56 protein-coding genes (1 of these 56 running past the window's edge) are annotated in these 57,296 nt (G+C 43.4%); 28 read left to right on the forward strand and 28 right to left on the reverse strand.

From position 1 onward, the window contains the following. From OCV56_RS06520 to OCV56_RS06540, 5 genes are all read right to left on the reverse strand, one after another. Window positions 1-925, reverse strand: the beginning of a protein-coding gene (locus OCV56_RS06520) for an FUSC family protein (RefSeq protein ID WP_086713172.1). Its footprint begins 1,142 nt before the window's first position; the window shows 925 of its 2,067 coding nt (coding positions 1-925); the start codon lies at window positions 923-925; the stop codon falls past the left edge of the window. A gap of 302 nt (window positions 926-1,227) precedes the next feature. Beyond that, complete coding sequence (locus tag OCV56_RS06525) at window positions 1,228-3,009, reverse strand: hypothetical protein (protein WP_086713173.1); 1,782 nt, start codon at window positions 3,007-3,009, stop codon at window positions 1,228-1,230. A 277-nt stretch (window positions 3,010-3,286) separates the two neighbouring features. Further along, window positions 3,287-4,012: a metallophosphoesterase family protein gene (locus tag OCV56_RS06530; RefSeq protein WP_086713174.1), complete on the reverse strand. Its 726-nt coding sequence runs from the start codon at window positions 4,010-4,012 to the stop codon at window positions 3,287-3,289. Between the two features lie 79 nt (window positions 4,013-4,091). Then, window positions 4,092-4,586 (reverse strand): YcxB family protein, encoded by a 495-nt coding sequence (locus tag OCV56_RS06535; RefSeq protein ID WP_086713175.1) that lies wholly within the window; start codon window positions 4,584-4,586, stop codon window positions 4,092-4,094. Window positions 4,587-4,871: 285 nt separating this feature from the next. After that, window positions 4,872-5,369 carry a GlcG/HbpS family heme-binding protein gene (locus OCV56_RS06540; protein WP_086713176.1) on the reverse strand — a complete coding sequence of 166 codons (498 nt, stop codon included), beginning with the start codon at window positions 5,367-5,369 and terminating at the stop codon, window positions 4,872-4,874. A 211-nt stretch (window positions 5,370-5,580) separates the two neighbouring features. Between OCV56_RS06540 and OCV56_RS06545 the strand changes: the two genes are divergently transcribed. The 4 genes from OCV56_RS06545 to nqrM all read left to right on the forward strand — a co-directional run bounded on the left by OCV56_RS06545 (window position 5,581) and on the right by nqrM (window position 8,553). Next, complete coding sequence (locus OCV56_RS06545; RefSeq protein WP_086713177.1) at window positions 5,581-6,261, forward strand: response regulator transcription factor; 681 nt, start codon at window positions 5,581-5,583, stop codon at window positions 6,259-6,261. Then, a complete protein-coding gene (locus tag OCV56_RS06550) occupies window positions 6,239-7,642 on the forward strand; it encodes a sensor histidine kinase (protein WP_086713178.1) in 1,404 nt (467 codons plus the stop codon). The genes OCV56_RS06545 and OCV56_RS06550 overlap by 23 nt, the downstream gene beginning before the upstream one ends. A 270-nt stretch (window positions 7,643-7,912) precedes the next feature. Further along, window positions 7,913-8,359 (forward strand): NifB/NifX family molybdenum-iron cluster-binding protein, encoded by a 447-nt coding sequence (locus tag OCV56_RS06555; RefSeq protein WP_086713179.1) that lies wholly within the window; start codon window positions 7,913-7,915, stop codon window positions 8,357-8,359. Further along, window positions 8,356-8,553, forward strand: coding sequence for a (Na+)-NQR maturation NqrM (gene nqrM, locus OCV56_RS06560; RefSeq protein ID WP_086713180.1), 198 nt, complete (start codon window positions 8,356-8,358; stop codon window positions 8,551-8,553). Before OCV56_RS06555 ends, nqrM begins: the two co-directional genes overlap by 4 nt. Before the next feature lie 43 nt (window positions 8,554-8,596). On the opposite strand, the gene OCV56_RS06565 is transcribed toward nqrM, so the two are convergent. Beyond that, window positions 8,597-8,875, reverse strand: a complete 279-nt coding sequence (locus OCV56_RS06565) for a DUF134 domain-containing protein (RefSeq protein ID WP_086713181.1) — start codon at window positions 8,873-8,875, stop codon at window positions 8,597-8,599. Window positions 8,876-8,920: 45 nt separating this feature from the next. Between OCV56_RS06565 and OCV56_RS06570 the strand changes: the two genes are divergently transcribed. Both OCV56_RS06570 and OCV56_RS06575 read left to right on the forward strand, forming a co-directional pair. After that, window positions 8,921-9,340: a PaaI family thioesterase gene (locus OCV56_RS06570; protein ID WP_086713182.1), complete on the forward strand. Its 420-nt coding sequence runs from the start codon at window positions 8,921-8,923 to the stop codon at window positions 9,338-9,340. Window positions 9,341-9,552: 212 nt separating this feature from the next. Continuing rightward, window positions 9,553-10,644 (forward strand): transporter substrate-binding domain-containing protein, encoded by a 1,092-nt coding sequence (locus OCV56_RS06575; protein WP_086713183.1) that lies wholly within the window; start codon window positions 9,553-9,555, stop codon window positions 10,642-10,644. A 42-nt stretch (window positions 10,645-10,686) separates the two neighbouring features. Here OCV56_RS06575 and OCV56_RS06580 read toward each other — a convergent pair whose 3' ends face one another. Further along, window positions 10,687-10,890: a hypothetical protein gene (locus OCV56_RS06580; protein ID WP_086713315.1), complete on the reverse strand. Its 204-nt coding sequence runs from the start codon at window positions 10,888-10,890 to the stop codon at window positions 10,687-10,689. Between the two features lie 1,247 nt (window positions 10,891-12,137). Between OCV56_RS06580 and OCV56_RS06585 the strand changes: the two genes are divergently transcribed. The 4 genes from OCV56_RS06585 (at window position 12,138) to OCV56_RS06600 (ending at window position 16,250) form a co-directional block, all read left to right on the forward strand. Beyond that, window positions 12,138-13,688: a methyl-accepting chemotaxis protein gene (locus OCV56_RS06585; RefSeq protein ID WP_086713185.1), complete on the forward strand. Its 1,551-nt coding sequence runs from the start codon at window positions 12,138-12,140 to the stop codon at window positions 13,686-13,688. 281 nt (window positions 13,689-13,969) lie between these two features. Next, on the forward strand, window positions 13,970-14,704 hold the full coding sequence (pnuC, locus tag OCV56_RS06590) for a nicotinamide riboside transporter PnuC (RefSeq protein WP_086713186.1): 735 nt from the start codon (window positions 13,970-13,972) through the stop codon (window positions 14,702-14,704). Window positions 14,705-14,712: 8 nt separating this feature from the next. Beyond that, window positions 14,713-15,441, forward strand: coding sequence for a nucleoside phosphorylase (locus tag OCV56_RS06595; protein ID WP_086713187.1), 729 nt, complete (start codon window positions 14,713-14,715; stop codon window positions 15,439-15,441). A gap of 128 nt (window positions 15,442-15,569) precedes the next feature. Beyond that, entirely contained in the window at window positions 15,570-16,250 is a 681-nt protein-coding gene (locus OCV56_RS06600; protein WP_086713188.1) for a Crp/Fnr family transcriptional regulator, read from the forward strand. 406 nt (window positions 16,251-16,656) lie between these two features. Here OCV56_RS06600 and OCV56_RS06605 read toward each other — a convergent pair whose 3' ends face one another. From OCV56_RS06605 to OCV56_RS06625, 5 genes are all read right to left on the reverse strand, one after another. Beyond that, window positions 16,657-16,800, reverse strand: coding sequence for a hypothetical protein (locus tag OCV56_RS06605; RefSeq protein ID WP_167373167.1), 144 nt, complete (start codon window positions 16,798-16,800; stop codon window positions 16,657-16,659). Window positions 16,801-16,824: 24 nt separating this feature from the next. After that, the gene (locus tag OCV56_RS06610) at window positions 16,825-17,100 is read right to left on the reverse strand and encodes an HU family DNA-binding protein (protein WP_086713189.1); all 276 of its coding nucleotides are present in this window, start codon (window positions 17,098-17,100) and stop codon (window positions 16,825-16,827) included. A 338-nt stretch (window positions 17,101-17,438) separates the two neighbouring features. Further along, on the reverse strand, window positions 17,439-18,134 hold the full coding sequence (locus OCV56_RS06615) for a VC0807 family protein (protein WP_086713190.1): 696 nt from the start codon (window positions 18,132-18,134) through the stop codon (window positions 17,439-17,441). Window positions 18,135-18,289: 155 nt separating this feature from the next. Further along, window positions 18,290-19,534 (reverse strand): NADH:flavin oxidoreductase/NADH oxidase family protein, encoded by a 1,245-nt coding sequence (locus OCV56_RS06620; protein ID WP_086713191.1) that lies wholly within the window; start codon window positions 19,532-19,534, stop codon window positions 18,290-18,292. Between the two features lie 211 nt (window positions 19,535-19,745). Next, on the reverse strand, window positions 19,746-20,318 hold the full coding sequence (locus OCV56_RS06625) for a YceI family protein (RefSeq protein WP_086713192.1): 573 nt from the start codon (window positions 20,316-20,318) through the stop codon (window positions 19,746-19,748). 452 nt (window positions 20,319-20,770) lie between these two features. Between OCV56_RS06625 and OCV56_RS06630 the strand changes: the two genes are divergently transcribed. Then, a complete protein-coding gene (locus OCV56_RS06630) occupies window positions 20,771-22,657 on the forward strand; it encodes a methyl-accepting chemotaxis protein (protein ID WP_086713193.1) in 1,887 nt (628 codons plus the stop codon). A gap of 102 nt (window positions 22,658-22,759) precedes the next feature. Here OCV56_RS06630 and OCV56_RS06635 read toward each other — a convergent pair whose 3' ends face one another. Together OCV56_RS06635 and OCV56_RS06640 are read right to left on the reverse strand one after the other, a co-directional pair. Beyond that, on the reverse strand, window positions 22,760-23,161 hold the full coding sequence (locus tag OCV56_RS06635) for an ACT domain-containing protein (protein ID WP_086713194.1): 402 nt from the start codon (window positions 23,159-23,161) through the stop codon (window positions 22,760-22,762). A 166-nt stretch (window positions 23,162-23,327) separates the two neighbouring features. After that, window positions 23,328-24,221, reverse strand: coding sequence for a LysR family transcriptional regulator (locus tag OCV56_RS06640; RefSeq protein ID WP_086713195.1), 894 nt, complete (start codon window positions 24,219-24,221; stop codon window positions 23,328-23,330). Between the two features lie 192 nt (window positions 24,222-24,413). Here OCV56_RS06640 and OCV56_RS06645 point away from each other — a divergent pair, with 192 nt between their 5' ends. The 3 genes from OCV56_RS06645 to OCV56_RS06655 all read left to right on the forward strand — a co-directional run bounded on the left by OCV56_RS06645 (window position 24,414) and on the right by OCV56_RS06655 (window position 28,738). Continuing rightward, the gene (locus OCV56_RS06645; protein ID WP_086713196.1) at window positions 24,414-25,316 is read left to right on the forward strand and encodes a Vmh family MBL fold metallo-hydrolase; all 903 of its coding nucleotides are present in this window, start codon (window positions 24,414-24,416) and stop codon (window positions 25,314-25,316) included. Window positions 25,317-25,617: 301 nt separating this feature from the next. Next, entirely contained in the window at window positions 25,618-26,433 is an 816-nt protein-coding gene (locus OCV56_RS06650; RefSeq protein WP_086713197.1) for a TauD/TfdA dioxygenase family protein, read from the forward strand. Between the two features lie 256 nt (window positions 26,434-26,689). After that, a complete protein-coding gene (locus OCV56_RS06655) occupies window positions 26,690-28,738 on the forward strand; it encodes an ATP-binding response regulator (RefSeq protein WP_086713198.1) in 2,049 nt (682 codons plus the stop codon). A 192-nt stretch (window positions 28,739-28,930) separates the two neighbouring features. Here OCV56_RS06655 and cqsA read toward each other — a convergent pair whose 3' ends face one another. Both cqsA and OCV56_RS06665 read right to left on the reverse strand, forming a co-directional pair. Next, a complete protein-coding gene (gene cqsA, locus OCV56_RS06660; protein WP_086713199.1) occupies window positions 28,931-30,112 on the reverse strand; it encodes an alpha-hydroxyketone-type quorum-sensing autoinducer synthase in 1,182 nt (393 codons plus the stop codon). 269 nt (window positions 30,113-30,381) lie between these two features. After that, entirely contained in the window at window positions 30,382-31,764 is a 1,383-nt protein-coding gene (locus OCV56_RS06665; protein ID WP_086713200.1) for an aminotransferase-like domain-containing protein, read from the reverse strand. Between the two features lie 104 nt (window positions 31,765-31,868). Between OCV56_RS06665 and OCV56_RS06670 the strand changes: the two genes are divergently transcribed. Beyond that, window positions 31,869-32,762, forward strand: coding sequence for an EamA family transporter (locus OCV56_RS06670; RefSeq protein ID WP_086713201.1), 894 nt, complete (start codon window positions 31,869-31,871; stop codon window positions 32,760-32,762). 42 nt (window positions 32,763-32,804) lie between these two features. Here the strand turns inward: OCV56_RS06670 and OCV56_RS06675 are convergent, their stop codons facing one another. After that, window positions 32,805-33,563, reverse strand: coding sequence for a helix-turn-helix domain-containing protein (locus OCV56_RS06675; protein ID WP_086713202.1), 759 nt, complete (start codon window positions 33,561-33,563; stop codon window positions 32,805-32,807). A gap of 129 nt (window positions 33,564-33,692) precedes the next feature. Here OCV56_RS06675 and OCV56_RS06680 point away from each other — a divergent pair, with 129 nt between their 5' ends. From OCV56_RS06680 to OCV56_RS06705, 6 genes are all read left to right on the forward strand, one after another. Continuing rightward, window positions 33,693-34,424 carry an SDR family NAD(P)-dependent oxidoreductase gene (locus OCV56_RS06680; protein ID WP_086713203.1) on the forward strand — a complete coding sequence of 244 codons (732 nt, stop codon included), beginning with the start codon at window positions 33,693-33,695 and terminating at the stop codon, window positions 34,422-34,424. A 447-nt stretch (window positions 34,425-34,871) separates the two neighbouring features. Beyond that, a complete protein-coding gene (gene ihfA, locus OCV56_RS06685) occupies window positions 34,872-35,168 on the forward strand; it encodes an integration host factor subunit alpha (protein ID WP_004734853.1) in 297 nt (98 codons plus the stop codon). Between the two features lie 379 nt (window positions 35,169-35,547). Further along, window positions 35,548-35,853 carry a c-type cytochrome gene (locus tag OCV56_RS06690; RefSeq protein WP_086713204.1) on the forward strand — a complete coding sequence of 102 codons (306 nt, stop codon included), beginning with the start codon at window positions 35,548-35,550 and terminating at the stop codon, window positions 35,851-35,853. Next, window positions 35,850-37,076, forward strand: coding sequence for a molybdopterin-dependent oxidoreductase (locus OCV56_RS06695; protein WP_086713205.1), 1,227 nt, complete (start codon window positions 35,850-35,852; stop codon window positions 37,074-37,076). Before OCV56_RS06690 ends, OCV56_RS06695 begins: the two co-directional genes overlap by 4 nt. Next, window positions 37,076-37,579: a cytochrome C gene (locus OCV56_RS06700; RefSeq protein ID WP_086713206.1), complete on the forward strand. Its 504-nt coding sequence runs from the start codon at window positions 37,076-37,078 to the stop codon at window positions 37,577-37,579. The genes OCV56_RS06695 and OCV56_RS06700 overlap by 1 nt, the downstream gene beginning before the upstream one ends. Continuing rightward, window positions 37,576-38,100 carry a c-type cytochrome gene (locus OCV56_RS06705; protein ID WP_086713207.1) on the forward strand — a complete coding sequence of 175 codons (525 nt, stop codon included), beginning with the start codon at window positions 37,576-37,578 and terminating at the stop codon, window positions 38,098-38,100. The genes OCV56_RS06700 and OCV56_RS06705 overlap by 4 nt, the downstream gene beginning before the upstream one ends. Window positions 38,101-38,231: 131 nt before the next feature. On the opposite strand, the gene OCV56_RS06710 is transcribed toward OCV56_RS06705, so the two are convergent. Beyond that, window positions 38,232-39,011 carry a RelA/SpoT domain-containing protein gene (locus OCV56_RS06710; protein WP_086713208.1) on the reverse strand — a complete coding sequence of 260 codons (780 nt, stop codon included), beginning with the start codon at window positions 39,009-39,011 and terminating at the stop codon, window positions 38,232-38,234. 324 nt (window positions 39,012-39,335) lie between these two features. Between OCV56_RS06710 and OCV56_RS06715 the strand changes: the two genes are divergently transcribed. Then, window positions 39,336-39,989, forward strand: coding sequence for a thiopurine S-methyltransferase (locus OCV56_RS06715; RefSeq protein ID WP_086713209.1), 654 nt, complete (start codon window positions 39,336-39,338; stop codon window positions 39,987-39,989). 114 nt (window positions 39,990-40,103) lie between these two features. On the opposite strand, the gene purT is transcribed toward OCV56_RS06715, so the two are convergent. The 5 genes from purT to sbcB form a co-directional block, all read right to left on the reverse strand. Then, window positions 40,104-41,279, reverse strand: coding sequence for a formate-dependent phosphoribosylglycinamide formyltransferase (gene purT / locus OCV56_RS06720; protein WP_086713210.1), 1,176 nt, complete (start codon window positions 41,277-41,279; stop codon window positions 40,104-40,106). Window positions 41,280-41,446: 167 nt separating this feature from the next. Further along, window positions 41,447-42,334 (reverse strand): cytidine deaminase, encoded by an 888-nt coding sequence (cdd, locus tag OCV56_RS06725; protein WP_086713211.1) that lies wholly within the window; start codon window positions 42,332-42,334, stop codon window positions 41,447-41,449. Window positions 42,335-42,676: 342 nt separating this feature from the next. Then, a complete protein-coding gene (locus OCV56_RS06730; protein ID WP_086713212.1) occupies window positions 42,677-43,354 on the reverse strand; it encodes an LrgB family protein in 678 nt (225 codons plus the stop codon). Window positions 43,355-43,356: 2 nt separating this feature from the next. Next, entirely contained in the window at window positions 43,357-43,728 is a 372-nt protein-coding gene (locus OCV56_RS06735) for a CidA/LrgA family protein (RefSeq protein WP_086713213.1), read from the reverse strand. A 25-nt stretch (window positions 43,729-43,753) separates the two neighbouring features. Next, window positions 43,754-45,178 (reverse strand): exodeoxyribonuclease I, encoded by a 1,425-nt coding sequence (gene sbcB / locus OCV56_RS06740; RefSeq protein ID WP_086713214.1) that lies wholly within the window; start codon window positions 45,176-45,178, stop codon window positions 43,754-43,756. 942 nt (window positions 45,179-46,120) lie between these two features. Here sbcB and OCV56_RS06745 point away from each other — a divergent pair. The 4 genes from OCV56_RS06745 to OCV56_RS06760 are packed head-to-tail and all read left to right on the forward strand — an operon-like array spanning window position 46,121 to window position 50,244. Continuing rightward, the gene (locus OCV56_RS06745; protein ID WP_086713215.1) at window positions 46,121-46,555 is read left to right on the forward strand and encodes a DUF4402 domain-containing protein; all 435 of its coding nucleotides are present in this window, start codon (window positions 46,121-46,123) and stop codon (window positions 46,553-46,555) included. Window positions 46,556-46,613: 58 nt separating this feature from the next. Next, a complete protein-coding gene (locus tag OCV56_RS06750; RefSeq protein ID WP_190960456.1) occupies window positions 46,614-47,051 on the forward strand; it encodes a DUF4402 domain-containing protein in 438 nt (145 codons plus the stop codon). Next, the gene (locus OCV56_RS06755) at window positions 47,048-47,758 is read left to right on the forward strand and encodes a fimbrial biogenesis chaperone (protein ID WP_086713216.1); all 711 of its coding nucleotides are present in this window, start codon (window positions 47,048-47,050) and stop codon (window positions 47,756-47,758) included. The genes OCV56_RS06750 and OCV56_RS06755 overlap by 4 nt, the downstream gene beginning before the upstream one ends. A 47-nt stretch (window positions 47,759-47,805) precedes the next feature. Then, window positions 47,806-50,244, forward strand: coding sequence for a carboxypeptidase-like regulatory domain-containing protein (locus OCV56_RS06760; protein ID WP_086713217.1), 2,439 nt, complete (start codon window positions 47,806-47,808; stop codon window positions 50,242-50,244). A gap of 15 nt (window positions 50,245-50,259) precedes the next feature. Here OCV56_RS06760 and OCV56_RS06765 read toward each other — a convergent pair whose 3' ends face one another. After that, a complete protein-coding gene (locus OCV56_RS06765; RefSeq protein WP_086713218.1) occupies window positions 50,260-51,108 on the reverse strand; it encodes a sterol desaturase family protein in 849 nt (282 codons plus the stop codon). Between the two features lie 132 nt (window positions 51,109-51,240). Beyond that, entirely contained in the window at window positions 51,241-52,254 is a 1,014-nt protein-coding gene (locus OCV56_RS06770; RefSeq protein WP_086713219.1) for a DUF2804 domain-containing protein, read from the reverse strand. A gap of 205 nt (window positions 52,255-52,459) precedes the next feature. On the opposite strand from OCV56_RS06770, the gene OCV56_RS06775 reads away from it, so the two are divergent. Continuing rightward, window positions 52,460-53,494 carry an AraC family transcriptional regulator gene (locus OCV56_RS06775; RefSeq protein ID WP_086713220.1) on the forward strand — a complete coding sequence of 345 codons (1,035 nt, stop codon included), beginning with the start codon at window positions 52,460-52,462 and terminating at the stop codon, window positions 53,492-53,494. A gap of 4 nt (window positions 53,495-53,498) precedes the next feature. On the opposite strand, the gene OCV56_RS06780 is transcribed toward OCV56_RS06775, so the two are convergent. Both OCV56_RS06780 and OCV56_RS06785 read right to left on the reverse strand, forming a co-directional pair. After that, window positions 53,499-54,449 (reverse strand): chromosome partitioning protein ParA, encoded by a 951-nt coding sequence (locus tag OCV56_RS06780; protein ID WP_086713221.1) that lies wholly within the window; start codon window positions 54,447-54,449, stop codon window positions 53,499-53,501. A gap of 39 nt (window positions 54,450-54,488) precedes the next feature. Beyond that, complete coding sequence (locus tag OCV56_RS06785) at window positions 54,489-55,823, reverse strand: sphingomyelin phosphodiesterase (protein WP_086713222.1); 1,335 nt, start codon at window positions 55,821-55,823, stop codon at window positions 54,489-54,491. A 402-nt stretch (window positions 55,824-56,225) separates the two neighbouring features. Here OCV56_RS06785 and OCV56_RS06790 point away from each other — a divergent pair, with 402 nt between their 5' ends. Then, the gene (locus tag OCV56_RS06790; RefSeq protein ID WP_086713223.1) at window positions 56,226-56,747 is read left to right on the forward strand and encodes a DUF2058 domain-containing protein; all 522 of its coding nucleotides are present in this window, start codon (window positions 56,226-56,228) and stop codon (window positions 56,745-56,747) included. Window positions 56,748-56,974: 227 nt separating this feature from the next. Here the strand turns inward: OCV56_RS06790 and OCV56_RS06795 are convergent, their stop codons facing one another. Next, a complete protein-coding gene (locus OCV56_RS06795) occupies window positions 56,975-57,157 on the reverse strand; it encodes a hypothetical protein (RefSeq protein WP_086713224.1) in 183 nt (60 codons plus the stop codon). Between the last annotated feature and the right edge of the window lie 139 nt (window positions 57,158-57,296).

Genomic DNA, 57,296 nt, shown 5'->3' on the forward strand with positions numbered 1-57,296 from the left:
CCGCTTCAATCAAATCATCGGCTTCTTGTTCCAACGAACTTAAATGTTGTATGTCTTCATTGGTGTTGTGCAGAAGTTGCTTGGCTTTATGTTTTAATCTTTGCTGGCAATGTTGGCTCCAAACTAACAGTAAGTCACGCTTGTGCTTATTGGATTGAAATTGGTTTAACAGATCTGGATTGCTTGTATGGCTGCTTATTACTACTTCAAACGTATCGATAGCGAGGAATAGTGCTTCTCGAAGCTTATTTGCATCGTCATGTTTAGAGCGGAATGACTCAGACTGAAGAGCCTGTTGGAACAACTCGATTAGTTGATACTTGATGCGTCTTTTTAACGCTTCATTTTCTCCACCTAACAAGAACTCTTGGCGATATTGAATGTAGTCTGCCAATGCCTCGTAAATTGCTGCTAAGCACACACGTAACGCATAGTGCTTCCACAGGGCAAACCATAGCCAACTAAACAGTGCGAAAGTAAGAGGCCCAAGTATCAGCATAGGGTACAAGCTGAGCGCTGTGTTGGAGTTATGAAGTGATAAAGTGACAATAGCAATCAAGAGGCTAGACATGCCTAGTCTCCCCCAGAATGGGCCATTGACTGCAGCGCTGGCCAGTAGGGCACCCAATAGACCAAAGGTTACCCATAAAGGCAGCCCGCTAATAAGTAGCAGATAACTGACAGCTTGAGTTAACCCCCAAGCGGTAGCCGTAATAGCAAAACGTGTCCAACGTTTTGGGCCCGCAGAATCAAGGCCACTAATTAGAGCGGCTGGCATTGTCATTAGCGCAGTCATCGCGAGAGCCGTTTGATTGAACAACACGCCTAAACCAAGAAACAACACTATGGCGCTGGTGGCACGAAGCCCAAGATTGACCGAAGGGGAGTACCAGATTTTACGTAGAATGGCAGGGGAGAACGTCATAAAACCTCTTTACTTGCTGTGTCTTATTCAGTGTAACGCCAAACTTCATTGTTGTGCTTGTTTCAATCACAAGTTGATAAATTGAAGCGCAGTACATCTATGGCTGGGGTTTTCTCCATATTGAGCTAGCGGTCAATCATCAGATTACCTGCTGGTCAGGATTATTGTCGTCACTGCGAGGTGTCATCGATTAAAGAGCTTCTATTCGGTGTATCTGAGGTAATATCTCATCTAGGTATGTATTGTTGATAGAAATAAGGCCTCGCGTTGAGGAGGCCTTTTATTAATCATTAATTACATAGCTAGTGTCGCAATATTAATGTGCGTGTCGTTCCGTTTGTTGTGGTATTAGCGACAATATTTAGTTTACCGTCAGCGCCATAAAAGATGAACTCAGGCACAGTGGTGTAAGTACTGCTATTTATCGTTATATCCGGAAGGGTAATCGTTTCTGATAGATTCAAGTGGTTTGATGTCAATACCATCACCTGGTTGCTTTCCCCCTCAAGGGCGTAGGCAATTTTGGTACTATCGTGTGATTCATCGAGTGTTTTAATTGTAGAAGACTGCTCTGGTAACGTGATCTTTCCTGCGTAAGTCATATCAAGTCCGACGTTACTTGATGCATTCAACCTTACTCCACATTGTGTGTAGATAAATGTACCAGCATGGTTGAACCAGAAATTATCACAGAAACTGTAGTCACCATGGTAAGGAGAATCGATAGGGTCTGCTGGATTCCCTGGATCGGAAATGTCCGTTTTAGCGACATCTTCAGGGCTGATATTGGTATCCAAACTGTAAAATGCTTGGCTATTAGGGCTGATTTTTAGCAAGGTTTTTTCGTAGTATCTCCAGTCACTTCTCGATACAACAGAGCCAGTTGCAAGGTCAATGACTTGTAGATCAACCCACTGATCCGTTTTGGGTAATGTCCAGACGTGATTACCATCGGTGGTTAAATCAAAAATATCATGAGAGTTATATATATTCGTTACTTGGGTATCTTGGGGAGAGGAAGCATTGTATGCCAATGTGGTTATCATCGCATCGTGGCCAACAACAAAGCGATTAGTCCCATTTTTATTGTCGACAGTGATGGCTGATGGTGAGCGATATAGCTCAATCTCATAGGCTTTAGTATCATTTAAACTGTAAAAATAGATCGCGTTCTTTGGGCTATCTGATACAACAGCTATTACATTTAATGCATCAGAATAAGTAGCATCAACTGTATTGTGTACTGGTGCGTTATCAAAGTCGATTGCAGAGATATTTGGTGTTGTTGGTGAACCGTCACCAGGGTTTGGATTTGGTAAAGTGTTGCTAATTATGTAGTTGACTGGAATGGCTAATGGGCTGCCATCAATCGGATAGTTGCAGTTAGAGTCGTAACATACATTAACATCGATAGTTGCGCTAAATGAACCAACACCAACGACTGCTGGTGTTTCGAGGGTCATACTCAGAGCAACATTAGAGTGACTAATAAAAGGGGTTACTGATGTGACGAATCGGTTATTGGCAGATGCCTCTAGATAGAGGTTGTGTAAATTAGAGCCAGAGAGATTGATAGCATCAGTTACATTTTGAGACACGTTGAGATCGGTCAAATCTGCGTTAGTTTCAATTTTAGGAGCCGCTAGGTCCATTTTATGATCAAGAGTTACGTTATTAGTCAGAGTGATTGCAATTGGTGACCCCGAATAGTGTTGATTACAATATTCATCGTAACAAATAGCGAACTGAGCTGTTGTGGACTTAGTGCCGTTGCCTATCTCATAGCCATCTTTAAAAAATATGCTGACGTTACCCGTGGCATTGTCGTTAATATGATACTCAACGCGAGATATTAAATTTCCGGTGTCACTCATTATTCCATAGTAGAGGTTGTCCCCTGCGTTATATTTGACGCTGAAAGGGATATCAACATAGCTTTGTTCAAATGCGCCAGACTCAACTTGATAACTTGTTTTTGCCACGCTGACAGCATTTGATGGCGAAGAACTATCACTACCTCCACAACCAGAAAGAGCCAGTGCATATAGAATCGGTGTTGTCTGATAAAATCGTTTATACATCATATAATTAAACTCAATTTATAGTATTTAAAGTATTGATGAATATAATCATACATACGCAATGGAATGCAATGCACCTATTGATGGTTTATGTCGCATTTCAAACATAATCTATAAGGCTTAGGTTACACTTTCGAGCGTTCACCAATAAATATTGCCGCTGTCGATTCTGAATAATGGCTCTCAAGTCAATTGTGATTCTCTATACTCTGATCAGATCAAAACCATAAAAAAACCTGCCATGTTCGGCAGGTTTTTTTGTTGGATTACGAGTGCAGTTCTAAAGGTAGATAGCTTGGTATTCGATAGAGCTAGAAGAGAGCGAGATCTTACTTAATCCAATCTTTTCACAACGATTATATTCGTTGATAGCGTGGTCAAATCCATAGGCTGTTGAAGGCGCCATATATTGGGTTATTCCTTGTTGTGTGGTCATTATACCATCATGGCCGTGACCGCAAATAACGTCGCGCACGTGATATTTGCGAAGAACCTCCATTACATTGGTATCGTTTTCCAAACGGATGGCTTTCATCCACTCAGAGCCGACTGGAATGACAGGATGGTGGACGACAACGATTGGCGCGTGGGCTTTCCTTAGCTGTTGTTTCAGCTGAGCCATGCCGCGGTTATTAATACGCCCTGAACCGAGTGGATGCTTGCTATCAAGTGGCTTGAAGCTCGAGTCGAGAAACACAAACTCTCGCTCACATATGGTGGCTTTATCGGTGACATAAATCGTCGAGCCTTTTAGCTCTTTGCGCATCAAGGAAGAGTCATCATGGTTGCCCGCAATCGCGTGAACAGACTTATCGCTAATGTGTTGTCTAATGAACGCCTCTAATCGAATGTAGTCGCCTAGTTTGGGGTTACAACAAATGTCACCCGTTAGGAGAATGGTCTTGCATTCTGTGTCTGTGTTGACGTATTCCAGTGCTCTACGCAGGTTCTCAAAGCTGGATTCATCGGAAAGGTGACAATCACTTATTTGGTATACGGTAGTCATTGGTGTTATCCGGTTATTCCATACATATAATTAAAGGTGCTAGAAAAATGCCTGCTAAATCAGCAGGCATTTATTGGTGTTAGTTTGCTTTTGATGCGGCGTGGTGTTCAATCATGAAGGCAATGGCTTCATCGCTTAAACAAGATTTACTGACGTATTGGCGCTGTTTACCGATATGAAGGATAAAGCCGAGATCGGTCTGTTCAAGTTGGTCGATATCACTCCACGCGATAGTGTTGGTCGCTTTGTGGTTTTTGTAACTGACTCCGCTAGCATCACCTTGAAAAACTATTTTGCTGCCAGCGCCAGAGCTGATTCTTTGTCGCCATAACCACCAGGTTCGTTTGCAATACACGCTGAATGCTTCAATCACACTTAAAACAATAAAGAACCAGCCAACGTAACCGTTAGGTAATAGCTCAAACTCCAGTAGAACCACACCAAAAATAAGAAACAGTATTCCTTTTAAGTAGGCTTTTGGAAATTGAGTCGGAAGGCTAGTTTGATCATAACACTCCGCGAAAAACGTCTTGTCGAGTTTGTATTCTGTAGTGAAACCGGGTTCTTTAGACATGTGAGGCTACTTTAATGTTTCTTGTTAATGGGTTTTCTTTGAATGGGTATTTCATGCCGCAATCTCGCAACTTTTGTATTGTATCGCTTCTCGGTGCTTTTCTTTAACGGTTTTAGCTCTGTTTTGTAAATCAATAATACTGGCGAGAGGTATTTACGCTACCAGTCATGCCATCACGTGAATACGGCTAGCGAGCATATATGTAGTTGAAATAAAAACGCCCCGCAGGTGCGAGGCATTTTTGAGGCAAGGGTACAACCAAATCGGGCGAGTAAATGAGTTTGCTTAGAAGAATTTCTTAATCGCTTTTTCAGCACATGCAACATCTAAATGACCACCTGGAGCGCCGCCAACACCAATCGCCCCAATCATGGCATTGTTCAGTTGTACTGGAACACCGCCAGCCAAGAACAGCAAGTTGTCGTCCATATTTTGTAGTGGTTGCATGATTGGCTTATCAGCGATGAGCTTCATCAAGTTACCAGACGGCTGCTTCATGCTTGCCACTGTGAACGCTTTTTTGCGGGAGCTATCAAGCGTGTGTATACCTGCGCCATCTGAGCGAAGTTGTGCAATCACATTCCCTGATAAACCGACGACCGTTGCAGACACCTTGTAACCATCAGCCTCGCATTGGCTAACCGCTTCATGAGCAAGCTTGAATGCCGCTTCTGATGAGATCTGTGTGAAAGAGACCGTTTGTGTTTCTGCCGCCAATACGTTGTTAGAAAGGCTAAGGAAACCAAGAGTTGCCGCTAGTACAGTTAGTTTTGTCATTTTCATGTTTACTCCATTAAGACATTTTTCAGATACTGGATTTCGATGAGTGCAGGTCTGATATCGACAAGCCACTCTTAATCAACAGGTTCATACTAACGAACGCAGGATTACCACTGGCTTTCTAGAACATTACAAAGTTGCAATGTTGGTTATATTCGAGACAGGATGTTGATAAAGTGTGTTTAAGGCACGGTGAAGAGATAAATGGACGTTAATGAAAATACTGTTGATCGAAGATGACAATCATATCGCACGATTTTTAGTGAATGGTTTTCAGCAAGAAGGGATAACGGTGACACACTCAGCAGATGGTGTTGATGGATTGCATGAGGCCATAACCGAAGAATACGATGTGATTATTCTCGATATCATGTTGCCAAATAAAGATGGATTTGAAGTGCTTGCGGAACTTCGAGGGCAGGGCTATGCGATACCCGTCATCATACTAAGCGCCAAGCACTCTGTAGAGGAGCGGGTACAAGGGTTGCAATCCGGTGCAGACGATTACTTGGTGAAGCCTTTTGCGTTTCCCGAGTTGCTTGCGCGTTGCCAAACTTTGGCTCGTAGGGGAAAACAGCCGTCACCTCAAGCCTTAGAGCTGCATTATGGTCCCCTTAACCTAGATCTTCTTAAACACACGCTACAAAGAGAGCAGCAGACGATCACTATCAATCAGCGTGAGTTTATGTTGATGAAGCTACTACTCGAAAACCCAGAATCTGTGATGTCGAAAACAGCGATTCTTGAGCATGTTTGGGGGCATCAGTTTGACCCGCAAACCAACGTGGTCGATGTGCTGGTGTGCCGCCTTCGCAGCAAAGTGGATAAAGGCTTCTCCAAACCATTGATTCACACACTTCGAGGTGTTGGCTATGTCCTCAAGTCGGAATATTGAACAGGCGATTGCTAAAACCCAGAGATATTTGTTGTTTCGCTTTATGGCAACGTTACTACTCTGCTTGTTGCTGGTCGAATTGATTGTCGGGGCTATTTTCTTTTTCGATCTCTATCAAACTGAGAGGAAGATCCTTACGTCGATGTCGACTGAGTATCAGCGTATTCTGACCTATGATTCTAGCGAGCGATTGATTCATGTTTTAGAGGCTAACCCTCATCGGTTACTCGAAAACAACATTGCGGCGTATAAGCTTGAGAAGGGCGTTTCATCTGAGGGAACATTCATTGCGGGAACTCAAAACCTATCAACAGAACAGCCTCTTTCCAGCTATCAAATTGATGACCACCGATCGTGGTTAGAGAGTTTTATCTTGAGTCCCTATATGTCGTTACCTATTGAGGGGGAACAGTATGATTTCTGGTTGGTGTTGGATAACCGATCGAGAGACTATATCGCTTATAATCAATGGCTAATGACCTTGTATGCGTTGCTTGCACTTGTGGCGGTGACCGCGGTATTTACTCGTAGCATCATTCAGAGTGCTATGTCGCCGTTGGTTACCTTTGGCGACCTACTCGATAAGCTGAAAAAAGGGCAATTGGAGTTTACTAGCACTGACACTAAGAAAGAAACTGAACCTGAAATACCGCAAGGGCTTAACGTCATCAGTTCTAGCGTTCACACTGCCGTTGCCAAGCTTCAACATGTAACGACAACCTTGAACACGACCGTCGATGCAATTGCTCATGATATTCGAACCCCTTTATCTCGCATTACTTTGGCGTCCCAAACAGCATTGCTCAACAATGCAGACCAACAAGAGATGAAAGACGCATTGGCAGACTGTTCTGAACACGCGATGCAAGCAAGCAATATGCTAACCGCCTTGATGAAGCTGAACGACGAGCTGACTGGAAAGCGTATACCGCAAAAGGTAGAGACTCAGGTATCAGATGTGATTGCTAATGTGGTGAGCTGGTATGAAGATGTCGCAGAAGATAAACAAATCGAGCTGGTGGTTGAAGGTGAGGGTGACCTTGTTGTTCAGTCAGACCCTGATAAGTTGACTCAGGTGTTGGTTAACCTTGTTGATAACGCGATTAAGTACACGGAGCCTGAAGGAAGAGTGACGGTTAAGGCTGAGCGAAGTGTAGAGGGTAAGGTTGCGATAAGCATCCAAGATACTGGTGTTGGCATTGACCAGAAGTATCAGGACTTGATTTTTGAACGGCTTTACCGAGTCGATAGTAGCCGAAGTAACGTTGAGGGGTATGGCCTCGGGTTATCTCTAGCGCTTGCCATGGTCGAGAATTTAGAAGGGACGTTAGTCGTGAAATCTGAGTTGGGTGTAGGGAGTACTTTTACTCTTTCGTTGTAACAACGATTGGATGTCGTCACTTCTGCTTTTGTAATCTCAGCTCTGCATAGCAAAAATGCCCCGCACTAGTGGGGCATTTTTGTTTCTGGAAGAAGGATTCCTCTCCATGAACAGGTGTGGGAAGTTCAGTAATTTACGCTAAACATATCGGCTGGTTGTTGCTTCTTAATTATCTAACCAGTAAATCTTATTTTTCACCTGATAGTGATTGGCATATGCCAATAACTAGGAGTATGCTGAACTCCTGATCATCAATAACAGGAAGTTACTATGTTATACGCAGTGCCTTGTCGCGACCTTCATGTCGGCAATCACTTTGCCCGTTCCCCACAGATCGCGATTGTCGATGAGCAACGACAAATAAAGCAGATTGTCCCTCTGGTTGATTCGGACTCGTCCTGCAATAAAAAGAAGCAATGGCTCTCTGTCCTCCGTTCTTACGATGTGAAATCTGTAGTTGTCCGTCACATAGGTAAGAAGATGCTGGCGCACTTGTTCAATAACGATATTCGAGTCTTAGCATCGACAGGTAAGGAAGAAATCGGGAATTTAAATTTTAGTAATCTGCGAGAAGTGACCGTTCTCGATTATGGCAGAGAGCCGCGAAATAGCGGGTGTAGTCATAGAACGTGCGGCGAGAAAGGAGACAAGAACGAAACGTCGATTCTCACGGCACAGTCGAACAGGTTCAGTGTTATTCGAGGTGTCCGTAAATGACGTTCTTATTCACGCTACTGGGTTTTGTTGGAATCGTCTTTCTGATGGCGATAGGTGTGATTTTTTCACGTAAGCCAATCAAAGGCAGTTGTGGAGGGCTCGCGCAGTTAGACATTGAGCGCGAATGCAACTGCAAGGATGTGTGCGAAGGGCAAAGCCGAAAGCTGTATCAGATTACTGAGCCATCAAATTAAGGCGCTTTCGGAGTCTCTCGACAAGTAACGTTAAAGCTTCGGACTATGAGCCTTGAATCACCAGCGCGTGGCCGTTGACGATGCACTTAGCGACTTTGGCTCGCGCACGTTTAATGATGTTGCCGAACGTTTGGCGAGACACCTGCATCTGTTCAGCTGCTTCAAGTTGGCTCAGGCCTTCTTGGTCAGCCAAGCGTAAGGCTTCGAGCTCTTCTAATAGCAGTTCTTCTTTATCAAGCTCGTCCATAGGAACGCCGTTAGGCTTAAAACAAGAGTAAGCCGCATGGGTACATAACTGGCGATGTTTTTTTGGTCGAGCCATATCAATCTCTAGGAATCTAAGGGTAAAAAAGGAATAAGGATAAGTATGAAAGTTTTCATTCCTCACAACCATCGGCGTTGCCAAGTATGCAGCCAAGGTTTATTCACGGACAGCCCCATATGTTTTGAAGCTGTTGGCGACCGCGAGACTTTAGTCAAGTACGACGTTATAGCCAAGATTGTACCAACAGATAAAGCCGAGGGCTACGATGGCATAATGCAGGGCGGGATTGTCACCACGTTACATGACAGCGCGATGCTGCATTGCTTGTTTCAAAACAGCATTAATGCGATGACGGTGAGTTTAACGTCTCGCTTTCACCACTCAATCGCGATTGGTCAAGAGCTAGAAGTTCGTGCCCGATGGGTCAAAAGTAGACGCAATATTCACTTCTTAGAGAGCCAAATTACTCAGAACGGAAAGCTGTGTTCGTCGGCACAAAGCCAGTTTATGTCATCCCACTAGCTATCGAACGAGGTTTCGCATGCCGTTAGTTTGTTGAGCCCATTCTTTGCACAATAAATAGGGTTCTCTATAGTTAAAGTTATAACTATTAAAACTAGGGCAGTATTGAATTTATCATAAACTCTCTCCACCTCTGAGCACACTAATGTGTGTTTTTTAGGCGAGCCTTCGCACTCGATTTAATTCATCGCTGCCTTTTCTGGGGGCTGCTGATGCACAAATTCTTCAAATCGACAATTCGATACTGTGTCACTTCAATCGTTTTATTTTTTCTGTTACTCAGCTCATTTGCTTTGGCTTCTCCACTTAAAGTCGGTGTGTACCCGTGTCCGCCTTTTGTGATTAGTTCGATGGAGAATGAATGGAATGGCTTGAGTGTTGAGCTCTGGGAACAGATCGCCAAAGAGATGGACGTTGAGTACACGATAGAGACTCACCGCTTAGCGGACTTACTCAATGCGATTGAAACCGAGCAAATCGACGTCGGTGTGTCTTGCATTTCGATCACGCCGGAGCGAGAGTTGTTTGCTGACTTTTCTCATTCGTTTTACGAAACTCACCTCGCCATTGCAGTTAAAAAACAGGGTTATCTCCAAACTTTACATGCCATTTTCTTCAATCCCGCACTGTGGTTGATCATTGGTGCCGTCATCTTTATTTCTGGCGTGATAGGGGCGTTTTTTTATCTATTGGAGCATGGCGAGAATCAAAAGCTCTATTCGATGAAAAGCCGAACGGGACGTTTGTTGGAAAGCTTTATCATGGGGTTGCTTTTTATTACACGAGGCCCATTTAATTACTTTGAGTTTAAGAGCTTAACTGGACGAATTGCCACGGTGTTCATTGGTGTGTTTAGTATGCTTTTCATCGCCAGTATTACCGCTGTATTAGCCAGCAAATTGACTCTCAGCCAAGGCTCTTCCCATATTGAAGGTGTGAATGATCTTGCGAATGTGGAAGTAGGGGCAAAAGTAGCCACGACGTCTTCTTTGATGCTCACAAACTTCGGTATTAGGCACAAGACTTATATCGATATGCCAAGGCTTCTAGCGGCTTTAGAGGAGGGGGAAGTAGAAGCGATTGTCGCCGATGATGTGGTGCTCAAATATATGATCGGTAATGGCAGAATAAGCGGTCAATTTGAAGACTTGGAGGTGTTACCGTATCAGCTAGAAAAGCAGAATTATGGTTTCATCATCACTGAAAATAATTCGTACGAAGAAGAGATTAACCGTGCACTATTGAAGATTCGTGAGTCGCGGAGGTGGCGTAAAATCTTGGTTGATTACTTCGCAGATCAGTAATTGAAATTAGAAGCTTATTCAAAAGTGCTTGGACTTTCGCCGTTACAGTTGCTCTGAACCAGAAGCTTTGTTCTTTTTGAAGTATTTGAACGCTGCCCAAACGGCATAAGCCGCTACACCCACAATCAAAGCTGAGCGAAGGAGAATAGGCGCATCGTGCTCAAGTTGACGAACATGAGGAACAATACTGGCAAACAACCGACTGGTAAAAAGCAGCCCCATTACTAACATAACAACCTTATTCATGTGACCTGCCATTTAGTGGATTCATTGCACAGAACGAGTTATGGGCGGTTACAGGGTACACACGCTAGACAACTATTCTGTTCGAAATAAAATCATGCGCTTCTCAAACGTAACCGTCAACGCGATATCGACGTTAAGCCAGTAAGCTAAAGTTTCGTTTTTGGAAGAGGTTTGTTCTGTTAGACGCAGCTAGAACGCGGGACAGGTAAGGGCGTTAAGAGATCTAAAATTTTTACGTCAATGTATTGGTTTATTACTAACGTAGCCAAAGCTGTGCGCTGAGTATCGGTAAAGTTATTATCTTTGAAATTTACAACTGATTTAGAATTATCAACTTCAAAGATAATATTGCTTAACGAGATCAGATTATTCGGTTCTTATTTTGTCGAATATATCTTTTCGACCACAGACAAATCCATGCAAAAGTTAAGGCCATGTTCAAGGCAGGTATACTTAATACCAACTTCGCCCGTGTTGAAATCAACGGATTTTGCGACATCTTCTTGAAAGTTATCAATGACTAACTGTAATAAGCAATCCTTGTCTAATACATTCATAAGTTTCCTTAAATATAATATGGCTGCAGATGCATATTAAAGGATAGGTTCCGAACATTATCAAGGAAAGCGAAAGAATATTTTATCGTGTAAACCTCGTGCCTTTATAACCCCAACTCATAATAAATCCTGAACACCTACCATGTTGTACTTTGTATTTCTTCTATCTTAAAAACCTTCAATTATTAGCAAAATACAAACCAACTATTGTGAAGGTATGAAGAACTTTTTTCGGTGCCCCTGAAAGGGTGATTGGCAGGAGTATGTGAGAATTGAGGGTTTGCTTACAAAGGAATGTTTTTATTTTAACGATATATTAGGTCTTAATTATATAAGTATATTAGTTTTTGGTTATAAAGTTTAAATACCGAGGAGTTATTGGATAAATACTCTATAACCTTAATTATTGCAATGTTTATTGCTCCCGCTTTTCCTCTAATAAGCTAGTCTTATTTGATGTTGATATGAAACTGGCTGCATTTGTGTGGTTAGCGCCTCCTTGGATTGGTTTAGTCAAACTGTTTGGTAGATTTGATGACTATTTTGATTGCTTAAAAATCTCGTTGAATCAATGACTAATGGTTGGTTGTTGAACGAGATAGGAATCAAGTGTCTTCCTTTCAAGTACGGTGTGGCATGGAAGACCCACACAACAAGTCGATTGTTATCTAGTTAAAATAGGAAAATGTTATGGCAGAGCAAGAGTATGATTACCCGGAATCGTACAACCTAATTTCAGTGACAGACCCTTCCAGTAAAATCAAGTATGCGAGCCCCCATTTTAATGAAGTAGCAGGCTATAAAGAAGGAGAGCTTGTAGGTGAGTATCACAATGTAGTTCGTCATAGTGATATGCCTAAAGCCGCATTTAAAGATCTATGGGGTCATATTCAGTCAGGAAGTAACTGGATGGGTATGGTGAAAAACCAACGGAAAGGTGGTGGCTATTATTGGGTTGATGCTTTTGCTTCTCCGCTAAAAGAAGATAACGAGATTGTTGAGTACCAGTCTGTTCGGTTTAAGCCAAAAAGAGAATATGTTGAACGAGCAAAAAAAGCGTATGGAATTTTAAATAGAGGCAAAACACCATTCAAGCTCGTGTTACCGAAAACAAGACTTTGGCAACGCCAGACTTTCATTTCAATATTGCTAACCGGGCTCGTTTATGCGCTTCACTTTAATCAATTCGTAACTGTACCGCAAAGTTTGTTGTTACTCTTTATGGGTGGTTCGATGTCAATTTATATACTTACGCGTCGTTTGGAAAATATTTGCAAAATAGCAAAAGATGAGTTCAACAACCCTTTAATGGAATATGTTTATTTTGGTAAGGTGGATGATCTCTCCGAAATTGCGTTGGGAATGAAGGTTCGGAAACAATATGCAAAAGCGTTATTAGGCAGAATTAGAATTTCGGTGAGTGATTCATGTGAAATGACCCTAAAGCAGGCGAATAAAACCGCTGAATCGAACGCAACGGTGTCCGAAAACCTTGAAAATCAAAAATCAGAAATCGATATGGCAGCTACCGCTATCAACGAAATGCAGGCGGCTTCAAGTGAAATTTCTCAGAATGCACAAGGAACTCTTGATTCTACTTTTAGCACTCAACAAGAGCTCTTATCTTGTCAAGATGAGCTAAATCAAGTCGAAGAGAATTTCGTTGAGCTAACCAATGAATTAGACAACATTTCGACAATATCACTCTCTGTAGAGAGGGAGACGCAACAAATAAGCTCCGTCATCGAGATGATCAACGCGATTGCTGACCAAACCAATCTGTTAGCACTTAATGCTGCGATAGAAGCTGCACGAGCTGGTGATTCTGGAAGGGGGTTCTCGGTTGTGGCAGATGAAGTAAGAGTGCTTGCTCAAAAAACACAACAAGCAACGACAGAGATTCAAGCGGTTATTGAAAAGCTATGCACGGGTAGTGGCCAATCAGTAACGGCCGTTAACAACGGTACTGAAAAAGCGAAACGTACTCAAACAACGATTCAATCGACTCTAGAAAGCCTCGCATTATTGAGTGAAAAGGTTCAAGGGGTGGTTGATAGGAATAACCAAATCGCGGTCGCCATTGAAGAGCAAGTTAATGTCTCAGAAGAGATTAATCAGAATATTCTTTCCATACACAGTAAAGCTGAAGCTTCTCACGATCTCATGGAAGACAGTAAAAAGCAGTATGAACAAAGTGTACTTAGCTTGAATGAGCTAAGAAAAGGAGTAGCTCGATTTTAAACTCAATCGAGCAAGTGGCTTGCTGGTTCTGACTCGGCATTCTTCAAGTCTAGAGTTTGTAGTTAGAGTTGCTTTTTGAAGATGGTCATTTAAATGAATAACTATAGCCATAAACAGCTAAAGGGGGAGACGATCTAGATGATGAGAGATTTGTTTTTCTTCGATTATTATTCTGATTTATGATCGCATGCAATCTAGGGGGGACAAATGTCCTCCTTTTTGTTTCTGTCGGCGCAATAAGATAGGTGCTACTAAAAAAACAAATAATAAAGGACATCCCTATGGACCTATTCACCCTACTTGATATCAACAACACTCTAGTCAACATCCCAATAGGGGGTGGCTATGCAATGAGCTGGATTGAAGCATTTGGCACTGTATTTGGCCTGTTGTGTATCTGGTTTGCAAGCCAAGAGAAAACCATTAACTACCTGTTCGGATTACTGAATGTCACCTTATTTGCGGTTATCTTTTTCCAAATTCAGTTATACGGACTGTTACTTCTTCAATTGTTTTTCTTCTGTGCCAACATTTACGGCTGGTACGCGTGGACACGCCCTAATGAGCAAGGCGAAACATTAGAAGTCCGCTGGCTGAGCCAAAATAAGCTCGTGGCAACGGCTGCAGCATGCGCAGTTTCGATTGCACTGCTTACTATGTACATCGACCCATTCTTCTTTGCGCTAGCAAACATCGCGGTTGATAGCCTGAATCTATTTGGTGCAGATTTAGCGGAACCAGTGCTTGAACCTGATGCGTTCCCATTCTGGGATGCGACCATGACCATTTTATCGATTGTTGCTCAAGTTCTAATGACACGTAAGTATGTTGAAAACTGGATACTTTGGATTGTGATTAACATTATCAGTGTTGGTATTTATGCGACGCAGGGCGTTTATGCAATGTCTGTTCAATACGCTATTTTGATGTTTATTGCGGCGAACGGTACTCGTGAGTGGGCACGCACAGCTAAACGAAACAGTGATAAATCATTAACTCAAGCAACGGCTTCTTAGGAGTTAAGATGGTAAAGCAGCCTCATATTGGCGTTGATGAAACGCAAATTGCTCCGCTGGTCATTGTTTGTGGTGAGCCAGATAGAGCGAATCGCATCGCGAACTTGCTTGAACATGCTGAACTGGTTTCTGAAAACCGTGAATATCGAATCTTCACTGGTATCTATCAAGGTAAAGCGATATCGGTTTGTAGTACGGGCATTGGTGCGCCTTCAATGATTATTGCGGTTGAAGAGCTTAAGCTTTGTGGCGTAACTCATATCGTCCGAGTAGGGTCAGCAGGTGCGATGCAGTCTCACATCGGACTTGGTGAACTGATTGTCGCAGAGGGCGCGGTTCGTGATGAGGGAGGTTCTGCTGCTTACGTTAAACCGTCGTATCCGGCTTATGCGAGTTTCACTCTGCTTAAAGAGTTAGATAGATTCTTGCAGCAACAATCAACTTCTTATTATTTAGGAACGGTGCGCTCACACGACAGTTTTTATACGGATGACGAACAGACGATCTGTCAGTACTGGAACCGTAAAGGAGTTCTAGGTGCAGACATGGAAACATCGGCACTGTTTACTGTTGGGCGCTTGAGAGGGGTTAAAGTCGCTTCCATCCTGAACAATGTTGTTCTGTACGAACAAGATGTAAAAGACGGTGTTGGGCAATATGTCGATGAAGCAAAAGTGATGATGGAAGGTGAACGACTTGCGTCGTTAGCGGCGTTAGAAGCCTTGATTGCTCAATAAAAGCCTGAACAAACTAACGATAAAAGCGATGGGTGACCGTCGCTTTTTTTATTGTTCTCTCCTTTGGTTTAAGCCGCTACAATCGCTAGCAACATCAACAACAGCTCATACCATGAGAGACAGTTAGTATGAAGATCGCACCATACTCAAGCGGACGTTTTAAAAATTACCTAGAACACAAAAGCTCAGATTTTAAAGCTCTCATCTACCAACACCAAGTTAGCTCGCGTTATTTTAATAAGAATGATGAAATCTTGCGCCAAGGTGAACAACTTCAGCATCTCTATGTTGTGCCTGCTGGGAAAGTCTCCATGAGCATCTCTGCGGCTAATGGGCGACGCTTTCAATTAGGAGAGGTGAATTGCGACTATCATATCTTTGGCGAGATGGAGTTCTTCACTCAAACGCCTTGCCAATGGAATGTCGTGGCAGATGAACACATGCAGGTTGATGTTATTTGTATCCAGAAACTATCAGAAGCGCTACATGAAAATCCGGAGATGGTGTTCTTTTTCGCCTCAGCACTGGCTGAAGATTACCAAGATTCGATGGGCATTTACACCAATCGCCTTTTACACTCAATTACCTACAACATTGCCTACGATTTGTTGGTGCAAAGCCAGACCAATACCGTGTTAGGCGGCTTCGATAAAGTGAATCAAGAAGCTGAACGTTTTGGCACATCGAGCAGGGTGTACCGAAGGGCAGTCAAAGACTTACTCGATAAAGGCTTCATCAAGAAAGGGAACCAAGGGTTGGAAATTATCGACCAGCAAGCACTGCAAGCCTTTATTGATTCGTATGAGTAAGAAAAAAGTGATGTAAGCTGAAGAGAAGTTCGTGTGAGATCAGAACTGTGATTATTCTTTCTTCAGAGTTGGAATTATCACTCATTTTTCGAGTGGCTGAATAATAAAACAGGGCTCGAATAGTAAACTTAACTATTGCCTTGTAGTTACCCTTATTTTATGGGTACTTGCTTTAATCTCCATGTGAACGACATTCAGAATCACCTCTAAGAAGAAGGACTACTCGAACACTGTCGTGTCATGAACCCTCCCAATAATCTCACCAATAACCAGAAAATGATGAGAGTAAAAAAGGCGATTTGGGTAGCGATTGATATTAACTATAAAAATTTCCCCCTAAAACCAAAAATGCCACTACAAATCTGCAGTGGCATTAGAACGATAACAAACTATCACTTTGCTCAAACTATAACTCTAACAGTTTGGCCAATTCACGCTCTTCGAGAAGCTCTTCAATGCGTTGACGAGTCTTAGGCGTTTCGGCTTGTGCTTTAGTTGACTTACCTACTTTTTTGCTTCGGCTCGTTTTTGCTTTTTCTTTAGTCGTCATCGTAACCTTCCTTGTATTTTTGTATTACAGGTTACACGTCTCTTTCAGTGCTTTGCCTGCTTTAAATGCTGGCGTTTTTGACGCTGCAATCTGAATCTCTTCTCCGGTACGCGGGTTGCGACCCGTTCGAGCGGCGCGCGAGTTAACTTTAAAACTGCCAAATCCAAGGATTGATACATCATCACCGTTAGCAAGCGTAGTTGAGATACCTTCAACCAACGCATTTAGTGCCGTGCCTGCTTGGTCTTTAGAGATGTCTGCAGAAGTCGCAATGTGTTCAATTAATTGAGATTTGTTCATAATCTATATTCCTTATTGAGTACGGCTGGCGTCTACCTTTAGCACCTAGCTTATGCGATCTTATCAGTGACAACAGGCAGAATGTCAGTGGTTGGGTAGAGCTTTGTAAAGTAACCAACAGAATTGACTATAAAAGCATCTGTTGGCTGAATCAATGCAATTCATTGATTATTATTGATTTATAGACATGCTACCCAAATTAATCTGAGAAAGGAGCTTTCGGGTTACTCTCTTGATTCATAAGCCTAATCGAAGTTGATGCCCATAAGGTCCAAAAATCAGAGGATAAAAACAAAGAAGCCCAGCTAAATCGCCGGGCTTCATATTGTGGGTCAGAACTATTTGGTGATAAAGATCTGTTCTGTTTCTAGCGAAGTCATAGAGCGAACTTGGCGCCAGATGTAGTAGAAAATACCTAACATCATCAACATGCTTGGGATAGCAATTGCTGGGTAGCTGTAAAGTGTTAGCTTACCCAATTCTTCATTAAAGGCTGCGGTGCCTGCTGGGCTAGTCACAATCCAAGTCGCTAGGAAATAGTTCATCGCAGAAGAAAATGCGAACGTACTTGCAAAAAGGTAGTTTGATTTCATTAGGCAACGATCAAACTCTACTTGGTTACCAAACTGTCTTAAACGCTCTTCGATTAGAGATATGTTTAGCAGTGCGGGAGTGAAGATAACTTTTTGGATAAACGGGTAGCGAGTGAAGGTAGACCCAAGAACCGCTAAACCAATTAGGCCGGGTATTAATGCTTCTTTTAGTGCTAACCAACGCGTGTCTAGTTCGAAGAAACCGATACCGCCGGTTAATAGTACGCTGATAAAGCCAAGTGCTGCGATGAAATTGAACTTCTTGTTTCGGATTAACTCCATACCACCGTAAGCAATAGGGAAGGCAAGGGCGACAAGTAGTGCTAAGCCAGTGCCGAGGTGCTCTTCTCCGCTGAACTTCATTAGGATGAATGACGGAAGAAGGACGTTAAATACGACTTCAAAAAGAGGACTCGATTTTTTGTTTTCAGTGTTACTCATAATCTCTAAATACATTGTGTTATGGATTTATTCTCAGGGATTGTTGTTTACCTCGCCTGAGATGTAAAGCCTAAAGGGGTCATGCTATGTAACGACATGTGACACCGACGACATCTTTTGAGGTGTTGTGCACCTAATGCGTCCTAATAAATACGTTATGCGCGACGCTTTTTAAAGGCGTACCAACCTGCCGTTAGAAGAGTTTTGACCACGACTCCGAGTGCGCTAAGTTTTGGATCTGTGTCTTTCCCTGCGGCAATTCGCCACATTTGGTGTTCATACCAAACCAACCCGACCATTGCTATTCTATCCAGTGCTGGTTTACCTGTTGTAGGTACGTCCAATGGCATTCCGTGGCCTGGATCTGCCATTAACTTATTCGGGAAGTCTGGGTCTACTGCCATTGTTCGAGCAATGCCAACGAAGTCTGTGGCTGATGTCTGCAAAGCGTCGTTCATTGCTGGTGCTGTTCTAAAGCCACCCGTCACTACCAGAGGTGTGCTAACTAGCTCTCTTACCTTGACCATATAATCTAAGAAATACGCTTCTCGTTTTGCTGTGCTGGCTTTTACGGGGGCGTTTTTGTTCTTAGAACCCATCATCGACGGGCTCTCGTAAGTCCCTCCGGATATCTCAATAAGATCGATACCCTCACGGCTCAGTGCTTGAACCACTTGCATCGATTCTTCTTCGGTAAAGCCACCCTTCATAAAATCTGCGCTGTTAAGCTTGATACCGACAGGGAAACTTTCTCCAACTTCTGTACGAATCGCGCGGTACAGCTCGATCACAAAGCGAAGCCTGTTCTCGAGTGAGCCTCCCCATTTATCGTCACGTTGGTTGTGTCTTGAAGATAAAAACTGGCTGACAAGGTAACCATGAGCACCGTGTATTTGCACTCCAGTAAAGCCGGATTGCTTTGCTAGTTTGGCGCTTAAGGTAAACTTGTTAATGATGTCATGGATTTCAGAATCGGTTAGCGTTCGCGGTGTATTGAAGCCTTTTTCTAATCCACGTTCTAAGCTAATGGCCGATGGAGCAACAGGCTTGTCACATAAGAATTTCGGGACCTGTTTTCCTGGGTGGTTGAGCTGCATCCAGATCTGCGAGCCATTTTGTTTGCCCGCACTTGCCCAAGCTTCAAATTGAGCAAGGTCACTGTGTTTATCCAGAACCACGTTGTTGGGCTCACCGAGAGCGTTTCTATCAACCATTACGTTTCCTGTGATGGACAAACCAATGCCGCCTTGCGCCCAGCGTTGATATAAGGTCGCCAGCCCAGGTTTAGGGTTATGCTGTTTGTCGCCAAGTTGCTCACTCATGGCCGATTTGAATAGGCGATTCTTAATCACTTGGCCATTGATTAGGGTGAAAGGTTCATTGAGGGTAATAGAGTTCATGCGGTTTTGGCTGCTATGGGCTTTTTTTTATGAGGGATCTAGTATGACCTATTTGATCGTTCGTTCCGAGCAATTCGGCTTTGTTGAACCCTGTTCTGCCTTTGTTTGGGACTTTATAGGCATTTAGAATGACGGGGTATTCTCCGCTTAAGCTCTCGCCTTAATAGGAAGGGGAGAGCTTAGAGGGAGTCAGAAAGAGATGATAAAACCATTACTTGTCGAAGAGTAGATTGAAGCTTAGCGGAACCTTATCGGAAAGCGCTAATCCGCCTACTGTTGCCGATAGTTTGTTTAGATTATCGGTCGAAATACCAAAATCCGCACCATTGACGATGATGGTCGATGTTGAATTCACCACGACAAAATCGTCAGAGGGTACGACCATGACTGGGAAGTCGATAGTTTTGGTTACACCATGCAGAGTAACTTCTGCTGCTATCGTCGTATTTTGGGGTTCACCCGTTAACAGCGAAGGCTCAACGGATCCTGAGATCTTCACTTCGGGGAAGGTCATTGATTCGAAGTAGAGCTCGTTTAGCCTTTGATCACGAATAGCCACGCCAGTGCTAATACTCTTTAAGTCCAATACTATCGAAAATTGTCCATCTTCGGTAAGCCCGCCGGACGAAGGCTTGATGGAAGCGGGTTCAACGACGAACTGCTTCTTAATGGTTGCGAATGTGACATTCGACAGCTTCGGATCTAATGTGTAGCCGCTTTCTGCAAAAGACTGCGCTGATATGACGGTGCAAAGAAGCCCGATTGTTGTAAGTAGTTTTTTCATAAGTTGTCACCACATAATGGATTCACAGGTTTACGTTCTTGAGGATTGATAGAAGCTTAGTTCAGCATTCGTCAAATTACTGCATGCAAAGAAGGTCACCGTCAGGTTATTGGAATGGTACCGGGATAAGAGCGCTTGCGTATGTATGCTGAAGATGAAAATTTGAAAGATTCGCTCCTTGATAATAGGAAGGCAAATTAGTCTGTAATATATGAAGCAATAGGCGTGGCACTTACCAATCACATGATACTGAAGAATTAATATGGACTCTTAGCGTATGATGTTCGACCTTTTGGTTTGATCTGGATCTATCTTTCGGCTCACATATACCTTAAATACAATAGGTTAGGGCATTTTATAATTTATTTTAATGTGTAAAATATATCAGCTTGCTTGCAGCGTGGGAACGGTCCTGTTTTCTGCGCTATTTATACAAAAATTATAGGTTTCCTATGTTAAAGAAACTCTCACTTAAGAATAAGCTGGCGATTTCTGCCAGTCTGGCCATCATCCTGGGGGGGATTTTGGTTGAAGCACTTTCATTTCGTGCTTCATTGCAGCGCTTGGATACAGAAGTTGAACAGCGTTTAGAAGGTGCATCGGCTTCATACAATCAATACGTATCGGATTGGATCTTATCCAAAGAGCGTGCGCTCACGTCCCTGTCTCAAGAGTCCCAAAAAGAGAGCTTGGTTACTCACCTGAAACAGGTTCGCGATTCTGGCTCTTTTGATAATGTCTTCTTAGCGTATCCTGATGGCTCACAAGAGAATGCCAATGGGGTAGTGTTACCCCCGGGTAATGATGATCCTCGTTTGTGGGGCTGGTATACCAATGCGGTCGCCAATCCAAGTAAGGTTTTCATGGACAACCCTACGGTTGCAGCGGCAACGGGAGCGAATGTAGTGTCACTGGGCACTGCAATGCAACTGCATGGCCTGCAGGTAGTATTGGGCGCGGATGTTGAAATCACCGACATTCTAAATAGCCTTGAGAAAGTAATTCTTCCTGGTGAAGGTTACATGTTTATCGCGACCAACAAGGGCACGGTTTACACGCACGCAGACACTAAGCTACTGAACAAAGATATCAGCTCACTTGGTTTGAACTTTTCAGATGTGCAAAAGGCGTTGGTAAGCGGTAAGGACATCTCTATTGAGTTGAAAGGTACCGACTATGTGCTGTATGCGCGCGCCATTGATGGAACCAGCCTGATTACGATCAGCGTGGTGAATCACGACTCTTTAGTGGCGCCACTCTTTGACGCTGTTATCGGTCAAGTGCTGGTGACATTGCTAGTGGTTGTGGTTTGTACGGTACTATTTAACTTACTTTGTACTATTCTATTCCGTCCACTAAATCATGTGTCTCAAGCGCTGGCGCAAATTGCGAACGGCAGTGGTGACTTAACTCAACGCATTCATGTTGATAATCAAGATGAAGTTGGCGAGCTTGCTCAGAATTTCAATACGTTCGTTGGTAGCTTGCAGCAGCTAATCGGTCATATCCGTAGCCAATCGGAGCAGTTGAATAGCCAATCTGAACAGAGTGCACAACGTGCAAACCTTTCGGTGAATGAACTTAACCATCAGCAGCAAGAAATCACTATGGTGGCAACGGCTGTAACGGAAATGGCGAGCGCAACTCAAGAGATTGCATCGCATGCAGAGCAAACAGCAAAAGCTGCACAAGACTCAGCGACAAGCACTAATAGCGGTCATGCTCTGGTTGTCGACACTAAAGGCTCAATTAATAACTTGGCCAATGAAGTGAACGAAGCGGGCAACGTGATTAGCGAACTTAACAAACACGCTCAAGAGATCTCGACCGTATTGGCGACAATCCAAGGCATTGCAGAGCAAACTAACTTGCTTGCTTTGAATGCGGCGATTGAAGCGGCTCGTGCAGGTGAACAAGGTCGCGGCTTTGCAGTAGTCGCTGACGAAGTACGTGTGCTTTCTCAACGCACTCACTCTTCAACGGAAGAGATCAAATCAACGATTGATATTCTACAGCGCACAACGACCCAAGCGGTTGAGCTTATGGAGAGCAGTTCTAAACTTGCAATACACTCAGTAGAAGATGCAGACAGAGCTTCGCACGCGCTTGAGGAGATCAATACCGCGGTTGCTTTGATCAGTGACATGGCGACTCAAATCGCGACTGCCGCTGAAGAGCAAACGCACGTGACGGGTGAAATTACCCAGAACATTACGACCATTAAAGATGTCACTGACCACCTAGTTGTGGGCGCTCAGGACAGCTTAACTGAGTCGAATGAACTTAAGAGCCAAGCCGCTGGTTTAAGTGACAAAGTGGCCACTTTTAAGCTTGCTTAATTGTCTCACTCTCTGATGCCTGATCAGTGAGTGAACAGTAAGCGATAAGCCAAAGCGACGTAGATTACGTCGCTTTTTTTGTGTCTGAAGAACGTACTTTTGTTAGCTCGCTTCTGAAAACTCTCTAAGTGCGCTCATTGCTTCGTCTGCTTTGTCTTTTTGAACGAAGATATGGTCATGGTAATAGCCGGCAATCACGTTGGCACTGATGCCGTACGAGCCAAGTTTAGTCGCAAAGGCCGCTGTTAGCCCTACGGCTTCTAGGCTAGAGTGTACCGACAAAGTAATTAGGCTAAATACACCGTCGAAATTTAACTGCGCTTGAGTCGCCACTTCCTCTGTTAGTACTAAAGTTAACCCTTCTTTTTCTCGAAAGGTCGCCATCGGATTGAGGTGGGAATAGTCGGTTAGTCCTCCCTCTACCGTACAAAAAACATAATCACCTTCAATGAGCTCAGGTGACATGGACTTTAACAGAATGTCTAAATCGGTAATGGCGGTCATGTTCTATTTCCTTATTGGATGAGCAGATCTGTTTCGATGATGTCATCACGATAGAATTTAGGCTCTGATAAGTAAAATTAATAATACTTATTCTGCATCAGTAGAGTTAATGATGAAGTGTTACTTTGCTAATGAGCGAGACCTGCCTTGTGATTGCCTAGCCGGATTACCAGCTCATAGACTGTTCCATATCATCAGATAGATGGTCAATAAAGGCTCTTAGTAGTGGTGTCACTTGTTTTCGTGTCCCATAGATTGCATGAACGCCAAGTATTTTTGGATGCCATTCTGGGAGTAATTGAACCAACAAGCCCTCATTCATTAATTGTTCCACTGAAGGGAAAGGCAACAAGCCGATACCGTTGCCTTTGAGTGTCGCAGAGAGCAGAACCTCAGAGGTATTAGCACTGATATTTCCTTTGATTGGTACCGACTCAAGGCCATTTGGGCCGTTAAATGTCCACGCTGTTTTGCCAAAGTAACTGAATGACAGGCAGTTATGGTGGGCGAGATCCTGTGCGTTGTTGGGTGTTCCTTTGTGTTTTAGGTAATTCGGCGCAGCACATATCACCGAACGACACTCGCCAATCTGTTTCGCTACGATATTAGGCGCAAGTTCGTTGGTAATGCGAATTGCTAAGTCGATGCGAGATTCAACCAAGTTTACGGTTTGATCAGTTGAAACGATATCAATCGAGACCTCAGGCCATCTCGCGATAAAACGTGTAATTGCGTCCATCAGAAAGCTATCGACAATGGAGTAGCTGGCAGTAATGCGTAACTGGCCTTTGAGGCTCTCTCGGCTATGATTTCTGATACTGTCTAGTGAGCCCTCGAGCGCGAGTAACTCTCGCGCGACTTCCAGTGTCTCTTTACCTGCGCTGGTCAAACTCAAGCTTCTGGTCGTTCGATGGAGCAAGCGAGTATCCATCCAAGTTTCTAGCTCTCCTAAATAGCGTGTTACCTTGGTTCGGGAGAGATCAAGGTGCTCTGCTGCTGCACTTAAGCTGCCACGTTCAACGATGGTGACAAATACGTTCATCGCCTCAAGTTTATCCATGGTTCTTGTTACCTAAATGATTTTTAGCCTATTGGTCTGTCGTAAACAGTATAAGTTCGAAAATAACATATGTCCGGAAATTGAAATAGTGAAAGCCGATTTGATGTCTATTTTGTCTAAATCTAAACAAATAAGATGTTTCCACATTCAGTGAGTTGGCAGGAAGTCAGCTCTCAGCAAAGGAATCAAGTTATGAAAAAGTTACCTCAGCCCTTTTTAACAAGAACAGCTCTTTTAGGTACGATTAGCCTAGGAAGCATGCTAGTGGCGTCGAACGTTGTTTTTGCAGCAGAGCTTAATATCACTCATTACAATCCGGGAAAAAACGCAATATTTCCCGCAAGTTCAGTGCTTGTTTCAGGGGAAAAAGAGGTGGTTCTATTCGATGCACAGTTTAGTGTTGCGGACGGAAAAAAGCTGGTAGATAAAATCAAAGAGACAGGTAAAGAATTGTCGATGGTATACATCAGTAGTGGCGACCCTGATTTCTACTTTGGATTAGAGCCCATTCTTGAAGCGTTTCCAAACGTTGACATTGTCGCGAGCAAAGCGGTCGTCGAACATATCGAACGTACCAAAGATGCGAAGCTAGAATACTGGGGCCCAATTTTAGAAGACAATGCTCCCTCGAAAGTGATTGTTCCAACGGTAATGAATGACACCAAGTTGAGCATCGAAGGAGAAACCATTGAGGTGAGAGAGATAAATACTCATCAAGCTTACCTGTGGGTTCCATCGGAAAAGACCGTCTTCGGTGGCGTGTCTGTCTATAGTGGTGTGCATGTATGGATGGCAGATACGGCATCGAAATCGATTCGTGATCAATGGACCCAATCGTTAGAGCGTATCAAAGCACTTGAGCCTGAGGTTGTGATTCCAGGTCATTATCTGGGTGAAATGCCAACTGGTATAAAAGGGGTACAGTTCACCATCGATTACGTCGCAGATATTGAAAAGACACTCGAAAGTAAAAGTAACCCAACCTCAGTCGATATCAGTGATTACATGAAGGCAGCCTACCCGCAACTCAACGCTACGGAAGGCGATTTAGAGTTGGGTGCTAAGGTGCTGAGTGGCGAGATGGAATGGCACTAAGCCGATTATCTCGACTACGTCTCAGAAAACCCTGAAGTTTGTATGCTAGATTTATTAGTGATACACAACTGGAGATATCGATGATCTGGCTTTCGGTGAAAGTACTACAGATTGGACTTGTCTACGGATACAGGAAGTATCAACAAACAAAAAGAGCTCCAGTGTAGGAGCTCTTTTCTTTTGTTTTTCGAATAGCCTCATCTTATGTTGAGTAGTAAGGAAATAAAAACCGGTTCTGTCCGGTTTAATAACGAATAGCTAAATGAATCTCCTTAATATCACTTCACCGATAAGCGAAAGTATGTTGAAAATTGAACCCATTACACCTCACATTGGCGCTCGTATTCATGGATTAAACCTAGCGGATTGCAGTGAAAGCGAACTTGATGATGTGTACAAGGCACTTGTTACTTATCAAGTCATTTTCCTCGATGAGCAAAGCCTTTCACCTGAACAACACTTGGTGCTTGCAAAGCGTTTTGGAGAGCTTGAACCCGCTCATCCTTTCTTCCCACGTGTAGAACAAGTACCGCAAGTCAGTGTGATAGAAACCACTCGAGGCAATGCGCCAATGGAGAGTTATTGGCATACCGATTTAACCTGGCGCAAATTGCCATCGAAAGCCTCTCTATTACATGCTCAATACATACCGGATGTCGGTGGCGACACGATTTGGTGTTCGATGATCGCAGTGTTCGATTCATTAGATGAAAGCATGAAAGATAAGCTAAGAGGCTTATCGGCAACGCATTCATTAGTCGCGTTTGAAGGTATTGAATCGGATCAAATCGAGTTAGATTGGCATAAGTCACTGCTGAAAACCGCGCAAGAAAATCCGCCAGTGGTACATCCCTTAGTACAAGTTCATCCAGAAACGGGCAAAGAGACGTTATACATCAACGAGCAATTTACCCGTTATATTAATGAACTCAAACGTGAAGAGAGTGATTCACTACTTAGCCAGCTGTTTGAAATTGCACGACGACCAGAATATCAAGTGCGTTTCAAATGGAACAAGGGCTCAATGGCGATATGGGACAACAGGGTAACTCAGCATTACGCCGTGATTGATTACGGTGACACTCCACGGAAAATGCATCGAGTAACGGTGACCTGACGGCAAGCTTAAAAAGTGACCAAAGGTACATCATGCATGCTGATCTCTTGAACCAAGCTCTCGTACTTAAATTTAAGTGTCAGCAGGGTACATTAGTAATCTAAGGTTAATAATAAAAACAAATGTGTTGGTACATATTTGATTGAAACCTCACTGCTAGGAGCTGATGTGTAATATAATTGACGCTAAATCATAAGAATAAAAACCAAACTATAAAATTACTAAACGTTAGGGCTTAGAGAACAAAGTATTTCGTATGAACGCGATTCGTAAGGTTTATCAGTACGCCGAACCAAATCTAACCTTAGTAGGGTGGATGGGCTTTGTCGGCTTCCCAATTTACTACATTGTGTGGGAATTTTTGTTTCCGCAACCTTATGAAAACTTGGCGCTTCGCCTGTTTTGCTCTGTATTGTTCTTTGGCATTATATTTCGCAACCGTGTTCCATTTGAATGGCGAAAATACCTTCCTGCTTATTATCAAGTCACAGTAACCATCTGTTTGCCCGGATTCTTTTTCTACATGCTGCTAATGAACAACTGGTCCAACGTTTGGGTTATGTCATTCATGTCGGCTATTTTCCTCCATATTTTATTAGTGCACGTGACGAGAGTGATGTTTGCACAAACCTTTGCCGCTATCGGGATTGCAACCTTGTGCGCTTGGATTTCACAAGGCTACTACTTAGAACTCACAATGGACTGGACGCATGTGCCAATCTTTTTGTTTATCTACTTATTCGGCAACTTGTTCTACTTCCGTAATCAGGTGGAACATGAAAACAAGGTGTCATTGGCGAAGTCTTTTGGTGCTGGTATCGCCCACGAGATGAGAAACCCCTTAAGTGGTTTATTAACGTCTATTGATGTTATGCAGTCCATCTTACCGAACCCTAAAAGTGGGGTTCAAAAAGGGCAATATGCTTTAAGCAATGAAGAAGTGATACAGCTGCGTGAAGTGAGCGACGAAGCTATGGAGATCATTCATTCCGGTAACGAAACGATTGATCTGTTACTGACTTCAATTGATGAAAACCGAGTATCTCGCTCAACGTTTAAGAAGCATTCAGCGCAAGCTGTGATTGAGGATGCAATAGGTAGCTTCAATTACAAGCGCTCAGCTGATAAGTCAGCAATCTCCTTGGATGTACAGAATAACTTTGAGTTTTTGGGCAGCGATACCTTGCTGAAATACGTCATGTATAACCTCTTCAAGAATGCTTTCCATCATCGCAGCCCTGAAGATTTTCATATTCATGTCACTATGTGCAGTGATGAAGTGACTAACCAAATTATGGTGACCGATAACGGTTCTGGAATTTCAAACGATATCATTCGTCGTATTTTCCAAGATTTTTACACCACAGGCCAGTCGGGCAATTACGGCTTAGGTTTGCCATTTTGTAAGAAGGTAATGCGCTCGTTTGGTGGTGAGATTAAATGTCAGTCTGAAGTGGATCAATGGACACAGTTCACTATGACGTTCCCATCTTTGGTCTCCAATTCGGTGCAGGAAATCAAGAGTGAACTGACCAAACTTAAGACGGTGTTGATGGTGAGTGATCAGAAAGTGCTTACCAGCAAAATGACTGAAATATCTCGCTCTATGGGCTTTGACCTCGTTATTTTGGATGTTGCATCCGCGCTTAAAAATAAAGAATACCAATTCGAGTTCGACTTGATTTTCGTTGATATGGAGAGCTTGGATTTAAGAGCAAGCTGCCTTGATAGGATTGAATCGTTACTTTCGTTCACTGAAGCGCGAATCATTTACCTGTATGAGCGACATCCTATCAAGCGTGTCCGTAACATCTCTTTTGAGCCTATTTGGGTGGAAACACAAGTCTGGCTACTGAATACCAAAGCGACCATCGACCGTTTACTGTTTGATTCCAACTATGTGATGCCATCGGTTTCTGTACAATCACTAGAGGTCAGCAATAAACGGACGATTATGGTGGTTGATGATAACGAATCTCTACGCCGATTTACCGCAATGTTATTGGAAAAACAGGGCTTTGATGTTGTGCAGAAAGAAGATGGACAGCAAGCCCTAGAGGCATTAGATACCGATGATATCGACTTGATCCTAATGGATATCGAAATGCCAATTATGGATGGTGTTGAAGCTTCTCGTCGTATTCGAAGCGCCGATAAAAAATACTCGTCGGTGCCGATCATCGCTCACACGGGTGACAGCTCTCCCGTCACTTTGGAGAAAATGGAATCGTCAGGCATGTCGGACTTTATTGTGAAACCGGCGGACAAAAATCGACTGTTCGATAAAATTGCTCACTGGATTTAGCTTAAGTAATAGCTTAAAGCTCACAGGCTTTTGGTAGACATAGATTTAAGAAAGAGCTCAGCGAATTGCTGGGCTCTTTTTGTCGCGCGACATGATAGCGTCCATTCAGTCCTGCCGTTTGTGTTGGTTATTGCAGACCTTTTAGAAAAAGTTTCTCGTAAAAAGCTTCTAACAATAAAGGCTATAACAAGGTTACACGAACTCTAATTCCGGGTGATTGTACGCTTCATAACAAACCGTGAGCACATGGTCAATATCTCTTGGTGTCATGTCTGCATTCACTGAAAAGCGAATGATGTTTTTGTTCTTGCCAGTTGCAGGGCGGCAGAAAACGGCACCGAACACATCTCGTTCTTCTAGGAAGTCACGCACACGTTCAGTATTTGTCTCATTGCCGCACTCCAACGCCACAATTTGAGACTCGCTACGGATATTAAAGCCAATTCGCTTTAGACCCGCAACAAGCGATTTTGCCCGCTTGAACAGGGTTTCTCGTTTGTCTTCTGCACCTTTGATTATCTCTAAAGTTTTCTCTAAACGAACCACTTCCTGTGGTAACACTGTCGAGCTAAAGATCGCAGGGTACGCGACGAAAGGTAAGGTTTCTGAAAGTTGTTTCGGACCAAGGATTGCGCCTGCCCGATAAGCAAAGGTCTTTGCCAAGCTGACGGTGATGAAGTCCACTTTGTTAGTAAGCCCCAGAGCTTGAACCAAGCCGGCACCATTTTCCCCGTGTGTCCCCAATGAATGCGATTCATCAACGACCAATGCGCAATCAAACTCTTGCGCCATTTCGCAGATGTCGTGCAGTGGGGCAATCGTGCCAATCGTACTGTAAACCGAGTCGACAACGATGACTCCCGAGCCGTGACGTTCTAACTGTTTACGTAGGTGGCTCATATTATTGTGCATAAACGGGTGGGCAACAGCGCCTGCAGCGCGAATGCCTTCCCATAGCGACATATGTGCAAGAAAGTCGATGTATACAGGTGTACCTGGTGGGCAAATGGTTTGAAGCAGTCCAATATTGGCCGCCCAGCCAGACTGAGAAAGCAAACAGCTTTCCATTCCAACATAGCTCGCAAGCTCGGTTTCAAACGCGGGCTTAGACTGCTCATCTTGTAAAAAAATGGCAGACATCACCACGTTGTCATCGTGCTCACAGATCGCTGATTGATGGGCTTTTTGGATCTGCGTATTGTGTGACAGTGCTAGGTAATCATTGCTCTGCATCACAACGGATTTTTGCTGAGGTCGTTTACCCAAGACTAAGTGCTTTTTGCTTTCGTTTTGGGTAATTAGATCTTGAATATAGAAGTTCAAGCGTTCTTCAATAAAGGAAGGTAGTGGTTTTGTTGCTGATTTATCACTCATAATAGTTCTCTTCAAATACAGGAAAACGCCAGCGCTGACGGCTGTATATTGACGATAAAAAGTGATGTGTCATTAGCCAAGTTGCATATTTTTGTAGGTGCTTGCAAACTCAGCATTTAAGGATTTTGAGGCGAGTGATTTTCCTTACGGTTCGGGATTTCAACCTAAGCCATATAGGAATAATAGCCTGCTTTTTAATGGCAAAAGGCTCTTAAAATTGGGCTATCAAAAGGCTTTCAAAAAAGCTGGTTTTGAAAGGTTACGGTGTGTTAGCTGTGAATGTTGATAAGTTCTAATAAGGCGTCTAATTGTTGCTTGGCTTCACCTTCCAGCGAGTATCCAATATTGATGCGTAAGTAGTTACTGTATAGATCGAGAGTGCTGAATAGGTGCCCGAGCCTGATATCAAGGCGCTTCTCGGTAACAGCTTGAGCAAAGGTTGGTTGATTCAGGCTTGGTATTTGCAGCCAAAGTACCATGCCACCTTGCGGGTTACTTATCTTCACGTCTTGAGGAAGGTGTTGGGCTAAATAACTAAGGTATTGCTGGCGCAACGAAAGGATTTGAGTACATCTTCTTCTAACGTGCTTTGCGTATTGGCCAGATTCGATAAAGTCAGCAACAGCGAGTTGAGTCGGTAAGGCAACGCCATAGCTCGCGGCAGAAAACTGTGCCTTGTATTCATTAATATACCTTCCCGGTAAGCACCAACCTAAACGGTAGCTCGGTGATAGGCTTTTCGATACAGAACCGCACCACAGTACATAGCCGCCTTTGTCATAGTATTTCGCTGGTAGTGGTGTGTGTGATGAGTAAGAGAGTTCTAGATACACATCATCCTCAATGATTGGCACTTGGTAATCATTAGCTAACTCAGCCAGTTTTTGTTTTTGGTTGGCAGACATATTGATCCCTTGGGGGTTCATATGAGAGGTACAAAAGATCGCGGCATCGACTCGTTTGTTCTTCAAATGAGTTTCCAGTTGTTGTAAGTCGACACCATCATCGAGAGATGGGATCTCGATGATTTTACGTGACATCTTTCCGAGCAACTCCAGAATGCCGTTAAAACAAGGTGAGCTAATCGCAATGGTGTCGCCTTCTTTGGTACACGATTCAAGTGCAGCCTTAATTGCCGACATGCAACCTGCCGTGATCACCATTTCTTCAGGTGAAAAGTGCACATCGAGCTTGGCAAAGTGAGTAGATAATGCCTGTCGTAACATCGGCTCACCTTGTGTATCTGGGTATTGGTTGAGCCTGCTTCCCATCCGTTTAATAGCGCGTCGAAAACTGCGTTCCAGCTCAACGACCGACTGTTCATCATTGGTGGTGCTCGAAACCCCCAAAGGCCCGTTGATTAAGTTGTGAGTCGATGACGTTTGCTTAACGCTCGATACCTTACTTTCAAACCGTGCCCACTCAGGTGTTGAGTGAGCCGGCTTGTGAGGTGAAACAAAATAGCCCGCTTGTGGCCGAGAATGAATCCAGCCTTGCGATTCCAGCTCTTGGTAGCAGCTTACAACGGTCGACATGCTGACGGCTTGTTGCTTAGCCAATTGACGGAGCGAAGGCATGCGCCCACCTTCAGGTCTTTTCCCCGTTTCTATTTCATTGATGAACTGATTCGCTAGCTTTCTGTAAATGCTCATGGTCACGACCGAAATTAACTGTACTGGTTTTTATTGTAAAAATTGTATCTGTACCGGTTTTGTTGTTCAAGGGATACTCATTAAAAACAAAGGAGGGGGACAATATGAAAAGAAATGATTTGTTGTTAGCAGTATTCGTGATGGCAATTTGGGGGTTCAATTTCTCGATGATCAAAATGGGTGTGACCAATGTTCATCCATTGTTGGCAACCGCCGCGCGTTTCTCTCTCGCGGTGATTCCTGTGATATTTTTTGTGGTAAGACCGAATGTCTTGTGGCGCTATTTAGTGAGTTATGGTTTTGTGTTTGGTGTGGGTATCTGGGGCATGGCTTCGTGGTCAATCACAGCAGGGCTCTCTTCTGGGCTTTCATCGGTATTACTGTCAACCAACGTATTAATCGGCATGGCGGTTGGCGTATGGGTGTTCAAGGAGAGTGCTTCTGTTCGTAAATTAATGGGTGCGATGTTAGCCATGTGTGCTTTAGCGGTATTGGTATCTGCGGCAACAGGTAATGTCACCGTCAACGGTGTGATATTGATTATGATTGCGGCATGTAGTTGGACGCTGATGGGGGTAATTGTTAAAGCTTCAAAAACCACTCAGGCTTTTGCGTTTAACGTGTGGGGGATGTTGTTTGCGCCTGTTCCGCTGGTGTTGTTTGCTGTGATGTTACACGGGGATCAAATCATCTGGCAGGGGATTGAACAATGGGATTGGAACACAACGATTGCGGTGCTATTTCAGGCTTACCCAACCACGCTATTTGGTTATTGGGTATGGAATAAATTGTTAATCCAGTACCCACTCAGTACAACGGCACCATTGACCTTACTAGTGCCAATCTTCGCCTTAATCAGCGGCTATTTCATGTATGACGAAGTGTTATCTATAGCTCAAGTCGTCGCTTCAGTGCTGTTTCTTGTCGGGATCGGTTTGATTGTTAAACCTGCGAGTACGGAGCGTACTGATAGGACCGCTAAATTCGTGAAACAGTAAGTACGCAATGCTGTCTGAACAATGGGCACTGTTAAGGCATACCTAAACTAAATTTACTGGTGCTTTGAGTTTTGGGTGGAAAATACCTTTGGCGCCCATGTCGACAATAGCATAGTCGTTGACTCCTTCACTCACTCGGCTATGCGACTGACTGATCTTTAGAGTTTTGAACATTAACTCCTCAAGCTTGGTGTTATATTCTTTAAATTCGTCTTCGGTTAGCCTAAGTTTGGTCGTAATAAAGTAAGCTTGTTTGTCATTTGCATCGATATATTGCACGGCCTGTTTTAGAGCATCTATGACTTGGTTTTTGAACATGACGCTAAATCGCGCTTGTTCAGAGAAAGCTATATTGGCAGGTACTATGACATGGAATTTTAAGCCTAATAACATTGTTATTAGATTTAACTGTTCAAGTTTCCTTAGGTAGATATGCAGTGATGGTTCGTTTAAGTCAAAACTGGCCATTAACTGCTGGGCGTCTGCTCCTTCATTTACAATCTCTTGGAAAATCGTAAATAACGCGGGCTCTATGCAGAAGGCAGCGTCTTGCTCACCCGTAAATAGTGACACCGAGGCCAATGCTTCTTCTGCTTCTGTGATAATAGCTGATAGAGGAAGCTGAATTAATTTACATATCTTTTGTAACTTCAAAATAGAGAGTGATTGATGGCCGTTCAGTAATCGTTTAATGCCTATTTCGGAGATTCCTGAGAACTCTGAAACTTCTTTATAAGAGATACCAGCCTTTTTTAAATGGCGTTTGATTGCTGTACAAATTTCGTCGTCAAGTGCATCCATTACTCTATACCATCACTATTTAATACACTCAAAGTAGCACAAAGTGTGACTTTTATAATTCCCTTTGAAATATAAGCGATCATTTTTGATACTTCCTTTCAGTGGCAGGGGCTATTTGAGAGGTTAAAGATGGATTTAGGATTAAAGAATATCAATGTTGTTGTCACTGGAGGATCTAGTGGAATTGGAGCAAAAATAGTTGAAGGCTTTGCCAATGAAGGGGCGAATGTTTGGTTCTGTGGACGTTCTCAACATCGGATAGATAAGCTGCTTATACAACTCGGAAAGGTGGCTAAACAAGTTGTCGGCAAAGTCGTTAATGTTCACGATTTGACGCAAATGAAAACTTGGGTTGGGTCTATTCCTAATATCGATATCTTCGTTCCCAATGTAAGCACGCTTTCTGATGAGTGGGAGGATGTTCTACTGAAAGATATTGACACCACGCAGCAGGCCATCACGTTAGTCTTACCTAAGTTACTTGAATCGCGTTGTGCTGCAATAACTTATATTGGCTCAAAAGCGAGTGGCTATACTGTTTGTGACGCTAATGCTTATGGGGCGGGTAAGGCTGCTTTAGCCCATTACATGAAATCCTTGTCTTTGACTTACGTTCCTAAGTTGAGGGTTAATACCGTTTCCCCTGGAGACACATATATTGCTGATGGTTTGTGGGGGCGGTGTAAGTGCGAAGAACCGGACACCTTCCAGAAAGTTGTCGATAGAAATCCAATGGGTCGCTTGGCAACCCCTAAAGAAGTAGCCGATGTTGTCACTTTTATTTCAAGCCCTGTTGCGAGTTTTGTCTCGGGAGCTAACTGGTATGTTGATGGGGCAGCAACGACCCATGTCCAATATTAGCTATGTCGGTATAAACTATTCATGCCGATTCGAATTAAATTCTGAAATGATACAAATCTCATATTTAATACTGATTATTTACTAACCTCTGTTGAGTTCGATATCAAATCAAGTAGCTGATTTCATTGAGTATCGGAGAAAAGTCTCAAAATTTATTATTTATATCGTTAAAGTTTTTAATTCTTACTTATCGTCTTATTTTGGAGTTTAACTCTGATTGGTGGCTTGGGAATAGATGTTTTTTAGCTATATATGTAAATTTACAAGCGCGTTATCTTTCTGATTTGAAAGAATAATTAAATAGTTGAGATAAAAAAGTTGGCGAAAATCAGAAGCTTGGCATACACTTTCCTTGTAAACGGCCTTATCTTATTGATTGGATAGGGTAAATGCTTTGGCGCTACTGGCGATGGTAGCAATGTATAACATAGCTTTGAGGAAAGTTTTATGGCACTCACGAAGGCCGATTTGGCTGAGAACCTGTTTGAGACACTCGGATACAGCAAGCGGGATGCCAAGGAAACGGTTGAAGTGTTTTTCGAAGAAGTTCGTAAGGCACTTGAAAATGGCGAACAGGTAAAACTGTCTGGTTTTGGTAACTTTGATCTTCGCGAGAAAAACGAGCGACCTGGTCGTAACCCGAAAACTGGTGAAGACATTCCAATTTCTGCTCGACGTGTTGTTACTTTTAGACCGGGACAAAAATTAAAGGCCCGTGTCGAGAATATTAAAATCGAGAAGTAGCCAAGCAATAGACCACGCCTAGCGTGGTCTTTTTGTTTTTAGTCTGGCAATTATTGTTGTTTCTCTCTTTCAGTCTTTCAGTCTTTTATCATCTCGCATCTCGCATCTCGCATCTCGCATCTCGCATCTCGCATCTCAGATCTTATAGTCTATCTCGTCTCCACATATCCCCAATCAGTCTTCATATATTACCCATACATTTAAAATGGACAGCTAATTAGTATCTATTCAGATTATGTTATTTGTTTTTTAAATGTGTTCAGTGGAATTGAACAGAGGTTAAATCTAATTGAATTTAAATCACCCGAGTGATTTGCTGTAATGCGCTCAATAAACAGCCAGTTAATCTATTTTGTTGATCTAAATCTAAGGAGAAGCTTTGCGTAAGTCCGCTTTAGCTTTGATGTTACTCTTTTTATCGACTGTCGCCTCGGCAGCGGAGTACCAGCAACTTGCCAATATGTGCATTGCTTGTCATGGCAGTAACAACGATACCTCGTTTCCCTCTATCCCAAACCTTAAATGGCAAAACCAAGTCTACCTTACTGAGCAACTGTCTGACTTTAAAAGTGGCAAGCGTGAGGACAAAACGATGTCCAAAGTCGCGCAACTATTGTCAGAAGAAGACATCAAGAAGTTAGCCAATTACTTTTACCAACTGAATAACACAGGGTCACCGCAATGAGTTTAGATAGAAGACAGTTCCTTAAAGCCGCGCTTTCAGCAACCGCAGTATCTGCATTGCCAGTATCGTGGGTATTTGCCGCGAATCGCCCTGAAGGTTTAGCTGCACTGGATATCAATGCATTAACGTGGGCAAAAGCAGAAGATCTACCGGATTACTACACCGTTTTAAATACCAACCCTTTGAATGCGTATCCGCCAGAAAGTATGCTTGCGCCTGCTGTGACACCTGCAGATGTTCCTTTTGTTCGTTGGAATGGCTTGATGCCAGACTTTACGGAGATGAACCCTGATACTTGGACCTTCGAAGTGAAAGGTGAATCCGTAAAACAGAGCAAAACCTATACGATAGCCGAGCTAAAATCTAAGTTTAAGCACCATACCCAGAGCTTGGTGCTTGAGTGTGGCGGTAACAGCCGTAACAATTTTTATCCAAGCACCAAAGGTAATCAATGGAACAACGCTGGTGTCTATTGCTCACAGTGGACCGGTGTGTTGTTGAGCGATGTGCTTAAAGACTGTGGCATCAAAGATGATGCAGTTTATGTCGGTAATCATGGCTTTGATAAACATTTGAGTGGTAAAGGTGAGGCGATTTCACGAGGCGTTCCTATTGCAGCTGCGATGAACGATAACGCATTGATTGCATGGGAGATGAATGGTGAGCCGATCCCTTATCTCCATGGTTATCCGCTACGAACTGTATTTGGTGGCCGACCGGCTTCTGTTTCTCAGAAATGTACAACAGGTATCAGTATCCGTAACAAGATCCATGATGGTCATAAGATGGCGGCTCCTGCTTATCAAGTACCTAAGAACCCAATTGCCCCGGGTGAGAAAGTGGACAACAAAGATTTCCGAATCATAGAAGAAATGATTGTGAAATCGCTGATTACTTCTCCTAAAAGCGGGACAGAGTTTGCTCTCGGTAAGAAGATCAAAGTTAGTGGCCATGCATGGGCAGGGTTAAGAACCGTTGAGAAGCTGCAAGTGAGTTACGACTACGGTACTACTTGGCACGATGCAAAGTTGAATAAGCCAGTAAACAAGGGCGCATGGCAACAATGGGAAGCGGACCTAGACTTTCCTATGACTGGTTATTATGAGATATGGGCGAAGGCGACCGACAGTGAAGGTGATAGTCAACCTGTGGTGCAACCGCAGTGGAACCCCAAAGGTTACCTGTTTAATGGTTGCCACCGTATCGCAGTAAGAGTGTCGTGATGCCTTCTATTTCTAATAAGCCTATTGATGGCAGTTCTAAACTTACTAATTTGATTGATGGCTACTCATTTCACGCAGACTCAAGCCCGGTCAGTAAGCGCAGTTACCGTAAAGGTATAATGAGAGCGGCATTGGTGTGCAGCTTGTTAACATCGATGCTTGTTCATGCTGGAGATATTCCAGAGAACCCGAAAGAGTACTATGGTGTAGATAAAGTATCGGGTCTGATTATGGCACCCGGTTGGGAGACAGTGAAAGGGCAATGTAATGCCTGTCATACCAGCTTAATCGTTGCTCAGAACAGTGGTAACAGAGAGCAATGGCGCGAAACCATTCAATGGATGGTAGACACTCAAGGTCTGTGGGATCTGTCTGATACTTGGGATCCGGTACTGGATTACCTAAGTACCTATTATCAGGACAAAGGCATCGACATGAATAAGTATCGTCGTAAGCCTATTGATAGCGCATTGGTGCCACCTATGCCAGGAGAGGGCCAATGATCATCAATCAATTAAAGCGAACTTCTTTTGTTCGCGGAGTTGTTACGATAGCCGCTGCTGCAGTGATTTTGTCGTTGTCGGCGTGCACCGACGAACAACCGAACACTGAAAACAAAGTTGCCTCACGCGTCGAATCATTAGGTATAGAGTCAGAACCATCGGTAAAGCTCAATTCGGAAGCTAAAACCGAGGTTGAAAGTCTTGTTGATAACAAGGCCGCTGCAAAGGATTACATGCCTAGCTTAGATTCTGGTGAAAAGTTGGTTCAGAACCTATGTAGCCAGTGTCATGGCGATAAAATCATTCCTTTCGTACAATCTTATCCAAACATCAAAGGTCAGAAAGCTGGGTATATACTTAAGCAGCTCCGTGATTTTAAAAGCGATGAACGACAAGATTTGTACATGCAGTCGGTGGTCAAACATCTTTCGGATGAAGACTTACAAGACGTAGCCGCATTCTATGGCACGTTGAAGCCATTGGATTTATACAACCGCACTAAAGAGTATTATCACCAGTAGATGGGACTCTCTCGAGGCTTTAGTTAAGTTGCTTTCTACGAGGTTTGATAAGCAAAATAGTAGATAAAAGAAAGGGCTGCGATTATGCAGCCCTTTGTTGTTTTTGTTTATGATAAGCACTCAGCCAGTGGTTAAGCCGCTTTAATGTGCGTTGTAATGTATGGTTGCCATGCTTGTTGGTAAAGCTCTAAAGATTGGCGTCTTAGGCTATTGATTTGTGCCGCTTCGATATCGTTAATTGGGCGATGTTCTGCAATTGCGTGACGCTCAATACCTTGGATGATTTCATACAGCTCGTGCTCAGGGCCACTTTTCACATCAGCAATTGCTCTTAGGTGAAGTTGAACCTCAGCAATAATGTTGGTTTTAGGCAAACGAACCAACAAGTTGAGGTCACGATAGCCAGAATCAGCTGGAGACTTAAACTTGTTTTTTAGCTTAACAACGTCTGCTTCACGGCTTAGTGCTTCGTAGACTTCAACCAAGCTCTCTACATCGTTCGCGATAATAGTTGCACGGGCTAGGTCAGTAATTCGTGTGACATCACCATCAAGCTCAAGGGCGATTTTTTCTTCTGCACGAGCTTGAGATTTAACGCCTGCAAATAGCGCTTCAGAATTAGTGAGTAGGGCAGTACTTTTACAGATAGTCTCTAGTTCAGCTTGGCCTTGATGCGCTTTGCTGTACAGAATGTCGAAGTCGGTATAAGGCTGAGTCGGACGTGAGTCGAATGCTTTTATGCCATACAAGCCGCTTAGGCTATGGCGGAATACATTTGATGAAACTTGGTTTTGCGATGACGCTGTGCGCGATTGATCAGTTGAACTTGTTGAAACAGGTGCTGCTGCGAATGCAGGCGCTCGGCTCAATACTAAAAGCATTAGGGCCGTCGTACGGAGAAATACACTCATTCAAACTCCAAAATACAAGGTTACAAAAAACGGGTAGCTAAAAGGGGTAACCAGTAACGCATAAGAGTAAAAACAGCTTAACTAAACTCACTACATATTAAATGGGGCTAGCTAAGACAGAAACCAACTCTAACGTTTAATATTGCTTTAAAATGTGAACATATAGACAAATAATCCAAGCGTTGGTTCCGCAATTTTCAGAACTTTGAACTTAGCCAGTTTCCGATTTTATCGAAACCAATTTGGCACTTTAAACCAAGCTAAGGTTGCTCTTGCCTGTCTATACTGTACCCTTGCATTATGACTGTTTAACATGAACGAAAGATGAATAATCCTGAATTTTGGCACAATAAATGGGCAGCCAACCAAATTGGTTTCCACCTTGAAGATGTAAACCCACTTCTGATTGAATTTTGGGAAAAGACTGAGCCTAGCTACGAGAAGAGTGTATTTGTTCCACTCTGTGGCAAAAGTGAAGATCTGATTTGGCTAGCGTCAAAACATGAAGACGTTCAAGGTGTTGAACTCAGCCAGATCGCCGTACGCGCTTTTTTTTCTGAACACTTCTACACGCCGACAGTGACTCAAATCAGTGGTCAGCACGAGCTTTACCAATTCGATGAGCTGAGTGTTTATACCGGAGATTATTTCACTGCGCCAATTCAGCCTGTCGACACTATTTATGACCGTGCTTCTTTGGTTGCTTTGCCTGAAGAGATGCGGGTTCAGTATGTAGAGCGTTTGAAACAACTGCTGAAACCGGGCGGTAAGGTCCTTCTGGTGACTCTGGATTACGACCAAAGCGAGATGGCGGGGCCTCCGTTTAGCGTACCTAAACTAGAGATCGATCAGTTGTTCTCTGGATACAAAATCACATTGTTAAATCAAGATATTGCAGACGATGAACATCCGAAGATTGCTAAGAAAGGCTTATCTCGATTCAGTGAGGACGTGTATTTGATTGAGTCAGATACATAAGTTCAGTTTGCTTCGTTAAGCCAACAGGTAACACCAACAAAAAGACGGGCTCGGTAGCCCGTCTTTCTTATTATTCAGATTTGAACTCGTGATTGCTTTGAATTGAATTGCTGGTTAGTAAATCATTTTTACTTTCGAAGCGCTTTCGATGGCATCTTCGATTGCTGTCTCTGTGCTATTGCGACGAGTTAACGCCACACCAAGACGACGACGGCCGTCAATGTCTGGCTTACCAAACAGACGAACTTGCGTTTGTGGTGCCTCTAATGCTTCTGTAAGGCCTTCAAAACGGATGTTAGTTGATGTGCCTTGACCAAGGATTACTGCAGAAGCACAAGGGCCATAGTGAGTAATTGATTTGATTGGCATCCCCGTAAATGCGCGAACGTGCAGTGCGAATTCCGATGAGTCTTGAGACATTAATGTCACTAATCCAGTATCGTGTGGGCGAGGGGATACTTCGTTGAAGATAACGTGATCGCCTTTAACAAAAAGTTCGACACCAAAGATACCGTGACCACCTAATGCATTAACCACTTGTTCAGCTGTGTATTGCGCCGCTTTAAGTGCATTGTCTGACATTACTTGTGGTTGCCATGATTCGCGGTAATCACCGTCTTCTTGGCGGTGACCGATAGGTGCGCAGAAGTGTACGCCATCAACAGCGCGAACGGTCAGAAGGGTGATCTCGTAATCGAAATCAATAAAGCCTTCAACGATCACGCGACCTGCGCCAGTGCGCCCGCCTTCTTGCGCGTAATCCCAAGACTTCTGAATGTCTTCTTCTGTCTTGATGACACTTTGGCCTTTACCAGAAGAACTCATTACTGGCTTAACAACGCAAGGCATACCCACGAATTCAACAGCAGCAGCAAAGTCTTCAAAGGTATCTGCAAAGCGGTAAGGTGAAGTGCTCAGTTTCAACTCTTCTGCGGCTAGGCGACGAATACCTTCGCGGTTCATCGTTAGCTTGGTCGCGTTCGCAGTTGGAACGACATTTAAGCCTTGTGCTTCTAGCTCCACTAGCTTGCTGGTGGCAATAGCTTCAATTTCAGGAACCACATAATCTGGTTTTTCTAGTTCGATGATTGCTTGAAGTGCATCGCCGTCTAACATGTCTAATACATGGCTACGATGCGCTACTTGCATCGCTGGCGCGTCTGCATAACGGTCACAAGCAATAACTTCCAAGCCTAAACGTTGGCACTCGATAGCAACTTCTTTGCCGAGTTCACCTGAACCTAATAGAAGTACACGAGTAGCATTTTCACGAGTAGCAGTACCAAACATAGAAATTCCTTCCGATCTTTTGAACGATTGATTGAAAACGGGGTGATCATACTTATTTCAATGACAAAAGCAAACGTTTGCGCGAGTTGTTGCGTTAATTACAGGCATAAAAAAAGCAGCCCTGTTAAATAGAGCTGCTTATTTAAACTTTTGTTAACCAGATGTACTTAGATTGCTAAGTAAGTCACTGGAATGTCGGGATTAATCGCTTCTAATGTAGATTGCGTATCCGCCAGATGACTGATGCTACCTTCGCCGATTTCAACCAAAGCAGCACTTTCAATTTCTTCGAAATTGAAGCCAGCCAGTTTCAGTTGAATCAAGGCTACTTGTAGAGGAGGCAGGCTCGGATTGAACGCCGCATTTTCTGCGTAAGCACCGGTGAAAACCTCACCTGACGTAAGCTGTAGTGAAACACCACTTAGGTTTTTGGTGTAAGGAGCGTGGCTGCGGTTTAGTGCTGCTAGCGCTTCTACAACAATAGGTGTTGTTTCTTCTGTCGTGTATTTATGATCAAGCTTAGTCATTAGGCCAGTTGTCACACCTAAATCAGCAGGGCCGAACGAGTCTGGCAGGTATTCTTGTAGTGACATCTCATCACGTTGCGGAAGCTGAACTTTAAGCTCTTTTGCTGTGGTCAGTTCATTCATAAACTGGCGACAGTGACCACAAGGGCTGAAATTGATTGTGATATCTGAGATGCCTTGTTCGCCTTTCATCCAAGCGTGGCTGATTGCAGATTGCTCAGCGTGAACGGTTTGACCAAGTTGAGCACCAGCGATTTCAAGGTTTGCACCAAAATACAGAGTTCCAGACAAACCACGTACGATTGCACCAACATAAAAGTCAGATAACGGAGCGTAAGAATACGCTGCGGCAAAAGGAAGTAGCGCAATACGTAGCTCGTCATCCGCTAAACCACTTGCTTGCAGTAGGCTGGCAAATTGCTCTGGAGACAATGTCGCGTCAAAGTTGTCTGCTAATACGATGTCACTCAAAAGTGCTTTGATTACTGTTGGAGCACTTTCCAGCGCCAGGGTAATACGACTGTTCATGTTGAATCCTTAATTGACCTTAGGCTTTAAGTTTATGCAATGTTCAGGAATTTTCTGTGATAAAGATCACTATTGAATTGTTGTTGTTACATTGGTTTGCATAATTAGAGTGAGGTCACACTTGAAATCGATTGCAAGAGCTATTTCCACAGCTGATATCTCACTTACTGCCCGTAATAGAGCGTGATTTGACTGCTATTACTGAGTAAATGCGATAAAAAAGCCCAAGCCAACCCTGAGATAATCAGAGTTCTGCTTGGGCTACTTGTCATGCTTTAAACCGTTAGCCAAATTTATTAGGTAACCAATGAACGAGCAGCGTTTAAACTGTAATAAAAATGGTTAAGAGTAGAACCAAACTACAAGCGAAAATACACTCGGCGCGATAATTGAGGTAATAACGCCACAGAGCACAAGCGCTAGAGAACTGAATGCAGCATCTTCTTGGTTCTTTTCAGCACATGTCGCAGTACCTAAAGCGTGAGATACGGTACCCATGGTTAAACCACGTGCAATAGGGCTCTTAATACCAATGAGGTTATAGATCGGGTAAGCGAAAGTGGCTCCAAATAGGCCAACAATCAATACCAGTATTGCCGCAATTGCTGCTTCACCACCCAAATGGCTCGACACTTCCATAGCAATGGGGGTGGTGACTGACTTACCTAACAAACTCGCAATCAAGCTTAAGTCCGCTTTAAAAGCCACAGCGATTAATGCGGTTGTTGTCATCGACATTACACTGCCTAGCGTGCAAGCAAAGGTAATGATGCGCCAGTTGGCTCTGATTTGAGGTAGCTGTTCATAAAGCGGGTAAGCAAGTGCAACAACCGCAGGCTGAAGCATGTAGGTAATCCAGGTGTTGTCAGCATAGTAAGTCTCAAACGGCACTTTAAAGAACGTGAGAATCGGAATGATGATACCAATGCTGATAAGCAGGGGATTACACAGTGGTGAGTTCACTTTCTGACTTACCCAACGAGCAAACAGAAACACCACGATAGTTAATAGAATCCACATGATTATTTACCTCTCGCCAGCAAGCGGTCTAAGAACCATGATAAAGATACCAATACGATGAGCGTGCCACCCACCGCGCTCGCCATAATAGGCAATGCATTCGCGATGAGCATTTCGAAATGATCCATCAACCCAACACTGATCGGAACAAACAGTAAGATCATTAGGCGGATAATCAAGCTTGCACCGGGTTGTACCCAATGCGAAGGCACAATACCAATCACCATGGCGGCAAATAGAATCAACATGCCAAAAATACTGCCTGGGATTGAGGTATCCAAAAAGTGCTGTAACGCGTTGCCTGCTGTAAGCGCACCTATGATTAAGGTGAAGGAGATTAAGCAGTAAACCAGTTGGATCAATCTTTCTTTCAAAGTGTTACTTCTCTTGATAATGGAATTAGCTAGCTAACTTTTCTACGTACTGATAAACCGCCTTCAAGATAGCCATTTTCTTCTCGTCGCTTTCATGTTCGTGCGCGAGGTTTTCGAGGTTAAGCATGTACTCTTCTAAACGGCTCTCATAAAATTCACGACAATGGTTCGCCCATTTCAATTGTTCAGCTTCGTCGAGAGTCCATGGGAAGTTACGTGCACGGTAACGGAACAGTAACGGTTTAATACGTTCGTCACCAAAGGTGATATCCAAAGCTGCCAAGTTGTTCGGGTCAGTTTCGCGAATGATGTTCATCGCTGTTTTATCAGCAGGTGAAAAGAAACCGTCGTAAAGGTGTGTATCAACATCATCACTTTTCTCGTACTCACGCTCTTGTGAATACAAACCGATCAGCTTCTCACGGATCTCTGGATGTTCACGTAATAGAGCTAAGTTCTTCAAGCATTGCTGGCGATCGATACCGATGGTTTCGGCGTTTTCAGCCGTCAGCGTTTTGGCTGGAGCAAGAATAGGGCACTTGTTGAGTTGTACCAGTTTGATTGGTACCGGTAGCTCATCTTCACCTAGTTCACTGCGTTTGGTGTAGAGTCTGTCTCTTAGCTCGTCGGTATTTAGCTCAAGCAGCGGGCTAGGGTCTTTCGCTAAGTCCACTACGATAACGGCGTTTTGATTGGTCGGGTGCCACGCCATAGGAACAATCCAGCTTGTGTAATTGCAATCTCGACCAAACATACCCGAAACGTGCATCAAAGGTGTCATGTTTACGATATCAACTAGGTCATTCAGCTTACGCTTATGACGCATGTTGTAAAGGTAATCGAACATCTTAGGCTGTGCAGCTTTCAGCTTCTTCGCTAACTCGATGGTCGCAATAACATCGGCCATCGCATCGTGCGCGTTTTCGTGTTCAATGCCGTTTGCCACAGAGAGATGTTCCAGTTTGAAGCTTGGATAACCTTCTTCATTTTCTGGCCACACAATACCGTCTGGGCGAAGTGCGTGTACGGCGCGCATGACATCTAACAGATCCCAACGCGAATTACCGTTCTGCCAGCTCCATGCGTATGGATCGATGAAGTTACGGTAACAGGTGTATCGCGTTACTTCGTCATCGAATCGAATACTGTTGTAGCCAAGGCTTGTGGTGTTTGGTTTCGCTAACTCAGCGTGGATCTTAGCGATAAACTCTGGTTCAGGAAGGCCTTGTGAAGCCGCTTTTTGAGGTGTGATACGGGTGATCAATGCTGCTTCAGGAGCAGGAAGGTAATCAGCAGGAGGTTGGCAATAGATAACCAGAGGTTCTCCAATAACATTGAAATCTTGGTCGGTACGAACACCCGCAAATTGACTTGGACGATCTTTCGCTGGACTAACGCCCCAAGTTTCGTAATCGAAAAAGAAGTAGGTCGACTGATTATCTGAACTCATTGAATTTCCTGAACAGCAAGCGGGGCCCGTTTACTGTGGCTGAAGGTTAGTTTTGTTCAGTATCTGATAGTATGCGGTACGCGTGCAACCCAGATCACAAATAAATTGCCGTAAAACGGTGGTTTACTATTCAATCGAGTCGATAGGCGTGCTTTAAAATCCAATTGTGACTATTTCTTAGTAACGATTCTTCCTTTTACCTCTATACCTAGGTCTTCATGAATTGGGTTTGAAGGTACCGCGAACGACCTTGTTTACGGTTTACTCTAGCGACGATGGTTAGAGGTGCACTCGTTTTTCTTGGACAGGTGTAAGCTATCGTACGAGTGTTTAAATCGCTGCATCTGCCTGTGTGGGGCTCTGCCCACGCAGGTGTCCATCTTCAATATAATTCTCTTAGCTTTAATTAATTTTTGGGGATTTATGAGTGTAGAAATCAACTTAATTGGTGAGTTGTACTTGTCTCATTTTTAATAATTTATAGACACCTTGTTTTAATTAGATAATACAAGGCGCGATAATATTTCATTTTTATTACAATTTAAAAATGATACTGGTTTGTTTCACTTTTGAGACTATATTGCAATACGATGATCTATATAACAATTAACCTTAATTAAATGAGTGTTTATTGTCCTTCTTTATTTTTGGTTATTTTAATTGAGTTATTTTTCATGGAAATCAATGACGCACAAAAATAAAGGAATTAAATGTAAAACCAGTTTTATATATATTTGTTTGAATTGTTAAAATACCACGGTTTTTGCTAGTGTTATTTATGTCAATTTTCGTGATCTTATTCTCACTGCGCCTCATTTTTTTTATAAATTAGTGTCAATGTATATATTTTATAAATAGGATTAGGGTTACTTAATTGTTAACTCTGATTAACTATTAGGTAACCCTAATAATAAAGCCGATTTTATATAAAGGATAAAAGAAATGAACAAAGTTTTTAAGGTTGTTGCTGTCTCTGCACTTTCTATCTCTTCAGCGAACGCTTTCGCTGTGAGTGACACTTTTGATGCAACACTAGAAGTAAAACAAGCAATTACAATGACAAAAACGAGCGATTTGGACTTCGGTATCATCACTTCAGATAACACAACAGATGTTGTTATCGCTCAGGGTGATGCAGGAGCTGCGGCATTTACGCTTTCTGGAGAGTCTGGTGATGCGGTAACAGTAAGTATTTCTGATACTGACTTACTTAACGGCGCAAATACAATTGGGGCTGAATTTGACTTTAATAGTGCTATCACTCTGACGGGTGGTAGTGCGGATCTTAAAATTGGTGGTACAGCAAAAACGTCAACAGCAACTTTAGTTGCTGGTACTTATACTGCAAACGTTGCAGTCGATGTTACTTACCAGTAATTGATAGATATAAAACAAGTCTAATAATAGCGACTGCTATTTATCAGTCGCTTTTACTATGAAACTATTTTTAAAACATTCCCTTTGTACTGCCATCATGGTTTTTTCTTTTTCATTATATGCATTAGAAATTATTCCAGAAAATATGGAAGTAAAGTTTCCAGGTATATATATATCTGGATCGGGTCAAAACGCCGATGCTAATCCGACTAATAGTCAGATCCATGTGGTGCGTTTTTATGTTGAAGGCGAACCAGGTAAAAAGATCGTGGTTTCTCTGCCTTCTAAGCAGTACCTCAACCATTCTCGTAAATCTAAACGTCTTCGTATTAAAAAATTCTATTTTGGCTGCGGCTTATCAAAGCGAGGCCGAGCCAAAATAAAAGGCAATGGAAGAAGCAAATTACTGTGCATTGGTGCGAGAGTAAAAATCGGCGCTAATCATCCTGCTGGCGTTTATACCGGCACTATCCCTTTTGAGGTTAATTATAAATGAAGTTGTTTATCTCATGCGTTCTCGGCTTACTTTTCACGGCACAAGCCTATGCTCAACTCCTAATCGCTCCCACTCGTTTTGTTTTAGACGCAGATACCTCCGTTACGGAGAAAATCGTCGTGGAGAATAATTCAGATCAACCGATTCGATTGGAGATCAAACCTATCTATCGACCAGTCAAAGCTAATGGGCTGGTTCGTACCGACACCAATATTGCAGAGTCTGAAAACATTGCTAATTGGATTAAAGTCTCACCACCGATTATTCGTGAACTGAAACCCAATCAAAGACGCACAGTCCGCTTACGTATGAACGCCTTGCCAGCCGACATGCCTGATGGCGAATACAGAGCTTACTTATGGTTTTCACCGATAGCAAAAGCCGCAGAGTTATCAGACATTGCGTTGTCTTCGAGTAAAACCAACAGCGACGGTTCAGCTTTTCAACTCAACTTTCATATCAACAGCTATATACCGGTTTACGTTCAGAAAGGCGAGCAGGTACAAGATGTGAAGTTTCAATGCGATAGCCAAAACCTCAAGATCACTAACGATGGTAACTTTCAATTTACTGCGAAATTGAATGTCGACGAACATAGCGAAAAAGTGGTGTTACTTCGTAATGCGGAATTAACCAAGCCTTTCCCAAAAGGGTCAAAGATCTCACTGGTTCAGAACGAACAGCCTTTATACGAATGTGTTCTGTAGCGCTCGTTTCATTGTCGAAAATCGTTTAAAAGCCAGTGTTCAACGGTATGGTTTGGCGATTTTTTTTGCTTGTCTCACTGCTTCCTTTTAGTGCGTATTCACAATCAAAAACTGAAAGTGAGGTGAGTGAACTTTATCCAGCCCATGTTGAAGTTCGAGTCGGGAAAGTGGGGGATAGTTTTTATCGTGTCATGATGGATGACTACGAAGAGCCTTTTATTTCAATATCCAATGCCGCTTTTTATCTACTCGAAATGAATGGTCAGTGTGACAAAAGCGGATATTGTGAGCTGTACTTGCCCCAAGATGTGGGAAGAGAATCCCCTCCGTATATTGTTGATACCGAACAAGCCATCTGCTATCGCGATGACGACAATATCCAATCGATCAAATATCAAGTTATTGATTCAGAAACTTTCATTCACTGGTACAGTTTACAAGCTTGTATCCCAGCTAAAGTGCGTTGGGATATTGATGATTATCGGCTCACCGTTTCTCCAGAATTCAGCTCATTGACTGAACTGGAGGCGGCCATTACTAAGATGAAAAATGAATCACGCAAGAAAGCCGAGGCTCTCAAGCGAGCTGAAAATACACCAGCTTTCGAACCTGTTGCCGCTGTAGGTTTGGCGACTCGGCTAGCGACTTCGGTTTATCAAGACAGTGAAACAGGCGGTGATGTTTACGCCATCTCCGACACTATATTAAGCACTGAAAACTCTTTGTCTCGCTTGTCGATTGATTCACGAGAAGATAACCCCATCGTTTATTACAACATTGCGGTAGAAGCACATGACGGTGAAGGCTCTCTAGAAGTAGGCCATGTGTTACTGGATGGTAGCGTTTTTACCGTGAATCAAACCCTCGAAGACGGGCTCTATTACACCAATCGAAAGCGACAGACAGAGTTTGGCAACCTTCAACTCGAACGAACTACTCAACCAAATATCAGCATCGATGTCTTGGTCAATGGTATTTATCAAACCACTTATCGCTCAGATGAGTTTGGACGCTTCGTAGTCGAAGAAGACAACATATCCCCTGGTGACACCATCAAGTTTCGCTACTACTTATCAAAAGGTGTCTGGCAGGAAGAAGAGATCACCGTCGCCGGTTTAGAAGATGCATTTCTGCCGAGCAACGAGTGGGGCGTGCAAGTGGTGGGCAATGAAGGTGCAGACCGAGCTGGCGCAGTGTCTCTTGAATATGGGATCGCAGATTACTTCACCGTGGGAAGTGCCTTTATGAGGCAACATGGAAAAGACCTGATGGGCTTTCAAGGGCGATACTTACCCGCGCACTGGTTTGCTGGTCATATTGGTTGGTTGCCGGAGTTCAATCGCTTTCCTATGGAGTTTGATATCTTGATCAACGGCGATCAGTCGGCATCGATTGAGCTTAATAAAACCGATGAATTGGATCTAGAGTCAATGGAGTACGATGTTTTCAAATACAACTTATCGCTAGCAAACCTAACAGCCTTTTTGACCGTGAGAGATGACGACGACGAGTTAAGCGTTGAACCTAAACTGAATTCTAAAGTGGCTCGTAATTTGTTTGTCTCATATGCCGGTGATTATCGATACACTAAAGCTTCTCATCAAGATGATTACCTTCACACAATTGGTTTGGCCAAAAGTGGATTTTCGGATACATCGTGGAATATTTCTGGAACCGTTGATGGCGCTGGTCACCATGAACGAACAGAGTTATCACTAAGGAATGCTTGTAAAGAGTGCCTGCTAGATCCTCTGGATGTTTTTCAAGAACTCACGACTAACGTATCCGCCCGTTATCAGAAACAAGAGGTTTCGTTTTCCGCCTCTTTGGAAGCTCGTGTGAACCCTTACTTACTCTTTAAGTTGGAAGGAACTGAAGATCGATATGGTGTCGAGATGACGACTGAATTCGGTGCTAAAACATACTTTGATGAAAGCATTGGCGAGTTTGTTGAGTGGAATCGATACAACCATTCTAAGCTGACGGGCATTGTTTACGACCACCACAAACAACCCATACCTGGCGTAAGCGTACAAATATTGGATCAACGTGCGGTCAGTGATGAAAAAGGCCGATTTGAATTCTCAAGTGTTCCAGCGCGAGATAATTTGCCTATCTATATTGATGAGGGAGCACTTGACCTTAACCTTACACCGATTCAAAACCCTGTGTTTGTAAATACCAAACAGGTAGGACTGACCCACGCGCATATCGAAATGGTAGTGTCGTTTGGCGTTGATGGCACGGTAGAAGGTGATCTAGAAAATAACGCTTACCTGCATTTTAAACATATACAGAAAGGCACTGAGTATTCGAGTGAGGTTGAGAGCGATGGCTTTTACATGGTAGAGGGGCTCATCGCGGGCAAATACATTGTGACTTTAGAAATGGGAGATAAGCGATATGTGCAAGGTGCCGATTTGGACGGAGATTTCTGGGTAAGTGACCTCACATTCAATCTCATCGATTTCCATAAGGTGTATTAGCCCAGATTACTTTGATTAGTCTGACGGAGGCGAGAGTATCAACTGGACTTTCTGTTTCATGGTTAACTCTCGGTTCTTCAGATCTTTGAATATGGCCTTCCATTCTTGAAAGGTGACCACTATCGGATTAAAACTGTTTACCGGTTTAGTGACGCCGTAACGTACTGGTTCAACTTCTGGCTCGAACGTACCGAATAACTTATCCCAAATAATCAGAACGCCAGCGTAGTTTTTATCGATGTATTGCGGGTTTTTACCGTGATGTACACGATGGTGCGACGGGGTGTTAAAGATGTATTCAAGCGGCCCCAAGCTTCGTATCCATTGTGTATGAACAAAGAACTGCAAACCTAGATTAAGAAGTACGACAAAGATGACCCATTTAGGGTCGAAACCTATGATAACTAACGGTAACCAGAACAGCCACATTCCCGCAATGGGGTACATTAAACTCTGACGAAACGCCGTGCTAAAGTTCATGCGTTCTGAGCTGTGGTGCGCGACATGTGCTGCCCACATCCAGCGAACGCGGTGGCTTGCTCTATGGAACCAGTAATAGAAAAAGTCTTGTAGAACCATCAATACAACAAAACTCAGTACACCCATGTTGATGTCCATTAACCGCCAACCGAACAGCCAAAGATACAGCTGCACGACCAATAACCCGGTGAGTAAATCGGAGAGTTGATGCATTCCAGCGAGCGTGAAGTTACACATCACTTCTGAAAGTTTATAGCTGGAGTTATCAGGCAGTCGACCTTGTCTCTGACCAATAAAATACTCTGCTAACATGCACACCACGAACAAGGGCGCTAATACCAGCAGTAGCCATTCTGGGTGATTGATTAATGCGTCGATATTCATGTGTTGGTCCTTGTTGATCCATAGTTTTCTATGGAATGTGAATTCGTTATTAACTTTGTATCTGCTATGAATTACTGCTTGGCTTATGGCTTATGGCTTATGGCTTATGGCTTATGGCTTATGGTTCGTACCTTACCAACGAGCAAAGTGATCTTCTGTTAGGCCAAGAACACCATCAAGTTGGTGTATTACGTTTTCGTTGTCTTCAATCGAGCCCGAAAAGTGACCAATAAACTGGCGAAAGTTACTTTTTAGTAGCCATAAATTCAGCTTTTCACTGCGGTGATTAAGGGGCGTAAAGGTCAGGTTAATACGTCCATCTTGTGATGTTATCTGCCAAGGTAAATTCGTACTTTGGCGACTGAACGTAAACTGCACTGGGTTTAGCAAGTGTCTGGTTCCATTCACCCACAATACGTTTTCGCAGCCTCCAGTTTCGTTAACGCCCGCAGCGAGGTTCAGTCCGATATCAGTTCCGTTGGATTGAGTGTTGATGCTTGCCCAGCGCCAACTGGTTTCGCGCCTCATGTAACCCGCTGAAAAGTCATATCCGGCACGAGCTTGTGTGAGGTTTAACGATGTTCCTTTGATTTGGACTTCGCCGCTGATGTGTAAAGCATTGTGCTTTTGGGTGTAAGTCCAACCTGAATAACCCGTTGGGCTGCACATCGCTATGGGTAAGCTATTGGTCTCAGGCACTAAAGTGAAATTTGCCTTGATGAGTTTGGTATTTAAACAAACCCGCCATTGTCCGCCTTCAATATCAAAGTTAATGCTTTGGCCTGCAATGTTTGTTGTGCCTTCAAATGGCGAAGCGGTAACTTTCTTGTCAAATCCCAGTGGCCTCAACCATGATGATTCTTCTAGGTGGTTATGTTTGATGTCGTACACATAACAAAACGCCGAACTTAAATAGCGAATATCCGCGATGGCTACGCCAATAATGTGCGTATCGGTGGTAATGCTGACAAATTGGAATTGTTTGTAATGAAAGTGCTTCTGCCAAGGGTTTGCTTTTGCATCCATCGAGTTCAGGTAGTTAAAGCTCTCAATGTTCAGATGCTTTGGGATGCCATCGAAATGCCCAATGGTTGGCTGACCATTAGAATCAATCAAATTGTGTGGGGCAGGGTTGGTTTTTATCATGGCGGTGATTCACATAAATTTAACAACTGAAGCCATTGTGCGATGAGTTAAGCTAGATTGGGAGGTCATATCCGGACAATAGTTAGGCTCTAATCACGATTTTGCCACTATGGATGGTTTATGCTACTTGGCGAATGTTGAGCACTGAGCAACGATTCTTGAGTCGATAATTGAGTGACAACTACGTTCGGAAAAGGAGAGACGATTGGAGATCATCGCGGAGTACAAGCCGACCGGACATCGGCATCAGTTGGGTACATTAGATATAGCGCTGCTGCTGAATACCTTAGATCAACGAGGTATCGATATTGAAAGGCTGCTCAATGATGTAGGTTTAGCCAATATGGACTGGCGAGATCCGAATGGAAAACTGACATACGCAGATAAGCTTGCGTTGTTTAGCGCGGCTAATCAGAGCTTTCCCCACGATGGCTTAGGGCTTTGGTTGGGAGAACATGCAAGTCTGAGCCACTTTGGTGTGTTGGGTTATGCGCTGTCGACCAGCCAGAATGTGGGAGAGGCCATCAAGTCGGGCTTTAAATATCTGCAACTGAACGGACCTATCTTTTCGGTTAAATTGTTTCTAGATTCCGATCAAGCGGTGATTCAGATTGAGAATGCCTTGGAAGTGGGCGATCTGCTTCCTTTCTGTAGTGAGTACTTCTTGAGTTCAATTGTCTCTCTGTTCAAAGAACTGACTGGCCATGATCTAGCTATTCACATATTGACTTTGCCTTATGTTCGTCCCAATTACGCCAAGCTTTATGATAACCGTTTCCGGTGCCCGGTAATTTTTGAACAAAACTATTGTGAACTGCGTATTGATGCATCGGTTTTGTCACAAACCTTATTTACTCATGATGCCGCGACACTGAAACGCTATCTTGCGTCTTGCCAGTCGATAGTGGAGACGTTGGACTCTGAACATCTGCTAACTAACCAGATTAAAACGATCTTTTATCAAACAGCAGGCAGTTTTCCGAATATTGAACAACTCGCGGATGAGTTTGGTTGCAGTTCTCGTACGCTCAGACGAGAACTGGTCACTCATGATTCCAGTTACCAAGTATTGCTTACCGAAGTTAGAGTGGAATTAGCCAAAGAATTGTTGCTCGGCACAACCATGAGCATTGACGATATCGGTGAAAGGCTCGGTTATAGCGACCCTGCAAACTTCAGAAGGGCGTTTAAAGGTTGGCTCAATAAAACGCCCGCGCAGTTTCGTGATGGTTTAAGTTAAAGCGTCACTTACTAAAAAACTGTTCCCTGAAATCGGTTACTTGCTGTAGGTAGTAACTGTCCCAATCTTGTTGAGTCCAAGTGGCATTACTTGAGGATCGCTGAGAATCCAAAGTCGCTTTGAGCTGATCCAGTTGCTCATGATAAGTCATCACGGTTTGTTGCTGTTGTGCGACTTGTCGTTCTCTTGCGGCAATGTTGTTGGCTTGCGTTTCGTCTAAGTAGGTCTCTTGAAGGTCGGCTTTGACTGATACAACCTCTGCAGGGCTATAACTGGAGGGTATCAAAGAGACTGCTAATTCGTATTTTTGAAGCTGTGTTTCCGTATTTAATGTCGCTGTATTGTTTTGCCATTCATTGAGTAAACCTTGATAGTTGGCCAAAAACTGGCTCGCTTCGTTCTCTTTAAGAGTGTTTGCGTCGATCGTAAAATCTAGATGCGCAAACTGGTCTGCGAATAGCTGGTGGGCCAATTCCCCCCAGACTTGCTGTGCAGACTGCTTGAATAGAGCAACACGACCTTCAAGAGTCTCTATGGATTCAAGAGGGATAGTGCTTTGGGCTAATTGCCAGTCGACTGAAAGCTGCGGATAGTCGCTCAGTAACTCAAACCATATGCTCGGCAATTCTGATTTCAATCGTGCGAGTTGCTCAGTGCAGTCATCGCGTTGTTGGCAAAGCGCCCAGAATCCATCGAGTTCATTGAATAGAGATTTTCCTGCAAGTTCGCTTAAGTTTTCAGCATACGTTTTCCCGCCCCGCGATTCAGCTTGGGATTGATTGCTCTGCGATGCTGAGTTTTCCGACCTGCCGGTTTTAGTTAGTGGGGAATTGTCGTCATCAGTCGTTTTAGAAACGTGCTGTTTTTCTTCTGTATGCTGAACCGAAGATTGCAGTGTTTCAATGGGTTTTGATGACCATGAATAGCTGACAATGCTCGTCACAGCGACGAGCATTAGGATTAATATAACTCGATGCATTATCTGTTCACCGCGTTACTTGATCACAGCACTAACAGGGAAGTGATCTGAAAGGTTGTAGTGCTTCCATAATTCACTGCTGGTCGAGCGAGGCACATCAACGCGGTTATTGTTGTAAGCTCTCTGTGCGTACTCCGAACTCACCACCACGTAATCGAGATATTCAACGTTTTCCCCGCCAGACATTGGTTCTCCAGCAAAGTTATTGATGCGAGGATCAAAAGTTGAAGCGGTATAACCTGAATACTCGGGCTCAGTGGCCTGTAGGTTAGCGAACATCTGTTGGTAGTCGCCAGGGAACTTAAGCTTGTTCACGTTGAAATCACCGCTGTAAATCACCGTTTCTGAGGTTGGTATTTCCAGTGATTGAGCGAGTTCACGCATCTGTCTAAATTGACGCTGACGATAATCACGCGCCGTGTCCGTGTCGAACGAGGCGGTGTGCGTACCAAACACATGGTAAGCCTGACCATTTTTGATGACCTCAGCGTAATTCACGCCTTTATCAGCAAAACAATCTGTGCCCGTACAATCAGGGAACACGTATTGCGCTTCGTTGACGATAGGGTAGCGGCTCACAATGATCACGCCGCCGTCATAGATGTTGATACCATCCTTATCGAGCATTTTAGTTTGGTATGGGTACTCTTTTGCCAGTTCACGCAGGAACTCATCTCGTCCGTTGGCAAACACTTCTTGAAGCGCTAACACGTCGTAGCCCTTAACGTATTGAGGGATGAGATCATAACGATCACCGATATGCGAAGCGATAGCCGGTAGAGCCCAAATATTGTAGGTCATCACTTTCAGTATATTGGCGTCTGGTTCGGGTTGCTCATCTACTTTTTGTGGGGTGATGGTGTAGTAAATATCATCGTAGCGCGCCGTAGGATCGGCTTTAAGTGCTAGCTCTGCATTGATCCCGAACGCGTCGGTTGTGCTGCGATGAATATTACGATCATCATGCAGTGTTAGGTTGACGTCTGCAGCACTCAGACCATGTTGCAGTGTCGAGTTATACCAATGCCCTTTCATGGTTTGGTTGAGCGTGACGCTTTCTCCAATGGAGTTCGATACCACAGTGTCAAACTCATAGGTCTTCCCAGATTTCACACCAGTCCAGCGATTGAAACTGATCAACTTCTTCGTTTCCCACGGGCCAATTTTCTCAACATGTTGTTGCCACTCATCGCCAAGTTGAAGTAGATCGGTGCCGGTATGGTTGGCTTGAATCGTCATCACTTGGTTAGTGTTGTTGGTCAGATACACATCGGTATCTGCAATAGCAGTGGTTGAAATGAATGAAGCTGATGCAAGTAATGCACTCAGGCAAGTCCATTGAGTTTTCATTTTCACGTTATCCTTACTGATTGGTTTAAAGAATAACGTAGTAAAGAGTTATGACATTGGAGTTATAACTCTATCAGAATTATCCAAATATTAGATATATGCCATGGTTTTATAAATTTGATTACTCATTGAAAATTAACATATTGCTTTGTCGGAATGATAAGTGATACGCGCGCACGTTAACAAACAGAGGAACGATTTGGATTTGAGGGTAAGTCACCAGTGGTGTGTTTTCGTGGAAATCAGAGGTCGGGAAACAACCAGATGTGGATACTGTGAATCACGATAAGGGATAACGCTAACAGCCTTGCTCTATCAGTATAAATTTTGCCATTGTTCAGTAAACAGATTCCTCAAAAACAGGTATGATAGTGTCGTTTTTAATCCTGAACTGGGAAAGTCATGGCAAAGTTAACACTCCAAGAGCAGATGCTTAAAGCTGGCTTGGTAAATGAGAAAAAATTAAAGAAGGCGAAGAAAGGCTCTAAAAAGTCTCGCGTTCAGTCTCGTGAAGCAAAAGCGGCAGCTGAAGAAACTAAACTGGCGCAGCAAGCGAAAGACAAAGAACTAAACCAACAGTTGAAAGAACAGCAGTTGAGCAAAGAAATTAAAGCTCAAGTGAAGCAACTGATTGAGATGAACAAGCTTGAACAGAAGAACGGTGAGATCAAATACAACTTCACCGACGGTACGCTAGTTAAATACCTTTACGTAGAAGAGCTGACTCAAAAGCAACTAAGTAAAGGCATTCTAAGTATTGCTCGTCAAGGCGAGAGCTATGTTGTTATCCCAACATCAGTAGCAAACAAGATTGCAATGCGTGATGAAGAATCTATTGTTGATACGCAAGCGGGTAGCACAGACGAAGTAGACGAAGATGATCCGTACAAAGACTTTGTGATCCCAGATGATCTAATGTGGTAATCCTCGACTAAACCACTATTTAATTCGTCAATTACTTGTTGCGTTGAAGAAGTATTAAAAAGCCCCGATGTGTCTTACATCGGGGCTTTTTCAATGTTGGCAACTGCATAGAATTATTTACGGGTTCATCTGAACCAGTCATGTCTCTATGTTCGAGAAATAATTGATTGCGAGTGTCTCAATTACGACCGCTTTACTGGTAGGTTACCGACTAAGGCTTTGGCCTGCTAATCGGCAACAATGTCTGCGATGTCGAAAGTTGAGTCTTGTTGGCTATGTTTAAGTTGATGATATTCTAGCTGATATTGCTCATAGCCATCAAAATAGCAGTCGCCGATTTCATTGCGTGGGCAAATTTGTACATCGTCTCTTGCGACCAGTTCAGTTGAACAAGATGGGCAGTGTTTCATAGATCCTCCTGATGGATTCCCAGTGTATAACCGGCCCCATTAACTCAAACTTTTGTTTCGTTGTGATGTCATTTTTAAGTCAGTGTGGAATGATTCAAGAGCCTGATGTTTTAGGCGTAATTGAGTGAGTCTGGTGAAC

The organism is Vibrio gigantis, from assembly GCF_024347515.1.
Classification (GTDB): Bacteria; Pseudomonadota; Gammaproteobacteria; order Enterobacterales; family Vibrionaceae; genus Vibrio; species Vibrio gigantis.

What these genes read in the sequence shown, in the direction of transcription:
- OCV56_RS06665 (WP_086713200.1), bottom strand. Translation starts at nt 31,764, where the DNA reads ATGAGCATTTACAGAAAGCTAGCGAATCAGTTCATCAATGAAATAGAA.
- OCV56_RS06555 (WP_086713179.1), top strand. Translation starts at nt 7,913, where the DNA reads ATGTTATACGCAGTGCCTTGTCGCGACCTTCATGTCGGCAATCACTTT.
- OCV56_RS06675 (WP_086713202.1), bottom strand. Translation starts at nt 33,563, where the DNA reads ATGGATGCACTTGACGACGAAATTTGTACAGCAATCAAACGCCATTTA.
- OCV56_RS06765 (WP_086713218.1), bottom strand. Translation starts at nt 51,108, where the DNA reads ATGAATATCGACGCATTAATCAATCACCCAGAATGGCTACTGCTGGTA.
- OCV56_RS06540 (WP_086713176.1), bottom strand. Translation starts at nt 5,369, where the DNA reads ATGAAAATGACAAAACTAACTGTACTAGCGGCAACTCTTGGTTTCCTT.
- OCV56_RS06570 (WP_086713182.1), top strand. Translation starts at nt 8,921, where the DNA reads ATGAAAGTTTTCATTCCTCACAACCATCGGCGTTGCCAAGTATGCAGC.
- OCV56_RS06605 (WP_167373167.1), bottom strand. Translation starts at nt 16,800, where the DNA reads ATGACGACTAAAGAAAAAGCAAAAACGAGCCGAAGCAAAAAAGTAGGT.
- sbcB (WP_086713214.1), bottom strand. Translation starts at nt 45,178, where the DNA reads ATGAGTTCAGATAATCAGTCGACCTACTTCTTTTTCGATTACGAAACT.
- OCV56_RS06545 (WP_086713177.1), top strand. Translation starts at nt 5,581, where the DNA reads ATGAAAATACTGTTGATCGAAGATGACAATCATATCGCACGATTTTTA.
- OCV56_RS06695 (WP_086713205.1), top strand. Translation starts at nt 35,850, where the DNA reads ATGAGTTTAGATAGAAGACAGTTCCTTAAAGCCGCGCTTTCAGCAACC.
- OCV56_RS06755 (WP_086713216.1), top strand. Translation starts at nt 47,048, where the DNA reads ATGAAGTTGTTTATCTCATGCGTTCTCGGCTTACTTTTCACGGCACAA.
- OCV56_RS06610 (WP_086713189.1), bottom strand. Translation starts at nt 17,100, where the DNA reads ATGAACAAATCTCAATTAATTGAACACATTGCGACTTCTGCAGACATC.
- OCV56_RS06745 (WP_086713215.1), top strand. Translation starts at nt 46,121, where the DNA reads ATGAACAAAGTTTTTAAGGTTGTTGCTGTCTCTGCACTTTCTATCTCT.
- OCV56_RS06630 (WP_086713193.1), top strand. Translation starts at nt 20,771, where the DNA reads ATGTTAAAGAAACTCTCACTTAAGAATAAGCTGGCGATTTCTGCCAGT.
- OCV56_RS06645 (WP_086713196.1), top strand. Translation starts at nt 24,414, where the DNA reads ATGAAAAAGTTACCTCAGCCCTTTTTAACAAGAACAGCTCTTTTAGGT.
- OCV56_RS06715 (WP_086713209.1), top strand. Translation starts at nt 39,336, where the DNA reads ATGAATAATCCTGAATTTTGGCACAATAAATGGGCAGCCAACCAAATT.
- nqrM (WP_086713180.1), top strand. Translation starts at nt 8,356, where the DNA reads ATGACGTTCTTATTCACGCTACTGGGTTTTGTTGGAATCGTCTTTCTG.
- OCV56_RS06620 (WP_086713191.1), bottom strand. Translation starts at nt 19,534, where the DNA reads ATGAACTCTATTACCCTCAATGAACCTTTCACCCTAATCAATGGCCAA.
- OCV56_RS06785 (WP_086713222.1), bottom strand. Translation starts at nt 55,823, where the DNA reads ATGAAAACTCAATGGACTTGCCTGAGTGCATTACTTGCATCAGCTTCA.
- OCV56_RS06535 (WP_086713175.1), bottom strand. Translation starts at nt 4,586, where the DNA reads ATGTCTAAAGAACCCGGTTTCACTACAGAATACAAACTCGACAAGACG.
- OCV56_RS06595 (WP_086713187.1), top strand. Translation starts at nt 14,713, where the DNA reads ATGGTAAAGCAGCCTCATATTGGCGTTGATGAAACGCAAATTGCTCCG.
- cqsA (WP_086713199.1), bottom strand. Translation starts at nt 30,112, where the DNA reads ATGAGTGATAAATCAGCAACAAAACCACTACCTTCCTTTATTGAAGAA.
- OCV56_RS06760 (WP_086713217.1), top strand. Translation starts at nt 47,806, where the DNA reads ATGGTTTGGCGATTTTTTTTGCTTGTCTCACTGCTTCCTTTTAGTGCG.
- OCV56_RS06705 (WP_086713207.1), top strand. Translation starts at nt 37,576, where the DNA reads ATGATCATCAATCAATTAAAGCGAACTTCTTTTGTTCGCGGAGTTGTT.
- OCV56_RS06575 (WP_086713183.1), top strand. Translation starts at nt 9,553, where the DNA reads ATGCACAAATTCTTCAAATCGACAATTCGATACTGTGTCACTTCAATC.
- OCV56_RS06655 (WP_086713198.1), top strand. Translation starts at nt 26,690, where the DNA reads ATGAACGCGATTCGTAAGGTTTATCAGTACGCCGAACCAAATCTAACC.
- OCV56_RS06525 (WP_086713173.1), bottom strand. Translation starts at nt 3,009, where the DNA reads ATGATGTATAAACGATTTTATCAGACAACACCGATTCTATATGCACTG.
- OCV56_RS06565 (WP_086713181.1), bottom strand. Translation starts at nt 8,875, where the DNA reads ATGGCTCGACCAAAAAAACATCGCCAGTTATGTACCCATGCGGCTTAC.
- OCV56_RS06780 (WP_086713221.1), bottom strand. Translation starts at nt 54,449, where the DNA reads ATGCTCGTCGCTGTGACGAGCATTGTCAGCTATTCATGGTCATCAAAA.
- OCV56_RS06650 (WP_086713197.1), top strand. Translation starts at nt 25,618, where the DNA reads ATGTTGAAAATTGAACCCATTACACCTCACATTGGCGCTCGTATTCAT.
- OCV56_RS06770 (WP_086713219.1), bottom strand. Translation starts at nt 52,254, where the DNA reads ATGATAAAAACCAACCCTGCCCCACACAATTTGATTGATTCTAATGGT.
- OCV56_RS06795 (WP_086713224.1), bottom strand. Translation starts at nt 57,157, where the DNA reads ATGAAACACTGCCCATCTTGTTCAACTGAACTGGTCGCAAGAGACGAT.
- ihfA (WP_004734853.1), top strand. Translation starts at nt 34,872, where the DNA reads ATGGCACTCACGAAGGCCGATTTGGCTGAGAACCTGTTTGAGACACTC.
- OCV56_RS06640 (WP_086713195.1), bottom strand. Translation starts at nt 24,221, where the DNA reads ATGGATAAACTTGAGGCGATGAACGTATTTGTCACCATCGTTGAACGT.
- OCV56_RS06615 (WP_086713190.1), bottom strand. Translation starts at nt 18,134, where the DNA reads ATGAGTAACACTGAAAACAAAAAATCGAGTCCTCTTTTTGAAGTCGTA.
- OCV56_RS06625 (WP_086713192.1), bottom strand. Translation starts at nt 20,318, where the DNA reads ATGAAAAAACTACTTACAACAATCGGGCTTCTTTGCACCGTCATATCA.
- OCV56_RS06790 (WP_086713223.1), top strand. Translation starts at nt 56,226, where the DNA reads ATGGCAAAGTTAACACTCCAAGAGCAGATGCTTAAAGCTGGCTTGGTA.
- OCV56_RS06750 (WP_190960456.1), top strand. Translation starts at nt 46,614, where the DNA reads ATGAAACTATTTTTAAAACATTCCCTTTGTACTGCCATCATGGTTTTT.
- OCV56_RS06585 (WP_086713185.1), top strand. Translation starts at nt 12,138, where the DNA reads ATGGCAGAGCAAGAGTATGATTACCCGGAATCGTACAACCTAATTTCA.
- OCV56_RS06580 (WP_086713315.1), bottom strand. Translation starts at nt 10,890, where the DNA reads ATGAATAAGGTTGTTATGTTAGTAATGGGGCTGCTTTTTACCAGTCGG.
- OCV56_RS06530 (WP_086713174.1), bottom strand. Translation starts at nt 4,012, where the DNA reads ATGACTACCGTATACCAAATAAGTGATTGTCACCTTTCCGATGAATCC.
- OCV56_RS06700 (WP_086713206.1), top strand. Translation starts at nt 37,076, where the DNA reads ATGCCTTCTATTTCTAATAAGCCTATTGATGGCAGTTCTAAACTTACT.
- OCV56_RS06730 (WP_086713212.1), bottom strand. Translation starts at nt 43,354, where the DNA reads ATGTGGATTCTATTAACTATCGTGGTGTTTCTGTTTGCTCGTTGGGTA.
- OCV56_RS06550 (WP_086713178.1), top strand. Translation starts at nt 6,239, where the DNA reads ATGTCCTCAAGTCGGAATATTGAACAGGCGATTGCTAAAACCCAGAGA.
- OCV56_RS06600 (WP_086713188.1), top strand. Translation starts at nt 15,570, where the DNA reads ATGAAGATCGCACCATACTCAAGCGGACGTTTTAAAAATTACCTAGAA.
- OCV56_RS06680 (WP_086713203.1), top strand. Translation starts at nt 33,693, where the DNA reads ATGGATTTAGGATTAAAGAATATCAATGTTGTTGTCACTGGAGGATCT.
- OCV56_RS06710 (WP_086713208.1), bottom strand. Translation starts at nt 39,011, where the DNA reads ATGAGTGTATTTCTCCGTACGACGGCCCTAATGCTTTTAGTATTGAGC.
- OCV56_RS06635 (WP_086713194.1), bottom strand. Translation starts at nt 23,161, where the DNA reads ATGACCGCCATTACCGATTTAGACATTCTGTTAAAGTCCATGTCACCT.
- OCV56_RS06670 (WP_086713201.1), top strand. Translation starts at nt 31,869, where the DNA reads ATGAAAAGAAATGATTTGTTGTTAGCAGTATTCGTGATGGCAATTTGG.
- purT (WP_086713210.1), bottom strand. Translation starts at nt 41,279, where the DNA reads ATGTTTGGTACTGCTACTCGTGAAAATGCTACTCGTGTACTTCTATTA.
- cdd (WP_086713211.1), bottom strand. Translation starts at nt 42,334, where the DNA reads ATGAACAGTCGTATTACCCTGGCGCTGGAAAGTGCTCCAACAGTAATC.
- pnuC (WP_086713186.1), top strand. Translation starts at nt 13,970, where the DNA reads ATGGACCTATTCACCCTACTTGATATCAACAACACTCTAGTCAACATC.